Raw genomic sequence first — 57,671 nt, forward strand, 5'->3', positions numbered from 1 at the left:
GCGATACCTGCAACACAGCGTTCCGTTTCTTGGATACGTCCCAAGATCGAATCAAGCCGATCCTTCACTTTTTCAGTTATAGAGACACCTAACTGCGAATTTTGGATCGCCTTGGATATCTTTCCTTCAGACTCATTCGCAGCCCGAGACACCTTGGCAGCCAAGGTACGTACTTCATCCGCCACTACCGCAAACCCCGCTCCGGCCTGCCCCGCCCGAGCCGATTCCACAGCCGCATTGAGAGCAAGAATGTTTGTCTGGAACGCTATATCCTCAATCGTCTTGATGATTTGGGCTATTTCTTTGCTACCTTCCATGATCGCCGTCATGGCGCTTTCCATCTCTCGCATTTCCAAGACACCGCCTTCCGCCATCTCTCTCGATTTGACGGCGATATCGGTGGCGACTTCGACACTCTTTTCATTTTGAGAAGACCTGCTTGCCACCTCCTGCAATCCGGAATTGGTCTCTTCTATCGAGGCCGCCTGCTCGGAAGCCCCTTCCGCCAAACTAGAACTGGTAGAACGCACCGTAGCGGTTGATCCTGTCAGCTCGGTAGCCGCGGCCCTTATCCTTCCACCCATTTTCAAAAGCCCTTTCGCGACAGCAGCCGGCATTGTCCATGCAAGCACCAAGGAGATCCCCATGGCGATGATACAAGCCGTCAACAATCCTCGCCGAGCGATACTCGCTTCAGCAATCGCCTCTTCAGAAGTGATCTCAAAGTGCGAGACCATACTCTGTGACCGAGCTCGAGCCGCTTGCTGCACTTGGTCCAACTTTTCGTAAATAAGCTGCTTCGCCGCATCCACAGAGTTGGACTTGATAACCAACTGTTCCAATTGTTGCGAAAGCCCTCCGTCATCAACGATCTGCATAAAGACGCCCACGATGATTGTTTCGAGTTCTTCGTAGCGGGACTCGTCAAAACCTAGCTTGGACATCGACTCACTCAACTGTGTCAGGCTTGGGTAAAGCGAGTTCGTGGATTCGGTCAACGCGGCTTCAAATTCGCTAAACTTGTCATCTTGATCGATGAACGCCATCGCTCCGTAAGCTTTGCTTAAAACACTGGATAACAATGATGGCACTCGGGCCAGAGAACCTTCCATGCGAGCTCGGTGTAGGTCGAGCTCCGAGCTACTGTCAGCCTTGGTGTCTTCGAGCATTGTTTCACCCTTCCGCTCAAAATTCGCTAAATTCTGGCTCATGTCCTCCAGCAAGGCTGGAGTTCGTTCACGCAATTCCAGGTAGTTCTTTCGAGCCACCAGAAACTGGGAAAGCTTCACCTCGATCTGCTCTTTTTCGCCGGGATCTTCTATCACGCTGGCCTCTCTTGCGATAGCTTCTTCAAACCCCGCCGCCACCAGCTTTGCATGCGTTCTGGGGACTTCAATCGCTCTCGTCAGCTCAGCTATAGACGAGGACAACTCTATGAGTTTCGCGTCTTCCAAAAATGTAGTGGAAACTTCCTCACAGCCTGTCTCGATGTGGCCGACAAGTCGCTGCAAGGTAATCACCCCAACAACTCCAATCGCTCCCGCGAGCAAAACGCCAACAAAGAAACCGCCGAATATCTTAGACTTTAGTCCGATCTGAATTTGCATAGACATGTGGATTTGCAGAGGTATCGGTAGCAATTGCCGAACTTTAGTCCGGAGCCTAATTCGTAACAATTAAGCAACTACACGAAGATCGTTTTCAGTAATCCAATGCAATTTGCATGTCCGAACGTAAAACTTTGACCAGTACGTAGGGGCTCGGAACTGCCTAAAACAGCACGCCCGCAGCATATCTTCGTGCAAGTTCCACAACCCGGAGAGCCAGGAAAAATCCCTAACATAAAATAGAACCACCCCAGCAAACGTATTGATGGAATACTGACAAATAGCGGGAGCCACTTAAGAGTGATGGACGCCAGAGAGGCTCCCATCGGTCCTACATATCTGGCAAATCGTCTATGGAATAAACCTAAAACGCCTTAGCGAGCATCCAGATGGACATGGCGATCATCATCAAATTTTCGCTTAAAGATACGAACCCAAGGGGCACCTTGCTACCGCCTCCGACACATGCACAGTTCAAATCTCGCTTCTTGATGTAGACCGCATTTATTATCGAAATCGCTCCAATGCCGCTGGCCAGCAGGACTACTGGGGCGACGATGACAGTACCTACCGAAGCGACCATGAGAACTCCTGCCGCCGCTTCGATTAAAGCGTAAAGGTAGGCGTAAGGGACATAGTTTCGGGCAATGAGGTCATACTGAACAAATCCTGTGGCATAGCTGTTGAGATCCTGCAGCTTCAGCACGCCGAGAATACACATGGTAAAGGCGACAAATAACTCCGCTACCCGTACGACAGCAAGCTGCCCTAAACTCATGTAGGTAACGGCGAACGCCATCGCCAAGGCCATTGCAAACACCACCAACACCGGCTGGTACGTTTTGCCTTCTTTGGGGTCTGGCTTCTTGCCCAGCTTCTCCCTCAAATCGTCGTAGGTCCCGAGTCGCTCGCCATCTACGAATATCTGCGGTGTTTCGTCGTAGCCATTTTCTTTCTTGTAGGCATCGTTCGCCTCCATCGTTTCGAGGTGTCGATCGTCCACCCGATATCCGCTCCGCTTAAGAAGATCCTTGGCCTTAATGCCCCAAGGACAAAGATGTTCCGGAGTCACCATTCGATAAATCGTCGCTTGCTTCTTCATAACTTCAAAGGAGGCAGTCGCCTCGCGATTGGAGTCGCATTAACAATGCCAGTCCCCTTTTCCGCACTTCCCAGCAACGGGTGCCTGCAATGCGCAAAGGCCGTGCCTTTCTCATCCCACAATTTGCAAGATGTTGCCCAAATCCCGATTCTATCCCGTCTCGTTTGAAAGAATGCCAGCGAAGCATACCCTGATAGAACGTAATTGCTAAGATCCTTGATTTATCATTAAATCTCCATCTTAACCATAAGCCAAGATATGTATAAAAACCTCCCCCTTTCCATCCGTGCGGCGGCTTTGGCAGCCACGACTCTCGCCTCTGCCAGTCCGCTTCTCGCCACTGAACCAGCCGGCCCCGGCATCCGTCTCAACACCGTAGGTTATCTGCCGGAAGTAGCAAAAACCGCAACGGTCGTAGGAGCGGACAAAGCTGATCGCTTCGCGGTGATCGACTCCGCTACCGGCAAGATCGTCCTCAAAGGCAAACTCGGCGAATCCTTCGACAGCCCGCAAACAGGAGAGACAGCGCGCTTGCTCGACTTTGGTAAGCTGAACAAAGAAGGCTCATACATTCTACAAGTTCCCGGGCTTCCAGACTCGGCCCCCTTCTCCATTTCGGACGAAGCCCTAAACCACTCGCTGGAGAACATCATGGTGGGATTCTACGGGCAACGCTGCGGCGAGGCAGTCGAATTCGAGTGGGATGGTGATACCTTCGCCTACGATGCCTGCCACTTGGATGATGCCTGGCTGGACTATCTCGAACCCGAAAAAGCTGGAGAGAAGAAGGTGTCCACGGGTGGCTGGCACGATGCAGGCGATTACGGGAAATACACCGTCAACGCATCCTTTGCGTCGGCCATGATGCTACAAGCATGGGAACGCCGCTCCGAGGCCCTCGAATCACTGGAGCTCCCCTTTATCCCCGAGCACGGCGGAGAGTTGCCCGACTTTTTGGACGAGATTAAGTTCAATCTGGATTGGCTAATCACCATGCAGACCGAGAACGGCGAAGTAGCCCATAAGCTAACGACCCTTTACTTCGGAGGCATGGTTTTGCCAGCGGAGATCGACGCCAAACGCTATTTCACACCTACCAGCAAACTCGCCACCCTAGACTTCGCAGCCGTTGGCTGTATCGCTGCCCGAGTCTTTCGTCCTTTCGATGCCGAATACGCCGACACTTGGCTGGCTGCCGCCAAAAAGGCATGGGACGCCGCTAAAGAAATGTCCGAAACTCCGGAGGACACATCCATGTTTCACACCGGAGGCTATATGACCTCCACCGACAGCGACTATCGCTGGGCGTTGATCGAGATCCGACTAGCTTTCGGAGCCGAAGCCCTAAGCGAGATGGAGGGCTACATTTTCAAAGATGCGGTCGACAACGACAACCGGATGGTCGACGTAGCTTGGGATTGGGGCCGCGGCTATAACCTCGGGCTCTACTCATGGCTCTTCAGCGAGGAAGCCAAGAAAGATCCCGCCGCTCTGGAACGGCTCGAACTCGATCTCCTCTCCGCAGCAGATGTCATTGTCCGAAACTCAGCGGAACACGCCTACGGCCGCGGAATTCGAGCTTACCAATGGGGCAGCAGCGGGGTCTTGGCCAGAAGCGTAATGACTCTCCACGCAGCCCACGAGCTTACCGGCGAACAAAAGTATCTCGACTCCGCCTACGATCAAATTTCCTACCTTTACGGGCGTAATCCATTCGGACGCTCTTTCGTGACCGGCGACGGCTTCCAACCTCCCCAATTCCCACACCACCGCCCCAGCGAGGGCGACCAAGTGGAAAAGCCTTGGCCGGGACACGTTATCGGAGGAGCAAACCCCGGAGAACTCGACTGGTTCGACGAAACTGGGAGCTATCGAACCAACGAGACAGCCATCAATTGGGACGCCGCCCTCAGCTACGCGCTAGCAGTCTTCTACCAGCCCTAAAAAGCGGAAAAAGAGAAAATTTTGAAAGCAGGCGATTCGCTTATCCGGATCGCCTTTTTCGTGCCCAAATTCCGTTGCCTCAACAAGCTGCCGCAACCCCTTGGAACGCCCTAGGCATAACTTGTACACTGCTACTGGGTAGATTTTAAATTAGTGCCCCAAATAGTGCGGTTACTCTCGCGAAAGATGTCCAAAAAGCGTTGCCTCATTAGTATTTATTCTTAGGGAATGCGTCCTTCCTTATACTTATAACCTGAGTCTATCGCCCTATGCCTGAGTCTGAAGATCCCTCAACCCCTCCGAGTCCAAGCGAACCCAGCCCCGCCTCGCCCGACTCGTTTGACGCAAACGTCGCCCTGAAGTCATTCATTTCCTATCTGACTGATCCCAAATCGTTTCTGGGAGTCATGTCCGAAACGGCAAAGGATTCGAAGTCCTTCTTCGCCGAGAAGAAAGATGGCACCGTCAATCAAGCCCTTGGCTTCTTCCTTTGCACGGTTACCTACAGCGTAGCATTTGCCTGCCTCGGTCAGCTACTACAGCTCCAATTCCTCGGTTTCATCGTGGCATTCCCACTGGCCATTTTCGGAGCAGCGATAGGACTCGCGATCGGCACAGCGCTGATCTGGGCGATCGCAAAATTTCTCGGCAAGGGAGAAGGCAGTTTCGCGGATGCAGCCATGCTCGTGATGACGCTTTGGTGGACTGGACTCATCGCAAACATTCCGATTTTCGTTTTCCTGCCCGCGTTCTTGCAGGCCCTTTTCTCAATCGCAGCGATCGTTCTGTTCGCCTACCTGATCATTCCGGCGATCTCCGAGCGCTTTAAAACTCAAGCGACCACCCATGGACCAGCGATTTGGGGACTCTGCGCCCTCGCCTGCATTCTGTCCATAACCGGAGCCATGGTCGGCGGCGCAGCCGACAAAACGGCAACCAGTGTGGAAGGAGCGCTCGCGGAGGCTGAAACCGCCTACGAAGAGGCAATGCGCAATGCATCGGAAATGGAGCAGCAGATGCTCCAACAAATCCAGCAAGAGCAGGAACAAGAGCGTCTCGCACTTGCTGCCGCCGAGAAAGCTGAAAACGAGCGGCTGGCAGCAGCACAAGCCGCCGCAACCGTGTCTCCCGAGAAACAGGTTAAAACTGTGATTGCGGAGCTCAAATCCTTGGGCGACGCCGAAGTCCCACGCGAGCTGAAGCAAGCTTTCCGCAAACTGGACGGACACCTAGCAGGAGCCGACTTTTCAGATATGAAGGTGAAGGGGCTCGACCTGCGCATGCTCGACCTGACCGGAGCGAATTTCGAAGGGGCCGTGTTGGATGGCTGGACCTTCCACGGTATCGGCAACACCCCTTCCTCCAAGCTCGATGGGGCGAACTTCAAAGGCGCCACTTTCAAAAACGTAAACATGGCCGGCGTTTCGGCCAACGGAGCGGATTTCTCCGATGCCAAGCTAGTCGGACTCGAGCGCTTCAAGACCGTGGTAAACCTGCAAGACGCCCAATTGCAAGGAGCTGACTTTTCCGACATCTCCTACAGCGGAGACCCAGGAGCCAAGTCATTCAATTTCGGAAACGCTCACCTCGAAGGAGCCGAATTCGAAGATGCCGTTATCCCGAACTCCGCCTTCAACAAAGCTCGCCTCAAAGGTGCGAGTTTTAAGGGAGCCGACCTTCGCGGCATCGTGCTTCGCGGAGCAGACATACGAGACGCCAACTTCAGCAAGGCGGACCTGACCGATATGCAAATCGGGGAGCAATGGAAATTGGGCGGACAATACACACCTTTCCGCCAAGATATGTCTCAGACAGAAGGAGCCAACTTCTCCGGAGCGAAGCTCAACGGAGTTAACTTCAAAGCCCGCAACTTCCGTTTCTGCGACTTCACCGGAGCCAGCCTGGTCAATGCCGACTTGGAAGCCGGAAATTTCGTAGGAAGCGACTTCTCCAAGGCAGATCTCACCAACGCTATTCTCAAGCGGGCCAATTTCGCCGCGGTTGACTTCAGCGGCGCGAAATTCCGCAACAACGACTGGGAGCACGCCCATATCGCGGGAGCGACAGTAGAAGACTTGGAAGACTACAACCCTACCAACCTTCCCCAATTACCCGAGGGCTCCAAACTGCCACGTCTAGGCTCCGGCAAAAAGAGCGAGCTCACCGACTCTATGGTCGACGGATCTAAGACCAACTGGGTGGGAGCCGACCTAGGAGGAATCTCCTTCGAGCGCCTTCGTATCGACAAAATGGATTTCACCGGAGCAAATCTAGAGGGAGCTAACTTCAACTACGCGGAGTTAGGACGCTGCAACTTCTCCATGGCCAAGCTCAACGGGGCCACCTTCGCCTTCGCTCGCATTTTCCAATGCAACTTCAATGAAGCTGAAATGCTTGAGGCCAATTTCTACGGAGCCGCATTCGCGGACAACACCTTCGTAAAAGCAAAGCTCGACGAAGCCGACTTCAGCTACACAGGCCGCGCCGAGTACTCCACCAGCAATGTGATGAATTTCACTGGAGCCAGCCTCGTCAAAGCGAGCTTCGAAAACGCCCAATTGAGCTACGTCGCGCCCGAAACGATCAAAAGAGCCAGCACCTCGGACTCTATGATGAATATCAAAAAGATCGGCTACGGAGCGAGTTCGGGATACGTGAAATTCGACGATGCAAATCTGACCGGTGCCAATCTCCGAGGTGCCCAACTGGACGAGGTCGGGCTAGCCCGTGCAAACCTCACCGACGTAGACGGACGAGGCAGCAACATTGGCAGCTTCTACGCGACTTGGGATACCACTTGGAAAGGGGCCGACTTCTCCAACAGCAATCTTGCCTGGGGCCAAATTTGGCACCAGGGAGCGAAGCGTGAAGACGGACGATCTGACTTCGCAGAAGCAAAGGTCACCGGTTCGAACCTATTCCGTTTCGCGGCCACTCCTGGCACCTATCTCGGTCCCGTCGATTTCTCGGATTGCAACCTCGCAACCAACCCATGGGGCACCCTGGAAGAAGATATCGATCGCTACGGGGGCACTGCCCTCAATCTGCTCAACCTCGAAGGGGCTAAATTCGAAAACGCAGATCTGAGGAACTGTAGCTTTTCGAACTCATACCTAGTCGGCGCGAGCTTCGAGGACGCCGACATGCGGTACGCGGACTTCAGCGTTGGAAACAGCGTGCAAGCCTCCTCTGGACTCGAAAATAACCTCAAAGATTGGTCAGAGCGCTACAAGAACATCAACTTCAGTGGAGCAAATCTAGCCGGGGCGGAGCTCAGCACGGGCGACTTCTCGGGGAGCAACTTCAGTGGAGTCGACGCCACGGGAGCAAACATTCGCCATGCTGCAGGGGGAGACTACCAGCCTATGAACTACGTTTACGGCGTACCTAAGTCTCTCTAGCCCGAAGCCCGACACAGGCACTCCTCTCGAAAACGGCTCCGTCTAGGAGCCGTTTTTTCATGCCCGAACATAAGGCAAAACCTTCAGAGTTTTCGCTAAAGTTTAGAGGATCTAATCAAAAGGTCGTACTGTCATGTAAAATTCCAACGGTCGTAGGAACCATAAGGCTCTACTTTAAGATCCTAACTAGAATAGGAGAGCCCTACAGAGTATGGCTACCTTCAGCCCTCCCCTTACTGTTCAGTAGCCTACCGGTCGTACCGAATCCCGCGCAACCCGCGTTCTCCCCAGATGAAAACCATAAAAGTTGATTGTTCTCCACTCGTTGCCGAGTGGCTCGCGGAGCTCCGCCCAGAGCTGGATGCTGATGCCGTGGACGCAACGCTTCCGATCAGCGGCTTCGTCGAAAAGATAGATCTGGTCATCGTTGGAAACGAGTGTGGGGAACCGATTAACTTGGCCCGGACTATTTCCGAGTGGAACAGCGCCCCGATCAGCATCTTTCTGATCGAAAGTTTGGAGTACGAAACGCTCGACCATCAGTTGCAATACGCTCCTGGAGTCGGCAAGAACATCCTGAGTTGCCGATTGGATAAAGACTCCTTCGCGCAAGCCCTCTCCACCGCGCTTCACGCGATCAAGCAACGATCCCAAATCAGCTTGGACCTTTCCCGCAATAACGTCCTCTTCAATCAAAACCTTTCTTCGCGTTGGCTGCTAAACAGGCTGCTGCGAGAGCTCCCCGAATATATCTACTTCAAGGATACCAAGTGCCGTTTTTTAGCCGTAAGCGACTACTTGGCCAAGAGCACTGGGCTTGGCTCCGGTTCGGAAGCGATTGGCAAAACCGATTATGCCATCTTTGACAACGATCACGCTCTGGACGCCGAGAAGGACGAGCAAAATCTAATCGAAGGGAAAGTACCTTTCATCGACAAAGAGGAATACGTCACCTGGGAGGGAAACCAAATGTGGGTCCAATCCTACAAGCTCCCGCTCATGTCGCCATCCGGCTATCCGCTGGGCACCTTCGGAATCTCTAGAGATATCACCCAGAAGAAGATAATGCAGGACGAGCTCGTTGCTCGCCACAAACAGCTCAACGAGGAGATGGACCTGGCTCGTTTGCTTCAAAAAAGCCTGCTTAACAAGGACCTGCCACGCTTCGCGAACTCAGCCGGAGATCCCACCATGGAGTTCGCCGTCAAGCACGTGCCCTCTACTAAACTAAGCGGTGACTTCTACAACATTCGCCGGACTCCGCAAGGGCACCCAGCCATCTTCCTCGCAGATGTGATGGGTCACGGAGCCAGCGCCGCCATGATCACAGCTATGCTTTACGCCACGCTCAACGAGATCTCCTACCTCGCCGACGAGCCCGATCGCTACATGCTGGAAATCAACAACCGTTTGCATTCCTGGCTAAAGGACACTGGTCAATTCATTTTCGCCAGCGGGGTGTACTGCGTTTTGGATACAGAATCGAAGAAAGCCCACCTGTGCCAGAATGGCGGAGCCCATGTCATGATGGCGAAACAAGATTCCACAGTGTATCTCAACTCGCAAAATAGCCCCATCAATTCTGCCCTTGGCATCACACCCCAAGATTCTTTCACGTCACACAGCTTGGATTACCAAACCCAAGATGAGTTTTTACTCTTTACGGACGGCATCATCGAAGCCATGAACCCCAAGGGCGAAGCGTACACGACAGAAAACCTAGATGCGAGCATGGCAAAGGCTGCCGGATCAGATCCAAACCAAAAGTTGGATACGCTCTATCGCGATCTCCAAAACTTTACCGACAGGGAACATCAAGAGGACGACATCTGCATGGTTTTGGCTAAAGCCTTTTGAGAAAAAACGAAAAAGCCCTCGACGAATCGAGGGCCGCAATCAGATGGAAACTATTTGGCGGAGCTTAAGGCCTCGGGAATAAGAGCGGAAACCTGAATCGCCGCCAATCCCCATTGGGAGGTCCCGTTTGTCGTCACCCAGCGGGCCTCGTCGATCGGATTTAGAACATCCGGACCTTCATAGCGTTCCGTACTCAAAACCGGCATGCGATTCTTCCACTGCACATCGACAAAGGTTTGAGCCGCAGTAGCCGCCAGCTCTTCGTCATCCGTCTGGGCCGCCGCATAGGCTACAATACGGCAGTGAGCATCTGGAAAAGGTGGTCGTTTAAAGTTCGGGCCCAATTCCTTTTCCAAAACTTCTTCGGAAGCGCCGATCAGCTGGCAGTACCGCAGCCAAGCAGCTTCGAACTCTGGCACATCGAAATTTTGGATCATCTCCGAACAGATCGTAGGCAGACCAAACATAACGCTCAGGTGAGACGCTCGCGGCTCTACCCCTTCCGCCGGGGTTAGCTTCTTGGTCTCTGGATCGTATTTGAATGTAAGGTTGAAGAAGCCAAGTTCTGACCCGCCAATATCACGCATCGAACCTTCCAGCCATTCGCGGTACTTCGGATCTCCCGTCCTTTCCCAAGCGGTGAACCAGTTGGAGGCGATAGCTCCGTAGTCCGTACCCACTGACATGATACATTCTCCTTTAATAGGCTCGCCGGGAAGTTTGCGCAATGGATTCAGTGCATCGAGCATGCGATCCGCCTCAGTTACCTCTTTCAATACATCTCCAGTACGTTCATCCGTGGTCAAGAAGTAGTGGAAACGGCGATTCATACAGGTACTGATTCGCAGTTGTTTCGCGCTGCAGCCCCAATGCATCACGTTGTGACGAGAGCCAAACCCTGCAAATCGGCCTAGGTGGTAGATGTCCACATCTCGATTGTGTCGGTTCATCGCTTCCGCCATACGAAACGCCGTCGGGTCTCCACTTCTCAAGAACATGAACCATAGCCACATGTCGGAAGAGAGCTCGGAATTATCCCACGCAAAGCCACCTACGTCGTAGCGCCAAACATGGCGAAACTCATCGTATGTATGCATTATGTCGCCGTAGTCCCAGAAACCATACCAATGACGTTGCTCGACCTGGTCCGCGTAGTAGTTGAGACTCCAGTCCAAACGCTTCTCTACCATTTTCAGATTTACCGAGGTAGGATTCGGCAGACCCCACATGGTGCCAAATACCCGAGCCTTGTATATTTCTTCCGGATACGGAACAAGCTGAGGTGGAGTGAAACTCTCTTGCGCCCAGGCAGCGCAATCCTTGCGCTCGGGTACCGCTGAAGTGATCTTGAGTTGAAAATCGCTCGAGCGGGCTACTCCATGAGGAGTTCCAAAGCCAGGCTCGTAGTCTTCATAGGTGATATTCACTCCGTCGAGCTGTTTGGCGTACGCAGTCTCCGGCATACTTGGCTCGACTCCTTCGAACCCAACCCCAGGCACAACGCCTTCCATCTCCATGCCCAAGCCGTCGTGATAAAACCTTAGATCCATTGGACCTGCCTGAGGGGAATAGATCCACAGAGTCACCTCCGACATATCGGTGTTAGCATTCCGTACGTCGAGCTGGGTAGGATGCAGCTTCCAAAAATCCCTCATCCCGAAAGCGACTCCCCCAGAGACTCCACCTACGTATCCAAATCCTTGGGAACGCTTGCCTTGATCAGCATTTATCCAGGCATGTCCGGCCTTGGTCCTTTTACGGAGCGAGAACCCATTTGAGTTCGGCTGAAACAGGGAAAAATCACCCCAAGTCGGCACCCAATGTAGTCGAGAACTCACGATCTCTGGCCAAGTCCGAATGTCAGGCAATGGCTTCCCATCGATCTGGGCGTTCATGATCTCGTCGGGTGCCTGCCTACGCAGACCGGTGATCCCAAGCACTGCTTCCGACCAGAGCCCTTCCCCATCGCCCGAGAATCGTACGTGACGATCGTAGAGCTGATCAGTCATCGGCACCGAAAAGCGCAATCCGAGCCCACTCAAAAAATCTTCATTCTCGTCGCCATCAAATACGAAGGTATGGGAAACCTTTATCTCATCGCTACCGGAGAAGAAATAGAGCCTCAGCGTAAAGGGCAGCCACTCCCGTCCACTCTCCTCGCGGTGCATGCCTTCCAGTTTTAGCACGCAACGAATAGGCCCTTCCTGCTCGATCTCCACCGACTTGAGCTCGCTATTGAACGATTCAACGCCAGCCCCCGGCTCCGGGCTTTCCGAACGAGAGCCAACCAAACATCCATCTACCAAGCTAAGTCTCCCGTTTCTCCACACCTTGGAGACCAAGTTGCTTCCTTCGCTTGGGATCTCGGCCTTGATGAGTCCCGTATCCACCAGGATGGCTGAACCGCTCCGGCTCACTACAATCGGGCTGTCGACCTTGGCGGACTTACCAGAAACGACTTCATAAAATTTGGACTTCGGCAAGCCCGCCGGCAAAGCATGCCCGGTCCACTTCAGACTGCCGTCATCCCACATGGCTGTGCTCCATGTCTGTAAAGGAAACACACGCCCCTCCGCCGTTCTCAGCGAAAATTCGCTTTCGTGTTGCACCTGCCCACGCGGCCAAGGAACTCCGAAAGCAGTTCCGAAATGATTGCCCACACGCTCTTTTTCCAACCATGAAATTCGAACGACCCCCGGGGAGAGCTTGTACTCCTCCTTGGCCAACAGCCTGTCCACCACGCCTTTGGCGTTTCCAAGCGCAGGCATGGCTGCGGCAGACAAGCCTGCTAATTTAACGAAATTCCTACGAGTAACCGATTTTTTCATGGGTATAAATTCAAACGCCCTACGGGGCTTAATCAGGGAGACGTGAAGCCTATCCTTTGGACAGCGCACTACTCAAAACTTTAGTAGGGTGACCGTCAATTTGCGAGCTGGCTCCCTAAGAAAGCAAAGACAGACCTGTTTCCCCATGCGCAAGCGAAGCTGACTCAGGCCCGTTGATTGGGGTTACGAAGATCGGCGAATCATCCCGGCGGTCAAACGCAAGTATCTTAAAGTTCAATACAAGAAAGCCCGACCATGAGCTCTACGCCCGCTTTATTCACTCCCTTCTCCTTAAAGGACCTTACGCTCCGCAATCGTATCGCCGTCCCTCCCATGTGCCAATACACAGCCCGGGAGGGATTCATCAACGACTGGCACGACGCCCACTATACGAGTCTTGCGCGAGGCGGTGCGGGCCTAGTCATAGTCGAAGCGACCGGCGTGGCACCGGAAGGTCGGATCACACCGGGATGCCTTGGCCTCTGGTCCGACGACCATATCGCGGGACACGAGAACATCGCTCGCTCCATAAAAGCCGCCGGAGCGGTTCCCGGCATCCAGATCGGACACGCGGGCAGAAAAGCGAGCGCAAATCTACCTTGGGAGGGCGACGACCATATCCCAGATAGCGACCCGAGATCATGGCAAACTATCGCCCCCTCCGCAATTCCCTTTGGAGCCGGGCTTCCCAAAGTGCCTAAGGAAATGAGCCTGCAGGATATCGAGCGGGTCAAGTTGGACTTCGTCTCGGCGGCGGAGAGAGCCTTAAAGGCAGGTTACGAATGGCTGGAGCTCCACTTCGCACACGGCTATCTTGAGCAAAGCTTCTTCTCCGTTCATTCCAACCTACGTACCGACCAATACGGCGGAGACTTAGCGGGCCGCAGCAGATTTCTCCTGGAGACTCTGGAAGCAGTGAGAAAAGTCTGGCCTGAGAGACTTCCCCTCACCGCTCGCTTCGGTGTTATCGAATTCGACGGGCGGGACGAGGAAACCTTGGCCGAATCGATCGAGCTCGCCAAGAACTTCAAGGCCGGCGGTTTGGATATGCTTAGCGTGAGCGTCGGCTTTTCGACGCCCACCGCAAAAATCCCATGGGGCCCAGCTTTCCTCGCGCCCATCGCTCAAAAGGTGCGTCAAGAGAGTGGCCTACCAGTAGCTTCCGCTTGGGGCATCGACAATCCCCAGGTCGCTAACCAAACCATAGAAGACAGCCAACTTGATTTGGTGATGATCGGGAAGGCCCATTTGGCCAACCCGCATTATCCATACGAATTGGCGAAATCTCTTAGCCTGGAAAAACCAGACTGGATCCTTCCTCAGTCTTACGCTCACTGGCTAGCGAGCTACCGGACCTCGTAGTCCGTTTTAAAGAAAAGCTAGTCTTCCACCTCGAGCAACCGAGAGGAGAGCGAGACATCGATGACGTTCTCATTCATGGCCTTTTCCTTGCGGAAGTTTTCTACCTCGATATTAGCCATACGAACCTTTTTGACAGGAAGCTCGGCCTGTCCTTGAATCTTCACTACATATTCAACGGAACCGGCACGGACGTTTTCGAGGTATACCTCGCTAATCGGCGTGAGACGACGTTCGTAGGTCGGCACCAGATCCCTCCACTGATAAAGCACATCGGTCTCGATCCCGAGAACCCCATACCTGAGGTCACCCGATTCGATGTTGCGTAAATGGATATTCTTCACCCAACCACCTCGGCGCTCATTGGTCTTGATGAAAAGCAGATGCCCTACTCCGGCAATAGAACGGTCCAAAGAGCAATTTTCGATCAACACGTTCTCCACTCCGCCTGAAAGCTCGCTGCCTATCGCCAAGAGTTGGTGCCCGTTTTTCACGAAGCAGTTTCTGACGACGACGTTACGCGTGGGCGTATCCAATCTCCAAGCATCCTGGTTACGGCCGGATTTAACTGCGATCGCGTCATCGCCTTGGTCGAAGGTACAATCTTCGATTAGAATGTTCTGACTCATTTCCGGGTCGACACCATCGTTGTTGTGACCATGGGCCCGCACTTTCACCCCTCGAATAACCACATTCTTCGAGAGAAACGGGTGGATGACCCAAAACGGACTATCCTCAATTGAAACGCCCTCCAGCAAAACGTTTTCGCATCGGTTGAACTGGATAAACTGAGGACGCATGTTGGCGTCATCTTTGGTCATAACGCGATCCTCTACCGGCACGTCGGTGGAAGCCATTTCATAGAGGAGCTTGAGAGCCTCCATGTGAGCTGGTGGCCGCTTGTACCATTCCCGCCAAACATCGAGCTTCGCCTGCAGCTTTCCACCTCCCGTAATCGCGATATTCTCGCACTCGTAGGCGTAGACCAGAGGTGAGTAGTTATAGCACTCCATCCCTTCCCATGTCGTTTTAACCGCAGGAAGATAGTCTTCTGGGTTTTCGGAAAACAGCAGGATCGCCCCTTCCTCCAAATGGAGATTCACATTGCTTTTGAAGTGAACGGGGCCGGTCAACCACTCCCCCGCTGGCACTACCACAACGCCTCCTCCGGCAGAAGATGCCTTGTCTATCGCCGTAGCAATCGCGTTCACCGTAGCGTTCTTATCCCCCTGAATTGCCCCGTATTCCGTAATAGGATACCGCTCGCACTCCGAGAAGTCCGGCACCGTAATCACAGGCATCTCAAACGGTGCTTCCACTTCGATCTCCTCAAAACGGAGCCCGGATGCCGCATGGCCATCTGAGCAGGACTGCAGAGCCAAAGCGAACAAGGCCACGACCAACGTGGAAATCAGGAGATTGAAAAACTTACCACATCTAGAGGCACGGAAATATCTTGGAGCAATCATAGCGAAATGGGATCGGGCAAACCTAGGCCAATGCCTCCACACCTTGTACCGTCTAGTAGGTGTACAGTCAGCAAAAACGAAAAAGCAAGGCCGCCTCGCCGATCCGCGGCCGGGACCCCCCCCCGGAAACGCAAAAGTCCGGCCGCTGACTCAACCACGACCGGACTTACATACCCACGCGCTTTCCACTTCGCCACACCCATAGGCTCGGGAAAACGCGATATTTTGCTTTTTACTACTCAAAAGATGAATCCTTCATTCCTGATCAAGCCGCAAGAAACACTACCTATTGCCTCAAGTCAGCTTATCCTAATCAGGTCTTTGAGATTCGTCACTAATAAAACTGTAACTGTTACAGTTTTAAAGTCATTTATTTATTTCCGAACGATTTTTCGAAATTCGGCTTACCCAGTGTATGCTGGTCACAGATATTGCTTCGTTGATCCCTCCGAAGACTATTATTCGAACACCCCAGATTCCTTTAAACCCTAGAAAGGTAGGGATCTCATAGCTTCCTCCACACTACTTTGACCTTATTGCCGGGGAACCCCGCAGTCTATTTGCGCCTAGGCTTCGGTGGCAAAGTTCAACAGCTAGATGACATACAGTAAAGAAAGTCAGAACAACAATCTTACTGTCCACTTTGACTATATTTGCTGTAACTGTTACAAGCATCAGTAGTGATCTTTACCAAACCAAAAGTTTTCGCCCCAAGCACCCCCCTGCGAGAGGCAACCTCCAACTGATAATTACCCAGGGCCACTGCCCGTACCCCCCCCCATTACTCTATCCCGAGACCGGAAAGCTGCACTTCTCCATGCGGTGTCCGCTTCACCCCTCTCTGTAACAAAATACCTAATACAGTTAACCCAAACTACAGCGTGTTATGAAACATACCAAACAGGTACCCAAAAAAACGTCGCACTGGCTTCTGGCCTTAGCGATCACCTGCCCTTTCGCCCTCAGTGGCGTCTATGGGCAAGACGAGGACCTCGAAGAGGAAGAAGTCTTCGAGCTTTCTCCTTTCGAAGTAACCTCTTCCGAAGACGATATCGGCTACCGTCAGCAAAATACGCTGGCCGGATCGCGCATGAATACAAACATCGGGGACATCGCCGCCTCCATATCGGTAATCACTAAGGAGCAAATGGAGGACACCGCGTCCACCGACCTCAACGATATCTTCCGTTACGAGGCGAGTACCGAAGGCTCATCCACCTATACTCCAGGCGTATCATCCATGCGCGGCGACGGTGTAGCCGACGTCAACGCTGGTTACGCGAGCGGGGCTAACGGTGTCGCTCAAACCAACGCTACCGCCAACACGGTACGTGGACTGGGTTCTCCCAGTGCCGCGATCAACTTCTACCGTGCGATTAACCAAATCCCACTGGATTCATACAACGTCCAATCCGTCGAAATCAGCCGTGGTCCAAACTCCATGCTATTCGGCACGGGCAGCCCTGCTGGCGTGGTCAACCAATCACGCTCCAGCGCGGTATTGAACGAGACAGGCTACTCCGTTAAGCTAAGGTTCGACGACCGAGGATCCAAGCGGGCCAGCTTGACCTTCAACGCGCCCCTCATCGAGGACAAGCTCGCCTTTTTCGGAGCGTACCTTACAGACGACAAGGAATTCACTCGCAAGCCTTCCTACGACGACACGGAACGCTTCTACGGCGCCATAACCTACACGCCATTCGAGAAGACCAAGCTTACTTTCAATTTCGAAAACTACGAAAACGAAAATAGCCGGCCCAATACACTGACTCCCGTCGACTACGTCTCCACTTGGATGGAGTCCGGCATGCCGATGTACGATTCGGTCAACCACACCGTCACCTACGCCGCCACCGGAGAAACTGCCGGTATCTACATTCGCAATACAGCGAGTCCATTGATCGACGACGTGCGCAGCTATATCAGCTCGCTCGACGGATACGACGCATCGCTCTGGAACGAAGCGCAGACCACCTACAACGGTGTTAGCATCGTGGGTTCTTCCGCCATGACAAACCCAGATTCCGTTCTCTACGTGTCCGGCATGGGATACGCCGCGAGCCGCCCAACGATGCAGGTTGCGGACGGATCTATCGCCAATTGGGTAGAAGGCTTAACAGGAAGGTACTACCAACAATACGGTTCAGAGACCGATCCCTCCTCCTACCCAGCCATCTATCCCACTACCACCGAGATCTACGCCAATACGGCCAATGCCAATGCCTATGAGCAATTCTGGACTACGTCGTACGACAACTCCGCGGCAAATGGGAACATAGCCAACTGGAAATACGCAGGCGTCACGGACCAGTCCATCTACGATTGGGAAAACATAAACATCCTCTCCATGAATTTTGGAGAAGAGGAAGCCCAAACTTACAATCTGGAATTCGAGCAACAGCTAAGCGACGACCTCTACTTCTCCGCCGGCTGGTTCCGTCAGGAATTCGAGTCCTACTCCAGCTACACGGTTTCGCAGCTTAACGCGACCGCTCTTTACGTAGACACCAACCTCTACCTGCCAGACGGATCAGAAAATCCGTATGCAGGGTCCGTCTACGTCCAAGATATGGATCCGGATCGCTTCCGCACTCAGATCACCAACGATCAGCTCCGTGCCATCCTGGCCTTCACGCCAGACTTCACGACCAACGACAACTGGACCCGCTGGTTGGGCAAGCACCAATTCCTCGCTTTCGCCTCCGAAGAAGAAGAGCTACGCGACTACTGGCGCATGCGCCTATCTTGGACTGCTTCCGACGAAGAAGATGCCGGCATGATCCGCTACCTCTCCAACTACTATGACGATGCGGATGGAAACGCGACTGGTTTCAGCTACGTCAATAGAGGGCGCACCACTCGACGCGCCTACTACTTGACCGATAGCGGCCTGACCGTCGACGAATACGGATTGGCCACTACAGCCAGCGGCGGACTTAGCGCTGACTCCTACACAGACACCATGATGGTATACAACTACGATACCGAGTCATGGGAAGAAGTCTCCTACACCGCTTCTTATGAAGCCTTTGCCGCTACCACTGGCAGCTCCAAGACCAAAATTTCCTCTTGGAACATCGGAGGTACCAGCCACTTCTGGGAAGACCGCATCGTAGCCACCTACGGGATACGCAACGACAAGGTGTCCAACACCAGTACCACGACTGGAGCCATCTATGACGACGACGGAAACCTCGTCGAAGCAGCCCTCGAGTCGACCGATATCTATGTCGACGGATACCTCAACGAAGACTTGGTCATGAACCGCTACCGCGGCTGGACCACAGTTGAAGAAAAGACCAGCACCTTCGGCGTAGTATTCCGTCCATTCAAAGGATGGGAGAACGTCGAATCATCCGCCAAGAAAGGAAATCTCTTCGCAGAGTTCGTAAATACGCTGGGCTTCACCTACAACAACTCCGAGACCTTCAATCCTCCCACCTCCGACTACGTCGATCTCTTCGGAAACGAACTGCCAAAGCCAAGCGGCAAGGGAGAGGACTGGGGTGTACAATTCTCGCTCTTCAATAACAAGCTCTTCGCTCGCATCAGCCAGTACGAGTCTAGCAACGAGAATCAAACCATTAGCGGAGGCACAGCCTACAGCCGCTTTACCAGCAATCTGGATACAAGCACCTTCCGCAACTGGGCCCGCACAATCGCCCTCATCAACTGGGGTCAGGACCCGACCGACAGCGAAACCTTCGGCCAAAACCTAACCACTGCGCAGCAAGATCAGCTTGAGGCCGACATCGAGGCGATCTGGGGCCTCCCTTACGACTACTACTCCGACCTCGGATCAACCGGAGCCACTCGCTCCGTCTACGCCGAGGGTACCGAGTTGGAAATCAGCTACAACCCGAAGCCAAATTGGACTATCAAGCTCACTGGCTCCAAACAGGAAACCGTCTACGACAATGTCCTCAAGGAGTACACCGAATGGTTCAACTACCGCTTCCCGGATTGGGAAAATGCCCAGGCCGCCGACTACCTGCTTGCTGACTACGCAAACTTCATCACCTACACAACCGATACAGGCAGAGAAGTCGACTTGACCAACTTCATGTCAAGCTATGGATACGTATCTCAAGTCACTCTGGACAATGTGTACGGTAATACCAGCGTAGAGGCTTACTACAACAACATCCTCGTTCCGCAAGTTCGCTTGCAGCAGGACCTAGAAGGCCAAGTCATCACCAACCAGAGCAAATACCAAGCGTCCTTACTCACCAACTACAAGTTCACCGGTGACCGCCTGAAAGGCGTTTCAGTCGGCGGCAGCCTGCGTTGGCTAGATAAGAAGTCCATCGGCTACTACGGCATGGCAAGCGGCAACGGCGGCGACGACTACCTCGATCTATCGGACGTAACTCGCCCCATCTACACGCCTGCCCAAACCTACTACGACTTCTGGGCAGCATACCGTACCACGATCATGAACGAATCCGTAGACATGAAGATCCAGCTCAACGTGGTCAACGCATTCGAGAGCGGCGGTCTGCAGGTCGTCGGGGTCAACCTAGACGGAACGCCTTACGCATACCGTATCATCGATCCTCGCACCTTCCAGCTCTCCTTGTCCTTCGACATGTAGAGCGAAGCATTCCCCGCGAAATGCCAGAGGCGTCCCATCGGACGCCTCTTTTTTTGTATCCAATCCCTGAACGATCCGGAGCGGATAAAACTAAGTTCCGCTAACGGAATTCCGCTCAATCAGGGATATCGGTAGGGTCCGTACTTTCTCTTCAACTACAGATCCGGCAATGAGTTTATCCATCATTTCGACCGCTCCCTCCGCCATTTCCTGCAGAGGCTCTTCAATCGTAGTCAAGGGAGGAGAAGAGATCGCGGAGATGCCCTCATTCTCTCCTCCCACGATCGAAATGTCCTCTGGCACCTTCAGGCCCATGACATAGGTCAAGATGTGCAAGGCCTCCAAAGCCTGATAACTAGAGCCGGGTATGAAGATGGAATCCGCTCCGGACTTGGCTATCCGAGTAATGGCCGCCAAGCGAGCTGACGTATCATCGAGAACCATACTAAACGGATCTACCGTTAGACCGGCGGATTCGATGCCATCTCGGAATCCTCGCAGTCTCTCTTCGTGCGGCAGAGTCTTTTGGGCAAAGAAAGCCAGCTTCTTTTTGCCACGAGCGATCAGATAATCTGCCGCTTTTCGCCCCGCGTCGTAGTGATCGGACCTAACGCTGTACTGATGGCCGGATACATCGAACTTATCCATATAGACAACCGGCAACCTCGTTTCCATTTCAGCCAGGAAACGTCCAAAATTCGAAACGCAATTGATGGCAATGATACCATCCAAAAACATTTTCGGCAGGTCCTCCATCGGATTAGCCGGAAAGGAGACCGCGATATCCCGGTGCGATAGAGCAAACGCGAGGTGAGAAGTCAGGTTTGCCGTATAGCCTTCAAGTCTATCTGAACTAAAAGGATCTGTGAGGATAGCCACCTGCCGCATTCTCGCAGAAAGCTGCGGTCGAATGTTCAGCTCCTTCGCAGCCTTGAGAATTCGATCCCTCGTCTTTTGCGCTACATTCGCGCGGTTGTTTAGGACCCGACTAACCGTTCCTGACGAGTAGCCAGAAATCCGAGCCAGATCATAGATCGTCGCCTTCCTGTCATCGCCTGAACCTTCATTCGATTCGACCTTTTTGGGCATTTACCTTCGCATGTTGCGGAAGGACCCAAACAGCGGGCGCCGAGAAATGGGGTGTTCGGCAGAAATGGCCCTTCCATGAAAACTAGGCAAGAAACCTGTATCTCTAACACTCAGGATGCAAGAAAAGATCGTCACCTTCGGCAAGATGCTGATCTAAATAACTTGTTGCTCAGCGAGGGACGCAGAGCACACGTCGCGTCGGCAAAACCCAAAAACGCTCAAATCAGGCGTTCGCCCTGATGCCTTTGATGGCAGAGTGCGTCAATTTTTCATGGGAAGCCGTACTCCATGCGAACAAGTCGGGCCGATCGCTTTGGTCACTGGAGTTTCGGGAAACAACTCTGTATCGCTCCGAAAACTGAGGCATGCCCACGGTTGAGTGGCCTCTCATTTCAGCATCCAGGCGAGCCGCTGCTTCATAACCTAAAGTCTCAAGCGCGCAATCGATACTGCTTAGCGTGATCTCCGAAAACTCGCAAAGAGCTTCGTTATTGCCCACCCCCAGCACTGAAATTTCGCTCGGGACATCGTAGCCAAGACCCACTGCTGTCGAGATGACAGTTAAAGCGTTCAAATCACTTCCCGCCATCACCCCTAAAGGCTTACGAAACTCGTCCAGAGATGCTTTGAGATCATCGAACGCCACGACAGAAACAAATGCCCCGCAATTGTCCGCAGCATCCAGAAAGCCTTCCATTCGTTCCTTCTCTCCTGCAATACTGTGATCAGCCACGTAAAGCAAATGGCTAAACCCTTGGTCCCTAAGATGTTCCGCCCCGATTGCCCCTACCCTAAAATGATCAATACCTACGGGCGATTCGCATCGGAAAGAGTCGAATGAATCCAAAACCACCGATGAAAGGTCCCCTCGCCCGAGCAATGCGTCCAGATTTTCCGAGCTTTGACCAGGGCGGAAATTCGCTATGATGCCGTCCCCCTTCCAGTGAGACAGATTTGGCAGGTGGCGAGAGTACCTCATACGGGTATCCAGATCCCAACCATGCTCGCCAGCGAACCGAGCCACCCCTTTGAAAAGCCGTTCATCCCAATCCTGAATGCCAACCATAACCCGGCGTCTCTTCTTAGAAAAACTATCTGCTTTCATCTTGTCTCGATTCATCTGCTCTCGGACCAAATCCACAACTCGAGTGCCGTTTTCCGATCCCTACTTAAGAAATTGTTCAGAGCCGAAACTCGATGGGTTCCCGTTCATGAGTCACCGAGAATCGCTCTGAAATTTTCGAATGCAGCATACTCTCACGCAAATGAACGGAGCATGAAGAGCGGGTCGATCCACCCCCTAAGGAGTCGAAAACGGCGAATCTTTGCGCCTCTACGAAGGGACCCGAAACAAGGAAAACACCCTAACTATTAAGCTGCAATTTCGCGCTACATTTACGCATAAACCGGGAATTCTCCCCCGAAAAACCAAGTCTCAAGCGAGGACCGATTTCTCCCTGAATTAGGGCAAAACGCCAAGGCCTCTGCTGAAATCCTACAGAAAGTCGCATAATGGGGGAAGAAAGAGGGGCCAGCTCCTCAATTAGAGGAAAATATCGCCGATCCACACCGTGTCATTACTTAGTTTCGAATCACTTTCAAAAACGACGAAGAAAAACAACGACTAGCCCAATCAATCCGGATGGCAATGGACGCTTCCCGCGTCTCTCGCCTAGCGGCCGCTGTGCCTATTCAAAACTCCATTTGAATCTAACAAACCCATGAACCGACCCGATCCATCGAGCAGCTAGCGAGCTCTCTCTGATTATTCGCCAGATGCCCCCAAAAGACGAAATCTCTTTTGACATGCCAGATGTAAGTTCGAAGGACAGCATTCCCGCTTTCCGCTACTCGAGCTCGGGCGCTGTGCACGAGGATCAAGAGCTTCAAAACGCCGTCCAGCATAAGCTGGACGAGATAAAGCGAATCACCGAGGAGCGGAAAAAGGAACGCGAGTTCCAAGCCCGCAAAGGGGAAATCTACCTGACGACTCGCTCGGTCTTCGCCCGCGCCCTTTGCGCCGTGGTCGCGAGCTACCTCTACTTCCTGCCGGATGGCTTTGGCATGAAGCTTTTCGGCATCCTCCTCTTTTTCGGAATTCTCGAAGGAGTTCGGAAAATATCACCCAACATCAAACCTCCTACCGAAATGCGAGAGACGATCGAGAACTATGTCGCGATCTTCTTTTCGTTGGCCATTCCCTACACGTTTCTGGGAAGCGAGGATCAGGAGAGGATCGGAATCGCCTTCCTCGTTAGGCAGCTGGAGCTCCTTTGGGAGTACCTGCTGGGATAAGAAGTCATGAGCGTCCACCTCTTCCTCAGGCTTATCGCCCTCTACTTCGTCGCTTGGATCGTGGGGCCCTACTACCTTTTCACGGTTCCAGAAGGCAGGCAGCTGAAGGACAGGACCATGTCCACCATCATCGATGCTTCCGCCTACACGGACTTAGCCAAATACAACAAAAGCCCCTTCTTGGCATCCGATATTGATCATTCCGTCAAAATGATGCCATCGGATCATCTTCACGCACTCCGCCTGCGCGCGACTTACATGCCTCGTTACGCCATGATACCTCTTTTTAGAAAAACGGGGGAGATAGCGGGACCGGTGCTAGGAATGCGGCCTGAAAACCGAGCTCAAAGCTATGAGCTCGGCTTGCTACTGATGGCCTTTCTCTCCGGAGCAGCGGCTATTTTTCTCCTGTTGATAACTAAGAAACACCCGAAATCAGCCTATATGGCAGTTATCGTAGCATGCTTTTTCGTGGGCGAATCCGTCCGCGAGTACCATTTGACTACTCTGTTCGAACTGGCCTCCATATTCTGTATCGGGGCCACGATGCTCTCGGCCAACGCCATACTTAAACGGATCGGCTACAAGTAGAGACCTGACAGAACCAAACGAGGTCCGCGTCTATTCCCCGCTGGAGATCCTGAAGAGACCGGCTCCATGAAAAGGAATGACTGGCGAGAAAATGCCATCAACTTCCCCCAGATCCTCCCGCTTCCAAAGGTCGCGAATCGTCACCGTTCCCTCAAAATCAAGCAGCGATAGATCCACAGGGACCGCAATTCCGGGCTCGACACTCTCGTTGCCATCTCGAGCCACGCTCACAAGGAATCGAGCTTCGCCCAGCTCCGATGATCCCCAGCTCTCGACAATGCCTTTGGCAGTAAATCGCTCCACCCCATCTGGGAGATCGTAGAAAATTCGAGCCGGGGCCTGGGCTTGAATCCCCAAAGCCGTTCCCGATTTGTCCACCCGGACTTTCGCGCTATCCCAGAGGGAATCTGCGAGGCTCCACTCCAAATCAGTCAATGGCTTGGTAGTCCCATCTTCGAAATGCAAAGTCGGCTCACTCCAAAAACCGTGATCGAACTGAGCCCCTTCCAGAATGCCGTCAAAGGTGAGGAAGAGCTTCGTGCCGCGACTAATACCGACCGCGATATCAGCCTCAGAATCACCACCGCGTTCCAAGGTTTCACTCACGTAATCAGCGTGTTCAGCCCCCAAGCGGACGCGATCTCGGGCATTGAAAACCGCCAAATACTTATCGCCGGAGCCAGCCACATCTGCAACCCACGCGATGAGGTCATCATTCTCGAAAAGCGGCTTGTTGTTCTCGCTGTCCTGATTGACCGCGAGCACCTCGTCATTAGTCAGCAGGTCCAAGGTAAAGTCATCCAGCTTTGCCAAGTCGCCTCCCATCATCAAAGGCGAGCGAGCGATACTCCATAGAGTCATGACCGTGTACTGCTCGTCCTCGGTGAATCGGGTGCTGCGTTTTCCCAATTCCAAAACTCCAAACGGCAACATATCCGCATCTGGCCAAGAACCAGGGATCCGGTACTCATTCCAATTCGCGAGTTTGGTGAATTGCTCCCGCACCGGCAGCCAACGGTCCCAGAAATCGTCGCTGATACGCCATAGGTTAGCATGCTTCTGGGCGTGCTCTGCCGCAGATAGCGCCGTCGCCCCAGGAGATAAACTAAGCACCATGGGCCGACCTGTTTTATCTATCGCCTCCCGGATAGCTTCGATCTCAGCCTCATGATCGTGGTAAGGACGCGAGATATCGTCGACCTTGACATAGTCTACCCCCCATTCTGCAAACAAACTGAAGACTGAGTCGTAGTATTCTTGAGATCCCGGTTTCGACATATCCACCCCATACATATCCGGATTCCAAGGACAGAAACTGTCCGTGTTGGCGATATCTTTAGCGTGTAGGTCTGTGCCAAATACAGGCAAATTCTTTTCAACCGCCTGACGGGGAATTCCTCTCATCAAGTGCACTCCAAACTTCAGACCCTTTCCATGAACATAAGCCGCCAGGTCCTTGAACCCCTTACCGTTCTCCGACGATGGGAAACGGTTGACCGCAGGCTGAAGCCTTCCGTATTCATCCATCACGAGTACCGCATCCGAGCGATAGGCATGGCTCTCAGCTCCCGGTTCGTACCACTGGATATCGACTACGACATACTCCCAGCCATGAGCCTTGAGCTTGCTCTCCATCACGTCAGCCTGCTGCTTAGTTTGAGCTTCCGTAACAGTGGTCGCGAAGTTATCCCAACTATTCCATCCCATCGGAGGCGTAGTTGCCCAGTCATGGAAATCTTTTGAGGAGACTGAAGTTAAAGGGCTGGATACAACGGCAAGAGCCATTGCTCCATAAAGAAGCAGGTCGGAGTTCATACGCGGATACTCAAATGGGTGGGGTTAAATCTATAATCCCGGAATACTCCCACTTGGAGCACCCTGAGATCGATGAACTCTATCTCCCAGAGAAGTTCTCCGGTCAACCGAGAAGCTACCCGATTCGCCTATTCCACCGCACAATGTGGACGCCCTCGCGCGTCGAAACGCACCCGAAGCAACAGATCTTTTCTCTGGAAAAAGCCGCCCTCTGCCCCGGGTTTAAAACGTGAGTTTTTGATGAGCCTAAGCGCTACCCTCGCTACGATCGGACTGGTTTCCGAAAGTACAGTATGGTCGACACTATAGCCTTTGTCATTCACCCCGATAGCGATGAGAGCTTCCTCACCCGTAACCGCGCTGGCCAAAGATTGCGGGACCTCTAGCGAAGCGACTCTTTCGATCTCCGGCTCTCGACTCTGGATTTCCCTCACCGGGATCAATCGTCCATTTCGCTTACCAAGCTTCTTCTCGGTGGGAGCGAAGTATATCTCCTCTCCCCCTGAAAAGAAGTGATAGTGATAAACACCACGATTCAGGTCATCGAAAGCCAACTCCGGCGAAATACGAATGGAAGCCGCCTTCTCTGCTTCCAAATCAGGGATCTCAAAGGGCAACAAAAACTCCCGTCCATCCATCGCGTACAGACGTAGCACCACGTAACAGTCCGTGAAGTCCCTACTGGGTTTTGCCTTCACAGTGAAATCGAAACGGGTCGTCCGTCCCTCCTGCAAGATGTGCCCTATCGGTCGGTTGATTTCCAGGAAGCCATCCGCATAGCTACTCGCCTCATCAAAGAAATAAGATCCCGCGACCACGCTCTCAATAGAGAAGCCGAGGTCGACCACGCAGTGCGAGTTATTGAGCGCCAATACTTCCAGCCGTTCCTCAACATCAAAAGGGCTGGGAATCATAAGCCGATGCTGGGCTCTTGTACTGAAACAAAAAGCCGTCCCTAGCAACAGGGAGACGACGAAACGCAGGACCTGCCGAAGTGGCAGTCCACAGGGGCATGTAGACATAGATTTCTCTCCTCGGGTTGGGGTTTCGGAGAATTAGGGGTGGATCTATGAAGCTACAAATTTCCCAGTAAATCGCAAGACACTTGCTCCAATCGGTAAATTTTACCTTCTAAAAACAAAAAAGGCGAAGAAGCAGTACTGCCTCTTCGCCTCTATTAGGAGGGCGGAAAAATTGTTAGCTGAAACAGACTACTTCTTGGCCATCAGACCGCCAAGGATGGAAAGAAATTCGTCCATCTGAGGTTCAGTCCCGATACTGACACGAGCCCACTCCGCATACTTCGCTTCCGGAGCGCCTGAAACGCGGGAACCGCTGATCAGGATTCCGTTTTCGGACATAGTGTCGCGAAGAAGCTGTTGGTCGATTCCGGAGTGGAAGTAAACAAAAGCGCCGTCTGGCTGGGCATATTCGATACCCATCTCGTCGAAGGCATCGGTAACATGCTTACGCACGTCCTTGTACTTCTGAACGTTGGCAGCCAAATGTTCGGTATCCTTGAGAGCCTCGCACGCAGCAATCGCGGAGATGTAGCTCGGAGCGCCCATGTAGAATGGCTTGATTGTGTCGAGCACCTCAGGATTAGCTATTCCATAACCGATGCGGAAGCCCGCTAGTCCGTAGCCCTTTGAGAAGGTACGAGTCACCATCATGTTCTTGCGAAGCTTGGTGAGCGGAGCGCAAGTCGCCATAGCGAAACTCGAATTCGTAAGCTCAAGGTAAGCCTCGTCTACGAAAACCAGGATGTCTTGAGGCACCGACATGACAAACTTCTTGAGCTCAACCGAATCCGCCAAAACGCCGGTTGGGTTGTTTGGGTTACAGATATAGACGATTTTAGTATTTTCGTCGATAGCATCACCCAAGGCCTTGAAATCATACCCCATGTCCTCGCTCAAAGGAGCGAACTTCACATCACCACCACGCTCCTCAAACTTACGGATAAGCTGAGTGTAACCCATCTCAGTGGTAACGACGTTCACGCCTGGCTCCGCGTAAGCAAGAGCAGTCATCATGAGTAGAGGGCCAGAACCCGCAGTTGTCAGGATGTAGCTTTCAGGTACTCCTTCCTTCTTCGCGCAAAGCTCTACCAACTCCCCAACGTTGTTACGGTTGTAGTAGCTACCACCATCAAGAGCCTTGATCATCTCGGCCTTGGCTTTCGGAGTGTATCCAAAAGCGTTCTCATTACTGCTCAGCCTGATAGGACTGTCTTCCAGAGTGGGAGCTGGCTCTCCAATAAGCGAGCTAGTCAAAAGCGCGCTGGCTACTGCCATTGGAGCGAGCCAACGACACTTCCGCAAAACTGCGGGATTAGACATCTTTTTCATGGATTAAATGCGGGACCGAAATTCTGTCAGGAAATTTCTAATACAAACGATCCGAGGCAACTACATGCGCAAAGCCGCTTGTTCGATACGGAGCAAGTAATCTGCTACGTAATCCTTCGGATCGATCTGTTGAGCTTCGCGCAAGTACTTGGCCGCAGCAGCGTAGTCGCGTTTACCCACGTTCAATTGAGCGAGAGCGAGGAAGGCCTGATGGGCGTAGTCATCAATCTTGGAAGCGTTTTCGGCGTAGTATTCAGCCTTGGCCATATCGCCGCGCTTTTTCTCGAGCTCGCTAAGCGAGAGTAATGCCCCTCCATTGAGTGGGTCTTTCTCAACCAGGGTCGCGAGGAAACCGGCCGCGCCATCGATATCGTCTTCACTCATCGCGATACGAGCCTTCACGTTCAAAAGACTAGATTCCTGAGCAGAAGTCAGCTTGTCTCCTAGAGTAGACTCTAGCTTTGAAAGTAATGTCTCCGCACTGGAAATCTTGTCCATGAAGATCAAAGAATTCGCGATCTCGATAATGCGCCCGGCGCGTGCCCCACCCTTGTCCATCGCGGCGATGTAGCTTTCGACCGCGGGCTCAACAAGACCTTGGTTAACGAGTAAGTCACCTAGAAGTCCGAGAGTAGAACCATCTGCCTTCCCCATGTCCTTGACTACCGTCAAGTTGGCGGCGGCCTTAGCAGTTTCGTCAGTGAGGAGGAACTGGTTGGACTGCAGCTTCCACCAATCGGCATTGGTCGGTTCTGCCTTGATGAATTCATAGAGGAGACCGATGGCTTCCTGAGGACGCTCCAGAGCAATAAGACACTGCAGTTGGCCCAATTTCCAGTCTCGGCTGTCAGGATCGAGCATGATCGCTACGCGGTAAGCATCCAAGGCAGTCGCGGGACGATCCATATTCAGATAGCAGTATCCAATCAATCCATACATCGATCCGTCGGCAGCCTTGATTTCAAGCGACTTTTGCAGGCCCTTCAAAGCGTTCGCAAAATCATTGTTCGCAACATAGGCACGGCCGAGGTTGTAGTAGGCCTGCGCATAGTTGGGAAATTTCTTAACCGCAGTCGCGTAAGACTCGATCGCGCTATCTACGTCTCCTTCTTGATAGTAAAGATTTCCAAGGATGAAATCAAAAGCCGCACTGCTTTCCGCATTGATCGATTGAGAGATCTTTACGATCGCTGCGGCTGGGTCAGTGCCGATCAGAGGAACCACCTCGTCAAACAAGCCCTTTTCAGTGGCGGTGATGTTGGGATTCGTAGAGGACTCCGCTACATAGCTTTCCGCGAAGCGAGCACGGAACTCAGGATTATCGAAAGACTGCTCGGTAAGCTCATAGACTTGAGCGAAGCTACAGTGAGCGACGATAGTCGCAGCAGCGATGGCTAGTTTCTTATTAAGGTTCTTCATGTTTAATTCTCCCATTTGACTGGGACTTGGAAATAGACTCGTGCAGATACTGGCTTACCTGCCACTGTTGGTTTTGTGTAAACGATGGACTCGAAATAATCTCGGAAGAAACGTTCGTATTCATCGTCGATCACTTGGTTCACCTTGCTGATGGTAACGGAGCCATCAGGGTTGATAGTACCCACCATATCGATCATGCCGGATTTCTTCTCACGTTTCATGCGCGGAGAGAAGTTGATCATAGGCGTACGAGTTTTGCGGGGAGCTTCGTCCAAATCGCTGATCTCGAACAAGCTAATCTGCTCCATGGTCTCAGAAGCGCTTACTCCTACCTCACCCAGAGAGAAACCTCCTGCGAGGGCATCCCCAACACCTGGGTTTAAGGCCATGTTAAGCTGCGAGAGCGACAACTGTGGTGGAGGTGGTTGCATCTCCGGTGGAGGATCGCTCTCCGGCGGTGGCTCCGGAGGAGGAGGCTCCGGCGGAGTAAATGCTGGCGGTGGTACAGTCACATCGAACTCGCGCACTTGGAGATCCGCCTTCTTCAACCCAGCAAGAAACTGAGTGAAGGGCAACATAGCAAACATAGCGAAAACCGCTAGGGCTGCCAAACCGCCGGACCCCAAGGGCAACTTCTTGAGAACTGGCCCCTCGTATATTTTGTATTTAGCTGCCATAGGACTTACCTAGTTAACCTACACTCAGCCTTCGGTAGCCAAATTAATGGTATCCGCACCAGCCAGCTTACACTCGTCGTGGACTCGAGTGTACAGGTCGATCGAAGCGGATTTATCCGCTTGGATGATTACTGGCATTTGGTCTTTGGATACAAGCTGGCGCACGATGGATCGCACTCCAGACAGGCCCACTTCCTTGCCACCATAAACGATCTTACCGTTATCAGTGATAGCGATCAGGATGCTATTCTTTTCGAGATCCGATGCGGATGCAGCTTGCGGCTTGTTAACTTCAACCCCTGTTTCTTCTACGAACACCGTTGTTACGATGAAGAAGATCAGTAGGATAAATACCATGTCGATCAGCGGGGAGATGTTGATCTCATCGCTTTCAGCTTCGCCTTCTAGAAGGGAACGTCTTGATTTCATAAAGCTTTAACTTGCTAAATTTTGTTTCTCTAACTTGAGGATCGTTAGGATCTCCATCCGAGTGAAAAACGAGTCGAGCTCGCCGATCTGTTTCTTAACCACTGTCATCATCACGTAGGCTGGAATAGCTAGAACCAAACCGGTTTGAGTCGTGATCAATGCCTCGGAAATACCCCCAGCAACCAGGTCGATCGTATTACCGCCAGTGCTGACCGAAAGGCCGAAGAAGGTACCCAGCATTCCGATAACTGTTCCTAGAAGGCCTGTCAGCGGAGCAGCTCCCACAAGGATATTGCAAAAATACAAACGCCGTTGCAGCAGCGGCAGATGGGCAACCCGCAGCTCCTCGAAACGTGCCCGAGCACTGTCTAGATCGTTTTTTCCACCTTGGGTGAACTCGATCATCTCCCCAACTTCGCCCTCCGCGTCACTTGGCACATCGATCCAGTGACCAAGCTCGTTGGAATCCATCTGATAGAAGGAATTCTTCTTCATATGAAGATAGAGCTCAAAAATGGCGAAGTATATCACCGCTCCCAGCATGGCGAGCGGGATCATAAGCCACCCACCCGCAGCCCAGAGCGTTAACGTTTCATGGATGATACCTTCGTCCATGTTAGGAAATGGTCTTGATGCCGTTAATGAAGCTGATCGACATCTTTTCCATACGAGCGATGTACCCCTTCGCCTTGCGAGAAAGGATTGCGTAGAGCAACAACGCCGGGATGGCCACGATCAAACCAAATTCAGTTGTAATCAAAGCTTCGGAGATACCACCAGAGAGGGATTTTGCATCACCTGTACCAAAAATCTTAATACGATTGAAGGTGTTGATCATACCAGTTACCGTACCGAGAAGCCCGAGAAGCGGAGCGACCGCAGCAGTTACAGATATAAATGGCAACAAACGCATAACCTTAGGCTGCGTATCAACCATCGATTCGTAGAGAATTTCCTCGACCAGTTCTGGATCGTGATCCGCGTACTTTACGCCCTGCTGGATCATCTTGCCCATCGGGCCTGAAGCGTTGTTGGCAGCGTGTGCAGCACCTTCTTTATCCTTGGAAGCAAGTTTCGAGAGCACTTCCGACAAGAAGCCCTCCTTGGGCTTTGGCAAAGTAGCGAGCTCAAAGGCCTTGAAGGCAGCAACCGCAAGAGAAAGGAATGCGAAACCGAGAATTGGATACACCCAGATACCACCCTTGCTGATATGGTCCAGGACACTCTCCTTCGTCGCTTCGATAGCCATAGCATTGTCAAGCGTTGCATCGATCGGGAGCGAACCTTCCTGGCCTGATGCGATGGCAGCAATACCTGGATTGAAAGAACCATCCATGATCGGCATAACCAAAGGTTCCGTGGAGTTACCTTGCTCGACCAAGCCAGCCGTTTCACCGCTAGCAAAGTAAGTAATAGGCCCGAAGCGAACGAACGTACCATCTTTGAGAATACCATCCGTTGTGATAGCCTGCCCTTCGTATGTAGCGCCTCCTGCGAGTGCTTCCATGCGTTCGAGAGCAGCCTCGATGATCTCCTTTTGGGCTCCAAGCTTTTCCAACGCAGTGGTGTTTGGATCCTCGTTAGTCATTTCCGAGGCGGTTATCTTATCCCCGTAAAATTCATACTCAGAAGGATCCAACTGCGAGCCGAACGTGCGTCCGAACTCAGAGCTCAAATTGATCAAATAATCCACCATCTCCTCCTGCGAATTGAGGGAGGCTTCATAGGTTGAAAGGTCGGAGCTTTGGTTGTCGCTAATACGTTGCGCCCTATCGGCCTCGCGACGAAGATCGCGCAACTTGGAGAAAAGCGTGTCGCGCTCCTTGGTCAATGGAATCTTCTCGGACCCGATTTCCTCTCTTAGGTCCGCCAACTTCTCAAGTGAAGCGTCCAGTTTTTTCTGAGCATTCTCTGCGGCAGCCTCTAGGGAACTTTGGCCCCACATAGGGATTGCGGATACGAGAAGCGTAGCTGCGATAATTGAAAGTTTCTTCATGGATAGCGTTTCCTTAAAATCGTTATTATGGAGTGACGATCTTAGCTGGGAGGCCGATGAATTTGGCATCCGTAGCCCGATCGTAGATGGCAACTAGCAGGCCGATGTCTTCCGCGAGCGAGGCGTCAGAAACCCATTCCCATCCTTCGCTTACAGATGGGTATCCATAACCTGCATACTCGCCTGTTCCATCAATAAAATACGCGTACGCGAACCCGAAGTACAGAGTAGTCACCTCGCGAGTCTCGCCGTCGACATCCTGTATACCGGTGTCTTTCGTTACTACACTTTGAAATTTGTCGTACTGAGTCATGATCGCTACGATGTTTTGCAAGCGAACCGTGACTGCAGTGGTCTCCTTATCCTCTTCGCTCGGCATGCGCTTGAGGAAGGTACTTATCATGTCTTTGAAAGCTTCCGGCCAAGTGGCGGACAGCTCCTTAATTTTAGCTTCATAGCTGTCCACTGCGGCGGTGATGTCGTCAGTCGACTCGTCTAGGACAGCCTTTTTATCGTCGAGCTCAGCTCGCTTCTTTTCACCCGCTGAGGCAGTTTCTTCAGCGGTTTTGATTATTTCCTCAAGGCTTGCGATTTCGGTCTCCATAAACTCGATGGAGTTCTCCAACACTTCCTTCTGCTCGATCCACTCGGACTTTTCCTCGGAGATCTGCTTCTCAAGCGAGATCCACTCGCTAAGAACGTGCTGCGTGTCTTTAACCACGTCAGCGGAAAGTGAATACAGACCCGCGAATGAGAACGTCGCAACGGCGGTCAGTTGTTTCAGTGGAAATTTATATAAACCTTGCATTGTAAAAATTCTACCCCTCTACGGGGAGCATGTAGCGTTTGTTAAAAAGGCCGTGGCGGAACTACCCACTCCGCCACGGCGTGTTTCATCAAGTCAGATCGGCGAACAAACGGGTGCCGAGAACTAGAAGGTGGTCTCCATCTTCAGGGTGTACTGGCGACCGCGATCGGCACGTACTGTACCGTCTTCGTCGGTGTAGCCTGCAGCGTACACGAAGTAAGAGTCGAAGAGATTGTAAACGTTGAGTGATACCTTCCAACCTTCGAGAGCCGTGTCAGCCTTGCCGGTGTAAGCGATGCTTGCGTCGAAAAGGGTGTAGGAGTCGATTGGCTGAGTATTCAAGGTGTTCACGTATACATCGTCGTAGTACTTACCACCGAAGGTGTAGCGCATCTGCCCCTTCTTGTAGATCGCGTCGAAGTTAGCAGTAAGGAATGGAGTGTTACCGAGGTCGTTACCGCCGATATCGAGGTACTCGAGGTATGCGTCGGATTCGCCCGTAGCTTCTGGGTTAACTTCGTAGCGGTAACCTGCAACCGCGTCGTTGGAAGCGGAGAAACCATTGAAAAGGTCTTCCTGGAAGGTTGTTTCCTGGATGGCGATAGAACCGCTAAGGGTCAAACCGTCGATGCCAGTTTGGAAGTCACCGGAAGCTTCAACACCCCAAGAGTCAACACCACCGACGTTCTGGTAAACGCTGTTACCCGCAGCACCTGCATTCGCAGAGTCGATAGGTACCGCGGAGGCCAAGATACGGTCTGTGTAGCTGATCGAGTAAGCCTGCAAGGTATAGCTACCGAATGGAAGAGAACCACGAATACCGATATCGAAGTTGTCAGAGTATTCTGGCTTCAAGATATCTGGGTTGAAGGTGTCACCCGCAGTAGTGATCGTACCGGAAGTTGGCGTAGCCATGTTTTCCGAGTAGTTGAAGAAGAGCTCGGTGCTGTCGTTCAGAGAGTAGAGCAATCCGAACTGTGGCAGGAAGAAGTCTTCGTACGTAGTGGAACGGAAAGTCTCTTCGTTGGCGAGCCACTCTGAGATACTGAGGAAACCGTGAGCATCACGATCAAGCTGCAGAGCCTTGATACCGAAAGTGATATCGAGGTCACCATCCATAGTGGTGTAGGTGTCCTGTACCCAAAACTGCATTACATCTTGATCGATGTAACGAGTGTAGTTGGTGAAGTTGAACTGGTCGTAGCGATAGGCACCCATGACCGATCCACCATCGAGGTTGTAGTTAGGACGTTCCGTGCCGTGGTGGTCGAATTCGTACCAACCACCAACGATCAGCTTGTTGTTTTCAGTTTCCCATGTGTAGGAAGCAGTCACACCGTAGCGGTGGCCACCGAAGTTTTCGTCACGAGCAGTACGACCAGGGACACCAGCGACATACTCTACACCGTCGGCGTAAGCAGCGGTGCCAGGAGCAACGATCGCGTGGTCTGCGCTATACTCTTCGACGATTTCACCGGTTGAGCTGACTGGGTTCCCAGCGGCGTCGTACCACATCTGACCCCAGATGTCCGTACGAGTAGGATCGTTAGCGTAAGCGGCGCGAATCTGTGTTTCGGCGTAGTCCGTGCCACGTCCCCAGAGACCGTAGTTGTTCTTGTCCTGGTAGTAGACGTTGACGTCCATAGTCTTGCCGTCTTCGAAATCAAAGTCGAAGTTGAAACGCTGGAGAGTATCCATACGTCCATTACGCCACTTATCGTAGTAAACGGCGTTGGTACCTTCACCTGGTCCAACAGTGTAGTCAAGGTAAGCGAGAGGGCCGAGGTTACGACCACCATCGGAGTAGTCACCATAGTTCCAAGTACCAAGGTCTGGGTAATCCCATGGAGTGTACTCCTTGTAGCCTTCACCGGTACCGAGGTAATCGCCTGCTTCCAACTGCGTGTAGTCGGAGTAGCTCATGGTCATGGTGTCGTAGTCGTCACGGTCGTTGTACGTCATTGCGTACGTGATGTCTACCTTATCGAAGCCTTCATACTTGAACTTCGCTTCAGCGCGGCGACCAACGTTCTTGGCGAGACCGTCGAGGCCCTTAGGAGTGAATTCGAAGTGAGACGCGCTTACGTAACCAGTGAAACCTGGTACGATTTCGCCCATCTCGTACTTGGCGAACATGCTCAAGTGGTCGAAGCTACCGTAAGAAGCCGAGACGTAAGCGCCCGCTTCCTTGGATGGGTCCTTAGTGAAATACTGCATAGAACCACCGAGAGCCTGGTAGGCTGGAGTGGTAACGTCACCTGCACCCTGAGAGATCTTGATGGTAGTCAAGTTGGCAGAGTCAACCATACGGCCGATTGGAGTACCGTAACGTGGGTTACTGTTACCTACTGGTACGCCGTCTAGAGTAACACCGAGGTTGTCGATGCTGAAGGCGCGAACACGAACGTCATTGGCGAATTCGTAGAAACCGAAAGGGTCACTTGTCGCAACGTTAACCCCAGGGATCTTGTCCACCATTTTTTCCGGCATAGCTCCCGGCATGGCGATTTCCAAAGCTTCGAGGTCCAAAGAATTGTTAGCGCGGCTTTCACCTTGACCAACAGCTGTGAACGTTTCGAAGACTTCCATTCCAGAGCTGGAATCATCTTGTGCGACGGTGGCTTGTGTAGCCAAGCCCGCGAGCAAAATCGCGAGTGCTGCTTTTGCGAGTGGGGTCTTGGAGGACGACCTCTCGCCTTCATTCGAACGTGAGCATGCAGCTACGCCGTCCGGACTTAACGGTGTTGATTTAGACATCTTTTTGTTAGGTTTGAGTTTTTCTTAAAACCAAGTCGCCGAAAGCATCATCAATGCCAAAGCCACCTCTCGAAACGGAGTAAATTAATTAATTCCCCTAAAGCAGTGTTTTTTCCCAAGCAACTTGCAGATACTGCGTAAAATGCGAGGCATCACAGCGAGCGTATCGCGATTCCAAATACCGCAAGGCACCCCGAACTCCCAAACGCCCAGAACGAAAGCGCTGCAGCACTAGAATGAACATAGGATTAAAAACCCTAGCATATATTATAGTTGCAAGCTCCGCTCATGCACGAAGCCCAACCGGAGAGATCAATTTCGAGCAGGCTGGAGCTAGTATAGATTGTACAATTGTTAACAGCCGAAAAATAGCTACCCCGAAGCATGCAAATGGCATAAGCCCTGCTCGCGGGCCCTTCCGGCTTGCTGAAGAGCCTACACAAAAAGATGTCTAAATGAACTCCGTGTACCGTAACATTATGGCGGCGGCTGGAACCTTGTCCTGCATACTCCTGACAAGCACCGTTTCAAATGCCGCTGAAGAAACAACTAACGCCAAAGCTCCCGCCACGCAATCCGCTGCGAAAGACGAGACCAACTCCAGCCCACGCGAACGCGGTAGGATTCTGGTCAAGCGAAACCCAATCGCATCAGAGTATCAAATTTTTGGCGACAGCGGCACAGCCGCGGGAGCAGATGCAGACGGTGAAGGAGTAGACTTCAGAGCCTTCTTTCCGCAAAGCAATCCAGCAGACGACCCAAGCGAACTTCTCAAAATCGGCTACACGCTAAACTACAACGACCAATCCGGAATCGGAAAAAGCGGATATAACATATCATGGAAGCACGCTCTCGATTCGAAACAGAAAATAGTGATGGCCGCTCAACTCAGGCACTCGGCCTCGGATCGCTTGATTGAGCACTACGAGTCTGTATGGTCCGAGAGAAGCGAAGACGGGAACTACTACCTGGATCGCCCAAGGTTTTCCTACGATGAGATCCTTACCGAAAACACGGTAGCCTCCGCTCAAATAGGATACAAGGCGAACGACCGGAACTCCTTCTACTTCAAAACCTATCGGCAAGACTACAAGGACCACGCATACCGCAACCGACTCGAACTCCAGTTTGCCGGGGCAGACCTCATAGAGGACAGCCAATCAATAACCGAAGACGGAAGCGCCTCCGAGGCTATTTTCAACAACGCCAGCAGCCGACGCTACTTCGGCGACACCACCAACACACGAACTCGTGTTCACAATAGCATCGGAGGTACCTACACAGGCGAGGAGTGGACCGTAGACTACGTCGTATACATGCAAAAGTGGAATCTGGATACGGAATGGTTCAACTGGAACTTCACGGAATCCGGCCTAGATGTCGGATACGAAATCGACAATCCTTACAAACCAACCTTTACCACCTACAACGACACCAACTTGCAGAACCAGAGCAATGCAACGCTCTCCAGCCTAAGAATACACGACACCCACACTCGAGATCGCGATCTGGCTGCGAGAATCGACGCGGACCGAAACATCAGCCTGGGCAGTCGAGACCTGTGGATACAAACGGGAGGCTTGCACCGCGAGAAAGAGCGCGAGGTCTGGCAGACTATTCAAGTCTACTTCCCCTCTAGCGACAACCTCCTCTATCTGACCGATGTCGCAAACGACGAAGAATTTGGATCTATCCTAGAGGGCTACTTCGAAATGCCGACCGGACTTGATCCCGCAAAAGGCCGAGACGCTTTTTACAACAACCCAGAGTACTTTGCAGCGAACGATTACCGCCAAGCAATAGAATCCGCGCCCCAGTCCTACACCGCCAAAGAATCAGTGACCTCCGCCTATCTCCTTGGCACCCAAAAAACAGGAGACTGGACCTTCGAAATCGGTGGGCGCCTCGAACATACTGAAACGGAAACACGAGGCACGGTCGTGATCCCAGAATCGGTCAACGACGCCGACGAGGGCGCATATCTAGAAACTGTCGTAAACCCGTCCAACGGAGAGGCCCAAATCATCAAGGACTTGTATTCGGAAAACAGCTACGACAATTTCATCCCAAGCGCGGAAGCCACCTACCAATTAAGCGATTCGGACAGGATCAAGGCAGCCTGGTTTCAACTCCTCATGCGACCCCAATACTACAATATTGTGGACTATCGCAGAATCAGCGTCCCAACGCGCAGCATCTCCGAAGGCAACCCAGAGCTCAGCCCAACATCAATCGACAAAGCTCGACTATCCTGGATAAGGGACAACGAGACGCTCGGCAGCTTGGCTTTCGAGCTCTACTACATTCAAATAGAGAACTTTTTCTACGGCTCCGTAACCGACGAAGTGATACTTGAGGACGGAGTTCCTCAAACCTACAGGGTAAGCCGAGTCGAGAACGGTGAGAAGGCAAACATCAAAGGCTTCGAAATACAGTGGAACAAGACGATAAACGACTTCGCTATTTTTGACACGTCTACCGCCACCTTAGCTTATACCTACTCAGACTCCGAAGCGACCGTGCAATCCCGCCCAGAGGATATCCTAACCACCCCCGAGCGATCTAAGCACCTGCTAAAACTGAACCTATCCGGACGCATCGGCAACTACAGGACAGAACTTGAATACGCTTACCAGAGCAAAGCCTTGGATGATCTCGGCAACTCCGTCGAGCAGGACGTCTACCGGGAGCCCGTAGTCAGCCTTAGCTGGCTGAACCGCTATAGTCTGGATAAAACAACAAGCCTAAACTTGAACTTCGCCAATATTACCGACCACGCTGAGCGTTCATACGAGGGTTCGCCCATCCGGGTAACAGGAAACCAATACAGCTCCTGGTTCGGGACGTTCAACCTGACGAAGACCTTCTAATGAGCGGCCCCGCATGGAGCTAGAGGAGCGAAGGTCCGAATCAAAGACGTGGAAGGCCCTATTCTGCGTAAACCTGATCAACTCCACCCAAGCCGCCCTTGGGGTGGTTGGGATCCCTTCCCTTTCCGACAGCGCCCAATTCACCAGCCACCAGCTGACCATCCTGCTCGCGGTTTTCCCAATCGCGGCAGGGCTCTCAGCGCTGATTACCGGCCCCATCTCCGACCTCATAGGGAGGAAAAACACCCTCGTCGCAGGACTCTCCCTTCTCGGACTCTCCCTCGCCCTTCACGGGATCGCCAACCAAGCGGAAACGCTGATAGCTCTCCGCTTTTTCGCAGGTATCGCCACCGGATCGATCACCGGCCTGCCGGCATCATTGCTTAGCGACAATTTTCGGAAAGAGCGGCACCAATCGCTCAACGCAAAAATGCTTTGCGGTTACGCTATAGGCCAAACGATAGGCATCCCAGGTGGAATCGCCCTCCTCGAGTGGACGAGCTTCAATCACATATGTAGCGGGCTCGGATTCATCGCCCTCGCCTTAATCCCGATCGCCCGCCATTTCCTTCCCGGAAGAAACCCCAGCCGCTACGTAACCAAAAACTGGATAAAAGAGTACGCCAGGACCGCAACCTCAACGGTCAGAAACGCCTTCTTCGCCCGCATCGCCACGAGCTCCTTCCTGAGCTTCACCGCCCTATCCACCTTCTACGTTACGTTCGCCCTCTGGCTTTTCCAATCGGCAGGTCTTCGTCCGACAGAGATAGCGCCGATGTACCTTTGTGGAGGCCTACTTCAAGTAGGCGTCTTCGTTTTCCTTATACCAAGACTCAAGGCATGGCCAACGATGAAAGTCATAGCTGCCTCGCTTGCCGCAAATGCCGCCCTATTTATCCTAGCCTACCCCTTTTTCCAAAATGTCATCCCAGCGGCGGCCCTGTTCTCCCTGACCCTTGGTATCGTATCACTACGCGTGCCTGGATTCCAATTCCTGGTCAACTACTCAGGGCCCGACTACCAAAAAGGACTCCGAACCACTATCGTACAATCTTTCAACCAAAGCGGCAAAGCCGCGGGAGCGGCGCTTGGAGGAACCCTCTTCCAGCATATCAAAATGCATCATATTGCGCTGATATGCGCGATACTGATCATCTTCAGTTGCCTCTTTCTACTACTGGAGGGACGAAAGGGTAGGAATCTGGGGCAAAGCAAAGAAAGGTTAATGTAGAATCCAATATGAAATTGGGATGAAACTAGATTTGGGGTAAAAAGTAACGGCTTTGGCGCAGCCAGTGCTAACTGAAGATGTCTAGTAAACAGGTGCGGGGTCTACACCAAAGCCTGACCCAAAAGAGATAGGATCGATCCATCGGAGATCAATTCCAATCTCCGAATTTACCTACAGTTATTCAGCGACACCCTACAGAATATAGGAATCGAGGGAACTACTAGGGCGAAATCCCTATCTAAAGAGTTAGCCAAAGACCGCCTCCATCGCCTTGGCATAGGCCTCCATTTCATTGACCTTGCCAATACTGATACGACACCAGTCCTCGTAAGGAGGGAAAGGTCGCCCTACGAGAAAGCCATGCTCCTCCTTCATTATCCTTTGAAATTCGCGAATCTCGATTCCCGTGTGATGGAATACGAAGTTCCCAACCGAAGGAGTGTACTCCAAACCGTAGGAATCCAAAAGTGAACAAAAACGCTCCCGGCCTTCCGCGATCAAACGCTTTGACTGACGGTGAAAAGCCACGTCGCCTAGACTAGCGATAGCTGCGATCACTCCCAAATAGCTGGGGCTCGACATCTTAAGCTTACCCATCCGATCTACGATTTCCTTGCTGGCAATCGCATAGCCGATCCGGTGGCCCGCAAGCCCATGCATCTTCGAGAAAGACCGCCCAATGATCACCGGGTAACCATCCCTCACTAGCTGCACCTGCGTTTGCTCCTCGTAGTCCTCCAACAATTCGAGGTAAACCTCATCGAGGAACACCGAGCTGCTCTCCGCAGCTTTTACGCAATAGTCTCGTATCTTCTCTGGAGGCAGGATCGTTCCCGAAGGAGTATCCGGATTACAAACATAACTAAGGACGGCCTTCTTTTCATGCACCTTCGCTAACATGCCCTCCAAGTCATGATGCATGCTTTCAGTGTGGTCTACCCATTCTACGTGGGCTCCTCGTTTCTCAGCATACTCAGCCAATTGCAAATAGGTTGGCCGTGTAGCCACGACCGTCTCCCCCGGAGCGCCATAAGCCGCTCCCGCAAGCGATAGGATTTCGTCGCAACCATTTCCAAGAAGCACATTTTCAACTCCCACACCTTCGTGCTCAGCGATTCTCTCCTTCAAAATCTCCTCTTCGCGAAACGGATAACGGCAACTGTTACTCACCTCCCTCACAATGGCGATGCTAACCTTTTGTGAGGGTCCGAACGGGTTTTCGTTTCCTGCAAGGTTGATGTATTTTAGTTCCGGATACCGCTCGACTCGACTGCGGGCATCCGGAGAAGCCTGCCCCACAAGCCGCCCGCCGATGGCTAATCCCAACGCGGACACACCAGCACTCTTCAACCAAGCCCTGCGGCTCACATTACCACCCATCCCCTCAATTCCTTTTTCCCTCATCGCCTAAAATCAAACTCATCAATAAAAAGACCGGCCCTCACCACCCGCAGCTACCCAAGGGATGCTACAGAGTAAAGTGGTCAAGGCCGGCCTCCAAACCGCGATTAAGCGGCTAACTACCTAATAGAACAAAGAACAATAAAAACCAAACAAGGACTAGAGCTTACCTTGCCCCTTCATCACTTCCTCGAAAACGCTCAAGAAAGTAGTCATCTCCTCTTCGGTACCGATGCTGACGCGGCACCAGTCAAACATCGGAGGGAAAGGACGTCCTACCAAAACGTTCTCAGCCTCCATAAGAGCTTGGAATTCCTTGATGGGAACTCCGGTTTTCATGAATACAAAGCTGCCATGCGGCGTGGCATACTCGATGCCGAGTTCGTCAAGGCGATCAGTAACCATCTTACGAACGCTCTTGTAGCTGGAAACACTCATTTCGAAGAATGCAGGATCCTGCAACGAAGCAGTGGCAGCAACGCAACCAAGCTTGTTAGGCCCACCCATGTGGAAATCCGACAACTTCTTCTTGAACTCTGGCTTCATAACGCCGTAACCCACGCGGAGACCAGCCATGCCATAAACCTTCGAGAAAGTACGAGCAAGAATCACGTCCTCACCTTCGCGAACGAGGGAGATCATGCTGTTCGCCTCGAGGCCGCCCTCGGAGAGCTCAAGGTAAGCCTCGTCAACAAACGCAACTACGCCATCGGGAAGATCGCGGATGAAAGCCTTCAACTCGTCAGGGTCGACGATCGTGCCGGTCGGGTTATTTGGATTACAGAGGTACACCATTACGGTGTTCTCGTCGATAGCCGCCTTGACCGCCTCGAGATCGTACTCAAGCTCGTCGTTGAGCGCTACAAGCTTAGTTTCGCCACCGAACTTCTCAAAGGTGCGAATGAGCTGAGTGTATCCAGGCTCTACAGACACGACATTCTTGCCAGGCGCCGCATAAGCCATCGCAGCCATTACCAATACGGGTCCTGATCCCGCTGTAGGCATAATGTAGTCGCCAGGAACCATCTCACGCATGGCGATCGCATCGATCAACTCCATGGTTTCTTCGAACGCGTAGCGATTGATATCAGGCAACTCCTGCATGATAGCCATCATGGCCATCTGAGAGTAGCCGAAGGCATTCTCGTTTCCGTTAATCTTGACCGGACCTTGGCTGCCCTCATCTGTATCAACCTCATGCTGGCTGAACGCCACTTGTGGCGCGAGAGAGAGAGCCGCGGCTGCGAACAGGGAAGCGACGAGTCGGGAGGAGCGTTGCTCCATACCGCTGAGTAGTGGTTTAATAGACATCTTTTTGTGTTTTCGGTTAGATCAAATTGAAATTTGCCTGAGCAGGCCCTGTGCCCAACCGGCCTATGTTTCAAAATTAAACCCAATTTCCTGCATCGGTAACGGGCCCCAATACAATAATGGCCCAGCTAACTAGCCTATGTTAGCGCAAGCGCCTATGAAATAGCATGTATCTAAGATTTAGCGACGAGTAGGCACGACCTTTGCTAGTGGCCCACAAAGCACGCGAAGAGCGTTATTTTATACAAAAAGATGTCTACAAAAGCGAAACTCACTCGCCGGAACTTCATTCGGCAAGTCGGGGCGTACGGTGGTTGTGCACTTACTACAATGACCGCGCTCGGACTCATGACTCAAGCAACAGGCCACGGGGCAGAGCTCGCTGGCCTGCCTCCCGTCGACGGCAAGTCGAATAAGCGGGTCCTCATTTTAGGGGCAGGCATAGCCGGGCTGACCGCGGCCTACGAGCTGGGCAAACTCGGCTTCGATTGCGTCGTGCTTGAACCTCGCGACATCCCAGGCGGCCGCAGCATGACCATCCGCAAGGGCGACAAGATCACCGAAACGACAGGCCACTCGCAAACCTGCAAATTCGACGAAGGGCAATACTACAATCCAGGTCCCTCACGCTTCCCACAGTGGCACGTCACCATGGACTATTGCCGCGAACTGGGCGTAGAGATCCAACCATTTGTAAATCTAAACGAAAACGCCTTCTATTACGGAGAGGGCGATATCGGCCCGATGGCTGGCAAACGTCACCGTATTCGCGAAGTGAAGACAGACCTTCGCGGCTACACAGCCGAACTCCTTGCCAAGGTCGCCGACGACGAGCTTCTCGACACCGAGTTGAGCGAGAGCGACAAGGAAGCCCTAATCGACTTCCTCCATTACGAAGGCGGCCTGAGCGGATCGGCCAACGAATATAAGGGACATAACAGACGCGGATACAAGGTCTGGCCAGGTGGCGGCCTGCAAGAAGGCGAGCTCGATGATCCTTACCAATTCTCGGAACTTCTGCAGTCTGGATTCGGCAACCTCTTCCACAGAGCAAACGAGTACCAGTACCAGTCACAGATGTTCACTCCAAAGGGCGGCATGGACAAAATCCCCATGGCCCTAGCCGAAAAGGTCAAAGACAAGATCGTATACGGAGCCCAGGTGAAAGAAATCCGCCGCACCAATCCGGGTGCCCGCGTGGTCTACACAGTCGACGGAGCTGACCAAGAGATCACTGGAGATTACTGCATCTGCACTATTCCACCGACGATTCTCCGTCGCCTGCAAACAGACTTTTCTCCGATGCTCAAAAATACACTGAACATCGTGCCCTTCCAAAACTCGGGTAAGATCGGCATGCAGTTCAAGCGTCGTTTCTGGGAAGAGGACGACCGCATATTCGGCGGACTATCCTGGACAAATCTTCCGATCGGAGAGGTGTGGTATCCATCTTCTGGATTCTTGGATAAAAAGGGCGTCATGGGCGGTTACTACGTTTTCGGCCCCATGTCAGACCAGCTCGGCCGTATGTCCCCAGAGGAGCGCACCGAATTCGCCCTCAGCAACGGAGAGAAAATCCATCCTCAGTATCGCGATGAGTTCGAAAACGCATTTTCGGTAAACTGGGCCACAATCCCGCACATTGAAGGCTGCCTCGCCCACTTCCCACAGGCGATGCTCAAAACCTTCTATCCTCTGCTAATCAAGCCTGAGGGTGAATTGTATCTGGCCGCGAGTTGGGCAAGCCACCTCGGTGGATGGCAAGCCGGAGCATTCGAAGCAGCTCGAATCGCCGTCAAAAACATCCACGAGCGCACCATGGCATCATGAGGACAAACCTCAACACCGCAGCCACCAAGTTCGGATTTAGCGTAGCAGGATTCGGGCTCTGCTGCATTGCTGCCTACGTCGCGGGCAATTCGGGAAAGGCTCCGGAGCAAAGTACATTCGTTTCCTCCAATTCGAGTATCGCCGCTCCTACTGAACCAGACTCGACCTCGCCTTCTATAGAGGAGCCAGCCGCCCCCGAGGAACTACCCGCAGAGATCGTGCCCGCTTTGGATCCGGCATCCGTCGCCAAGGGCAAGGCGAACTACGATATGTTCTGCTTGGGCTGCCACGGTCCGGAGGGGAATCAGATAGATTCCCCCAGCAACCTGTTTGACTCCAAATGGTATAGCGGCGACGGCCGCGAAGGCGTAGGGAAATCGATCCGCGTAGGCATCATGGATAAAGGGATGCCCGGCTGGGAAGCAATGATTCCAGAAGAAGATATCACTGCACTGCTAGATTATTTATTCAGTTTCCAAAATCCAGAGACACAAACCGATGCATAGCGTATTCAACCTTTCTCGACTCACTAAAATTCTCCTTCTGCTTTTCGCTGTTGGATTCGCTCTCTCGCAAGGCGGCGAACTTTTCGCTCAACATCGCGTAACCGAGGGCACCTACGACGAATACATAGACACGATCACCGCAGAGGAATCGTTCTTCACCATAAGCAACGTCTGGCTTATCGTATGCGCCGCCATGGTTTTCATGATGCACCTCGGCTTCGCCACCTTGGAGTCCGGCCTCACTCGAGCCAAGAACACGATCAACATCATATTCAAGAACTTGTTCGTTATCAGTTCGGGTTTGCTTCTGTATGCTCTAGTCGGCTTTCGCACCATGTATCCAGGTACTGAATTCAATGGCATCATGTCTTTCGGCTTCTGGATAGACGTAAACCCAGCGGACTACTTAGACATCATGAGCGCCAAGTACGCGAACTATACTTGGTGGACTGACTTTATCTTCCAAGCGATGTTCGCGGCTACCGCCGCCACGATCGTATCGGGCGCTGTGGCAGAGCGCGTAAAACTGAGCAGTTTCATGGTATTCACCATTGTGATCGTAGGTTTCGCTTATCCTGTGGCAGGCTCTTGGGAGTGGGGTTCTGGCTGGCTAGACCGCAACGGTTTTCACGACTTCGCTGGCTCTTCGATCGTCCACGCCTTCGGAGGCTACGCCGCTCTCGCTTGTATCCTTATTTTGGGGCCAAGAAGAGGCAAGTATGGCACGCCTGGCCCCAGTAAACCCATCGTGGGACACAGCATGCCCTTGGCTGCGGTTGGTGTTTTCCTCCTTTGGTTCGGTTGGTTTGGCTTCAATGGCGGCTCCGTTCTTAGCGCCCACCCCGAGCAAATCGGTCTTGTTGTTACCAACACAGCGCTCGCAGGCGCAGCTGGCTGCCTCGCTTGTATGGTCGCCACTCAAATCATCCTGAAAAAGCCAGATGTCTCTATGGCTCTTAATGGGGTACTAGCGGGGCTGGTAGGCATTACTGCCGGGGCCGACTCCATGATGCCAGCTTCTGCAATCGTAGTGGGAGCTATCTCAGGTGTGCTGGTTGTGTTCGCGATCCTCTTTTTCGAAAAGATCAAAATCGACGACCCTGTCGGGGCCACTTCAGTACACGGAGTTTGCGGAACGTGGGGAACCTTGGCGGTTGGCTTCTTTGGTGAAGCTCCCGTCCTCTGGCAGCTAATCGGTTGCCTCTCCTATGCCTTATTCGCGTTCGTATTCTCTTTTGTCGTCTTCTACCTAATCAAATTAGTCATGGGAGTTAGAGTAAGCGCCGAAGAAGAAGATGTCGGATTGGACATCTCGGAGCACGGACAAGAAGCCTACTCAATCGACTAGTTGATTTTTCGATTCTCAATAAGTATTCACAATGGGACTACTTCCACAACACAGACTGGGCTACGTAGCGGGCATTTTCGCTCTCGCTGCCACAGCCTACGTCGGTCTTCGCTACATCGGAGCGCATTCCAATAACCGCATCACGGTGCACGAACAGCCTGAGCTACCATACGCTGATGCGGTGGAAGTCCAGCCTGGCTCGGAGTACTTCTACACTTGGGGTGTCACTGCCAGCCCTCGTATGAAGGAAATCGCCCGTAATAGCGTGGAGAATCGTTATGGTGATACTTATGAGCAGACATTCAGCGTTTTGACCCAACTTACTGCCGATCTGGCAGAAGTGGGTCTCACGCTTAGAGACGTGGTCAACGTGCGAGCTTACATCGTGGCGGATCCCGAGCCCGACTTCGACGGCTGGAACCGAGCGTTCGAGCAGTTTTTCGGAACAGTGACGAATCCACACAAGCCCGCGCGTACCACCGTCGGCATCTCAAGACTCTTTCATTCTGACTATCGAGTGGAGGTAGAGTTCATCGCGGTTTTCCCTGACGGGAGAGGTCCCCACGTGGTGGGGTCTCGCCAACATGAACGCTACACCCGCCTGAGCAGGACCGAGACAAGCGACCGTTGGAAATCCTACGGTCGCCCTGTCTGGCCCATGAGTACCGGCAAGGCAACCATGGCCAATACCGGAACCTTCTTCTCCTCTTCCGTCCGGCCAGAATCCATGATTCCAAATCCTCCTCCTGGGTTCTTCATGTACGGGACAATAGCCCAACAATCGGCTTCCCTCTTCAAACAGATGGGGCAGCAACTGAAAGCGGCTGGCTTGAGCTACTCGGACGTTTTCTTTATCCGCGCCTGCGTTTACCCAGGCAAAGATTCTATTTCCAAGAGCTTCGCCACGTTCAACAAAGAGTACAACAAGTACTTCAACAACGCGAGAAACCCAAACCGTCCGACTCGTACAGTGATGTCGACACCTGGGTTCAACTACCGCAAGCAAAGCATTTCAATCGAGTACTACGCTGCGTATCCATCGGATAGCGACAAGGAATTCCCAACCGCTAAAGTATCAAGTGGAACGACCAGCAAAGTAGTGGATTCGAAACCTATCGGCGCAGCAGGAGTGTCCGTAGCTCCAGACGCGAAAATGGTTTTCTTAGCCGGCAGCATTTCTTCGGTAGAGGGAGACATTAAGACCCAGGCTGCATCTGCCCTTGAGGCACTCAAGGCGAGAGTCGAATCAGCCGGAGGGAGCTTCGCTGACCTGGTCCATGTGCGTGCCTACATCGCTGAAGGAGATCAAAAAACTCTCGACCAGCGTATAGCAGCTTGGGAAGCGCTGTTTGCCGAAACCTTTGGCACGGAAAATCCTCCGGCCCTCACGACTTTACCAGTCGTGTCGATTGTGGGAGGGGGTCCGATCGAGATCGAAGCCGCGGCCGCAATCAGAATTCAGGAATAAATACCGGGTTAGGATCATGCCTCCTCCGAGTAGGATCAAACTATAGACGAATGCGAAAGTCGCTCCTCAGCATGGCCATGATAGGTGGTCGTCCTTGTATCGGAGACGAGCGATTCGACGTTATCGATCCCTCTTCTGGAAGCGCTTTCGCTTCAGCTCCCCTCTGTGGTGCGGATCACTTGGAATCTGCAGTCCTAGCTGCCGAGAAGGCTCAGCCGGCGTGGGCTAAAGCAGAGAGAGCCCGTCGAACGGCCTTGCTCACTTGTGCCAATACGATCCTGCGAAACCGGGCGGAACTAGCCCGGCTGATCACCAAGGAGCAAGGCAAGCCGCTACCTGAGGCTAAAAACGAAGTCGCTTACGCAGCGGATGTATTCAAAACCTACGCCGAGATGGAGATTCCCAGCAAGGATCTCTCAGAGGGCAACGCGCCTCGCACCCTGCTTCTCAATAGGCCTTACGGCATCGTGGGTCTGATAACACCTTGGAACTTCCCCATCGCGACCATCGCAGTCAAACTCGCCCCTGCCTTGCTGGCGGGAAATGCGGTGATTCTTAAGCCCTCACCCCTTGCTCCCTTATCGCCTCTTCATCTCGGGAAGATCCTTAATCGCGATCTACCTTCCGGCATCTTCAACTGCCTCTCAGGTTTTAAGGACCTTGGAGAATGGATCGCGAGACATCCTAAGATCAGAAAACTTTCAGTGACAGCCTCGATCCCGACTGGGAGAGCAGTACTCTCTGAAGCAGCTTCGGAGATTAAGTCAGTCACCTTAGAGCTTGGTGGGAACGATCCAGCTATCGTTCTGCCGGATTCCCAGCCTCATAACATTGCAAGTGAGATCCTAGAATCTGCCTGGAGAAATGCCGGCCAAGTCTGCAGCGCGATTAAAAGGATCTACGTTCACGAATCGCGCTACGAGGAACTGACCGAAGTGTTGTCAGCCGAGATGGCAAACTACGTTGTCGGAAACGGTTTCGTCGAAGGCGTTCGTATCGGCCCTTTAACGACAAAACAATCCGTCGAGCGAGTCGAGGAAATGATCTCCAGTGCCTACAAGTCTGGGGCAGCCATTCTAAGTTATCCACGGACCAACGAGGACTCCGGATTCTTTACCACCCCTGCGATCGTAAAAGATATCGATTCCTCTCATCCTCTCGTCTCTGACGAGCAATTCGCTCCCATCCTCCCCATCGTTCCCTACAAGACGATAGAGCAAGCGATCGCTTGGGCCAACGATTCAAATTACGGCTTATCGGCCTCGGTTTGGACAACGAATCCAAGAATGGGCTACGATGTGGCGTCACAACTCGAGTGCGGGCGCGTAGGAGTAAATGGCCACAAAAGAGCAACCACTCATGCCCCTTTCGGAGGTTTCAAACACTCCGGTATCGGGCGGGAGTTGGGAACTTGGGGCTTAGCTGAGATGCTCGAACACCAAGTGGTCAATATCTTCGACTAGCCTGCTCAAGCCGAATTCCCAAAATCGAAAACCTAAACCAAGCTCAAAAAGATGTCTAAGTCTACACTCGCCTTCGCGTTGGGGGCTCTCGCAATGACGGCCAGCCTCTATGCCGCTCCAGAACCTCCCATCTACAATAGCCAGTCGACAAGCCATCCTGAGTCAGGCTTGCATGGCATGGTATCCAGTCGTGAAAAACTGGCTACAGAAGCGGCTCTGGGCGTCTTAAAAGATGGAGGAAACGCTATCGATGCAGCCGTGACCCTAGGCTTCGCTATGGCTGTCACCACTCCACAGGCCGGAAACCTTGGAGGAGGAGGCTTCATGCTTATCCGATCTGCGGATACAGATACAACGATTGCTATCGACTATCGGGAAAAAGCGCCGCTCGCGGCCCATAAGGACATGTTCCTGAATGAGAATGGGGATGTCGACAAAGAGCTATCTCGCTACAGCCACCTCGCGGCCGGAGTTCCTGGCACAGTCGCAGGCTTCGCCTTGGCCTTGGAAAAATACGGAACGATTACCCTAGCCGAAGCCTTGGCTCCCGCAATCGATCTCGCAACAAATGGCTTCCCGATAAACGAAGATTTGTACGAATCGTTGAAAACGGGGAAACCACGTCTGGAGAGTCATGCCCCGCAAACCATCGACATTTACTACGATGAAGAAGGGAAACCGTATCCACCTGGCCATATCATCAAGTTGCCGAATCTGGGTAAGTCACTGCAACTGATAGCCGAACAAGGCCCGTCTGCGTTCTACGAGGGCCCGATTGCTGACCTAATCGTAAAGGACATGGAAGCCCACGGCGGTATGATCACCAAAGCGGATCTAGCCAACTACCAAGCCGTCGAACGCGAACCCGTTCGCGGCAACTACAAGGGATACGAGATCGTTTCCATGCCGCCGCCCAGCTCCGGAGGCGTGCATATCATACAGATGCTAAACATTCTCGAACCTCTCGATCTAAAGCAGTACGGGCACAATAGCGCCCAGTCCATCCACCTCATGGCGGAGACGATGAAGTACGCCTACGCAGACCGCTCTAAGCATCTCGGCGATAGCGATTTCAATCCCGTACCCGTGGAATGGCTCACTTCCAAAGACTACGCCGACGAGATCCGTTCCAAGCTCAGTATGGGAAAAGCGACTCCGAGCACCGAGATCCTACCGGGCGAGCCCATTCACGAAGGCTTGGATACCACCAACTACACCGTGATCGACAACAAGGGGAACGCCGTAGCCAACACGTATACAGTCAACTTTTCCTTCGGATCCAAGATTATGCCCCCGGGCACCGGCTTTTTCCTCAACAACGAAATGGACGACTTCTCGTCCAAGCCAGGGGTTCCGAACGCATACGGACTCATTGGCGGAGAATACAATTCCATCGAATCGGAGAAACGGATGCTTAGCTCGATGTCTCCGACCTTGGTACTGAAAGACGGCGAGCCGTTCCTGCTCACCGGTAGCCGAGGTGGCAGTCAAATCATCACAGTGGTGCTGCAAGTGCTTCTCAACGTGATGGAGCACGAAATGAACCTTTCCGAAGCCGTAGCCGCGTCCCGGATACACCACCAATGGCTGCCAGACAAACTCTTCGTCGAACGCGGGCTTAGCCAAGATACAAAAGCGATTTTGACTGAGAAAGGCTACGAAGTCGTAGAGGGCCGGGCTATGGGCACCGCCAATTCAGTCTCCAAGGAAGATGGAGTCTACTACGGGGCGGGTGATCCACGCCGTCCGGATACTTTCGCGGAAGGATTCTAGAAAACTCAAAACCGAACTAAGATTATGACTCGACTACGCGCACTGACCGGCTGCCTCGCCGCGGCTTCGCTCCTAGTAAGTGGATACGCTGAAGACGCTCCAAAACGTATCCCACGCACCGATATGAGCGACACGGAGCTGGAGGTAATGGCTCGCGAGATCCACGCCGCGCACCTGACGATCGACACTCATATGGACGTGCCGATGGTCCTGAAACGACCAGGATTTGACATCTCCAAAGAGTATAGCTGGTACGAAAACGCTAGCCAGGTGGACTTCCCCCGTATGAAAAAGGGCGGGATCGATGGGGGCTTTTTCGTGGTTTACGTCGGCCAAGGTCCCCTCACCCACGAAGGTCGTGCACAAGCCATAGACGCTGGGTTCGAGATTGCTGACCTGATACGCAAAACAGTGGAAGAGCACAGCGACATTGCGGCAATTGCCACGTCTTCCGACGAAGCTTACGCCATCCGGGAAACCGGGAAACGTGTCGTGTTTCTTGGAATCGAAAACGGTTACACGATCGGCCGAAATCTCGACCTGCTCAAAGACTACTACGAAAAGGGCGTACGCTATTTTGGCGTGACTCATAGCAAAAACAACGACCTCGGAGACTCTTCCACAGACCCGAAGGGCAATATGCATATGGGCCTCTCAGACTTGGGTCTCGCTGCGATCGAGGAATGCAACCGACTCGGTATCATGGTGGATATCTCGCACTCCTCGGACAAGACGGCATGGGATATCCTCGAGGCCTCCGCAACCCCAGTCATTGCCTCGCATAGCGGCAGCTACGCCAATTACCCGCATCCAAGAAATCTGAACGATGCCCTCTTGAAGGAAATTGCGGCCCGCGATGGCGTAGTGCAAATGAACATGTTTAGCGCTTACATGATGGAAGTTCAGCCCAATGAGGAGCGTTCCTCTGCGATGAGCCTGTGGTTCAAGAATTACCGAGGAGGCAAGGAGCTTAGCGAGGCGGAAAGCCTGAAATCAGTCGATGAATACGTAGCGATTCAGCAGAAGTATCCAAAGCCCCTATCAACCGTATCCGCTGTAGTTGACCACATCGACCACATGGTCGAAATCATGGGAGTGGACCATATCGGAATTAGCGGTGACTTCGACGGAGGAGGCGGTGTAGACGGCTCCATGGATATCGGACAAATGATGCCAATCACCATCGAGATGTTGAGACGCGGCTACACCGAGGAGGACTTGAAAAAGTTCTGGGGGGCAAACGTCATGCGTGTTTTGGACGCCTGCCAAAGCTACGCCGAAAGCCTCGTTCCAGAAGAGGAAGATTAATCGAAAAACGGAAACGAAGCGCCTGCGCTGCGGGTAGTTTCGTTTCCTGATCGTTACAACTTTCCGGTTTCCTTCGCCTAGGGAGTTGTCTAGCTCAGTCGGACATATCACAAACCTGAGTCAGACCCTACTGTGAAACTAGCCCTAGTAACCGAAACCTATCCGCCCGAGATCAATGGGGTCGCGATGACCCTAAGCCAATTGGTCGCAGGGCTGCGCGAAAAAGGCCACCAGGTTCAAGTCGTACGCCCCCTCCAAACCAGCGAGACGTGCGAACCCACTTCCAAACCGGATAGCATAACGGTATCCGGTCTTCCCATACCGAGATACCCCGACTTGCGATTCGGTCTGCCTTCCCGGAACCGCCTGATCCACTCCTGGCAAAAAAGCAGGCCCGACATCGTCCATGTCGCCACAGAGGGACCTTTAGGGCTGTCGGCCATTAGAGCTGCCAAACGGATGGGCATTCCCAGCACCTCTACCTTTCATACCAACTTCCATAGTTACAGCGAGCACTACAACGCTAAGTTCGCTACGCGCCTAGTGCTCGCCTTCTTGCGTTGGATACATAACCAGACCGAGAGCACCATGGCTCCCACCCAGGAGCTGGCAGATCAACTGGCAGCCGAGGGCTTCCGAAACACCGCCGTTTTCGGCAGAGGCGTAAACCTGAAAGTGTTCAACCCTCAAGCTAGGGACCAAGGTCTCCGCCGTAGTTGGGGAGCGGATCCGGAGACTCCAGTCATTATCCATGTTAGTCGTCTGGCCGCGGAGAAAAACTACAGCTTACTCCTCAAATCCTACAAAGCCATCTTACATGCCTGCCCCAACGCGAAGTTCGTGATTGTTGGAGGCGGCCCGATGGAAAGCGCTTTGAAACGAGATTTCCCTTTCGCCATCTTTCCGGGAGCAATCCCGCTGGAAAACCGCCCCGCTCTTGCACGCCTCTACGCGTCGAGCGACATTTTTCTATATCCCAGCAAAACCGAAACTTATGGGAACGTTGCGACCGAAGCGATGGCTTGCGGAAACGCTTTGGTAGGCTTCGATTACGCTGCGCCCGGGCAGCACATCAAACAGGGAATCACTGGCTTCAAGGCGGATTTGGACGACGATGAATCCTTCGTGGAGCACGGCCTAAAACTCGCTACAAACACACAACTCCGCAGGGAAATCGGGCTAGCTGCTTCGGGCTACTCGGAGGCTTTCGATTGGCAGCCGATAGTCGATCGCTTCGAATCGATACTCTTTCAGGTCAAAGCTGAAAATGAGATGGCTCTCCTCCCCTAGTCGACAAGTTCGTCTGCCCGCTCCTGGTACAGGCGGTCGTAAGTGGAGCTGAGCGTTTCCTTCAAATCCGCTGCCTTGAAGGGCTTGGTTAGATAACCGTCCATTCCCGCGCCATAGCAATTTTCTCGGTCTTCACGCATGGCGTTCGCCGTGAGAGCTATGATTCTCGGACGGTCGTCACCGTAACGTTGGATGATTTCGCGAGTCGCTTCGAGTCCATCCATCTCCGGCATTTGAATATCCATAAACACGAGATCGTACTTCTCTTCGCCGATCATATTGACCGCTTCCAAACCATTTTGGGCGATGGCAATGCTGTAGCCCATCTTCGTAAACAAACGTTTTGCGACCTTTTGGTTGATGGCATTGTCCTCCGCGAGCAAGACCTTCAGAGGCTTCGACTCACCCAGTTTCGCTCCATCAGACGAGACACGCTTTACCCGCGGAGCGGCTCGCCCACTGGCTTCCAGCATACGGGACTTAACCGTCTCCAACTTGTAAGGCTTAAGCAGAGTCAGCGTGTTCGAGTCCGAGCCACCTCCGATTTGCAAGCCTCCCAAGCGCCCCGTTACCACCACGGTTACAGAGTCATTATTGAGTACGGAATGCACCTTGGACCTGAATTCCTCGATACCGAATCCGACAAGTCCTGAATCTACGAATACAAAGTTAACATCCGTTAAGTCTTTCGCTTTCTCCTCGAATGTCTCGAGCGAATGGCAAAAGGCGGCTTCCACATTGAAAAACTGGAGCTGGTTAACGAGGGCCTCGCAACTGAAGTCGTGTTGGTCGATGACAATAGCTTTCCGCCCGGACAGGGTATCATGAGCGACCATATGCGGCATGTCGAAACTGACAGCAGCCTTGTTGAAAGAGACCGTGAAGTGGAAGGTTGACCCTTCTCCATCGTCGCTTTCCACCCACATGGAACCACCCATCAGCTCCGCCAAGTTCTTACTAATAGCCAAGCCTAAGCCGGTTCCACCGTATTTGCGCGTGGTCGATGCATCGACTTGGCTGAAAGAGCCAAATAGTCGGTCTAGTCGATCGCTTGGAATCCCAATGCCCGTATCAGTCACCTTGAAGTGAAGGATCACATCATCATCCTTGATGTGGAAAGGATCGACTCGAACAACGATGCCGCCCTTGGCAGTGAATTTGACCGCATTGCCCAACAAATTGACTATGATCTGCCGCAATCGAGTTGGGTCGCCCAGAAGTGAACCTGGGATTCCCTCATCGAGGATATAAGAAATGTCCAATCCCTTCTCAGACGCCTGTATGGCTAAGGTATCGATCGCTTCCTCCACACAATCGCGAAGATCGAACATTATATTCTCGATTTCGAGCTTACCCGATTCGATTTTCGAAAAGTCTAGGATATCGTTGATTACAATGAGCAGGGCTTCACTACTGGCGCGAATCGTATCCACATAGTCATGCTGTTCGCTCTCTAGATTCGTCTCCGCGAGTAACCCAGTCATGCCTATGATCCCATTCATCGGAGTACGAATTTCGTGAGACATATTCGCCAAGAAATAGCTCTTGGCACGATTCGCCTCTTCGGCCTCACGCATCGTCGCGCGAAGTCGTTCTTCCGAACGCTTCTGCTCGGTCACCTCATGGAAGAACCAAACTCGCCCATAAGACTCGCCTAGAGGCGAAGAAATTGGAATCGAGGTACGTTCGAATGTTCGACCATCCAACAGCTCCAAGACGTCCTTGTAAGTCTCCGTCTCGTCTTTCGAAATCATCATCGCCCTAGTGTAGTAGGCGTCGGAATCGGCGACTTGTTTGGAAGCTACACTCCAGATCTTTTCCGGACGCCCGACATCCATGAGGTTCGTGGACAAGCCCCAAATCTTACAAAATCGTCTATTAAAATTGGATACAATTCCACGTTCGTTAACAACGAGTATACCGTCTGTAGCCGCTTCACTTTGCGCCTTAAGAACGGAGTTGTACCGCTTCAAGAGGTTCTGCCGCCGCTTATTGTGCGTAACGTCTGTACCAGTCACAACCAAGGCCGTAACTCGACCTTTTTCATCGTTCACCGATACCGATCGGAAATAGATGTCCAGATGTCGGCCCGCATCGGTCATCACTTTCACGTCACCTTGCCAATGACCATACTCGAGAGTCTCTTGGAGTATCTTCTCGTATACGTGGTGATCTCCAAAAAGAGCTTCAACTCCACCCTTTTTGTTGAGAATTTGTATAGATTTGTACCCTACAATATTCGTAAACGAATTATTTTGATAGAGAGCTTGTCCCCCTCTATCGACCATCAAAACGAAGTCACTAGATGCTTCTACCGCTGCAGAGACCATTCTCAGCCGCTCTTCGGATTCTTTGCGGGAATTGATGTCCTCAAAAATCCCATACCAAACTACTCCGACTCCAGCCTTTCTCTCAGGGATAGCTTTGATGGCAATCCATTTGGTGACGCCGCTTGGAGTGTTGATTCTGTATTCCTGATAGAGAGGTGTAAGGTTTTTGCTCGAGACGGCTAGCGACTCATATAGTTTATCCATATCTTCGATACAGACAACGCCTATCGCCCTTGAAGCATCGGCCATTACCTCCGCAGCTGGGACCCCAAATAGAGCCTCCACCTTTTCACTTATGAACGGGAAGCGAGGTTCTCCACCTTCGTCCATGACAAGATGAAAGTACACTCCGGGAACCTGAGCGGAAAGACGATCTAACTCATTGGCACTCTTTTCGAGTTTGTACTGAGCCCGTATCGCCTCCGTCACATCCTTCAAGCATAGCACGTAATCTCCATCGTGCGAGAGATAGATCGATACCGATAGTTCAAGCCGCTTGCCGTCAGCGAGCCGGATGGATTTTTGGGAGGCTAAAAGGCCGCCATTCGAAACGGATTCGAAATGAGACTCCAAATCTAGCTCCTCGAAATAAGTAAACACACTCTGAAGCTCGTTTCCCCGAGCTTCTTGCGTACCGCAGTTCAGATAACTCTCCGCCTGACGATTGGCAAAAGTGACCAAAAATTCTCCCGAGTTGGTAGCTTCGCCTGTACTGCTGACACAAATGACGGCGTCAGAGGTAGCGTTGAGAGCTCTCTCTAAAGAAAGGTTCGAGCAAGACTGTACGATCTGCTCCTTCCAAACAGGTTCGAGATTCCACAATGCCGTAGTGCCGCCAATTGGCGATATGTCTACGTTGCACCCGATCGGTGTGTCCTCTGCCGAAAGCCGTAGCGTCAAGTAAACGGAACCGGCCATGATTTCGGCCCCTTTCATCGAGTTTTCAAAAAACTCATTGAGCAACGACCCATCCAGATCCACAGGTTCGCTCGCCCCTCCAAGCAGACGCCTTGCAGCCATGTTCGCAGACAGCACCTTAACCCCCGAAACCAGCATCTGCGGCTTTGGGGATTTGAAGAAGACGTCTTCAAAAGTGAAAGTGGATTTCATGGAGTGGGATTGGGTAGCATCAATAAAACGGCTAGATCCCTGAC

Annotated in this window: 36 protein-coding genes (1 of these 36 only partly in view); 17 read left to right on the top strand and 19 right to left on the bottom strand. The window is 52.6% G+C overall.

All coding sequences use genetic code 11. The features are described from left to right. Together H5P27_RS10585 and H5P27_RS10590 are read right to left on the bottom strand one after the other, a co-directional pair. Positions 1-1,613, bottom strand: partial view of a methyl-accepting chemotaxis protein gene (locus H5P27_RS10585; RefSeq protein WP_185660357.1) — the 5' portion only. It extends 325 nt beyond the left edge of the window; only the first 1,613 of its 1,938 coding nucleotides appear in the window; its start codon is at positions 1,611-1,613; the stop codon falls past the left edge of the window. A 358-nt stretch (positions 1,614-1,971) separates the two neighbouring features. Then, positions 1,972-2,709: a glutaredoxin family protein gene (locus tag H5P27_RS10590; protein WP_185660358.1), complete on the bottom strand. Its 738-nt coding sequence runs from the start codon at positions 2,707-2,709 to the stop codon at positions 1,972-1,974. A 258-nt stretch (positions 2,710-2,967) separates the two neighbouring features. Between H5P27_RS10590 and H5P27_RS10595 the strand changes: the two genes are divergently transcribed. The 3 genes from H5P27_RS10595 to H5P27_RS10605 all read left to right on the top strand — a co-directional run bounded on the left by H5P27_RS10595 (position 2,968) and on the right by H5P27_RS10605 (position 9,911). Continuing rightward, on the top strand, positions 2,968-4,653 hold the full coding sequence (locus tag H5P27_RS10595) for a glycoside hydrolase family 9 protein (RefSeq protein WP_185660359.1): 1,686 nt from the start codon (positions 2,968-2,970) through the stop codon (positions 4,651-4,653). Between the two features lie 269 nt (positions 4,654-4,922). Then, on the top strand, positions 4,923-8,054 hold the full coding sequence (locus H5P27_RS10600; RefSeq protein WP_185660360.1) for a pentapeptide repeat-containing protein: 3,132 nt from the start codon (positions 4,923-4,925) through the stop codon (positions 8,052-8,054). Between the two features lie 291 nt (positions 8,055-8,345). Further along, positions 8,346-9,911 (top strand): SpoIIE family protein phosphatase, encoded by a 1,566-nt coding sequence (locus H5P27_RS10605; RefSeq protein WP_185660361.1) that lies wholly within the window; start codon positions 8,346-8,348, stop codon positions 9,909-9,911. A gap of 50 nt (positions 9,912-9,961) precedes the next feature. Here H5P27_RS10605 and H5P27_RS10610 read toward each other — a convergent pair whose 3' ends face one another. Then, positions 9,962-12,739: an exo-rhamnogalacturonan lyase family protein gene (locus tag H5P27_RS10610; protein ID WP_185660362.1), complete on the bottom strand. Its 2,778-nt coding sequence runs from the start codon at positions 12,737-12,739 to the stop codon at positions 9,962-9,964. A 255-nt stretch (positions 12,740-12,994) separates the two neighbouring features. On the opposite strand from H5P27_RS10610, the gene H5P27_RS10615 reads away from it, so the two are divergent. Next, positions 12,995-14,101 (top strand): NADH:flavin oxidoreductase/NADH oxidase, encoded by a 1,107-nt coding sequence (locus H5P27_RS10615; RefSeq protein ID WP_185660363.1) that lies wholly within the window; start codon positions 12,995-12,997, stop codon positions 14,099-14,101. Positions 14,102-14,118: 17 nt separating this feature from the next. Here the strand turns inward: H5P27_RS10615 and H5P27_RS10620 are convergent, their stop codons facing one another. Beyond that, positions 14,119-15,567 carry a glycoside hydrolase family 28 protein gene (locus tag H5P27_RS10620; protein WP_185660364.1) on the bottom strand — a complete coding sequence of 483 codons (1,449 nt, stop codon included), beginning with the start codon at positions 15,565-15,567 and terminating at the stop codon, positions 14,119-14,121. An 886-nt stretch (positions 15,568-16,453) separates the two neighbouring features. Here H5P27_RS10620 and H5P27_RS10625 point away from each other — a divergent pair. Then, positions 16,454-20,161: a TonB-dependent receptor plug domain-containing protein gene (locus tag H5P27_RS10625; RefSeq protein ID WP_185660365.1), complete on the top strand. Its 3,708-nt coding sequence runs from the start codon at positions 16,454-16,456 to the stop codon at positions 20,159-20,161. A 90-nt stretch (positions 20,162-20,251) separates the two neighbouring features. On the opposite strand, the gene H5P27_RS10630 is transcribed toward H5P27_RS10625, so the two are convergent. Both H5P27_RS10630 and H5P27_RS10635 read right to left on the bottom strand, forming a co-directional pair. Further along, complete coding sequence (locus H5P27_RS10630) at positions 20,252-21,250, bottom strand: LacI family DNA-binding transcriptional regulator (RefSeq protein ID WP_185660366.1); 999 nt, start codon at positions 21,248-21,250, stop codon at positions 20,252-20,254. Between the two features lie 223 nt (positions 21,251-21,473). Then, on the bottom strand, positions 21,474-22,370 hold the full coding sequence (locus tag H5P27_RS10635; protein ID WP_221774680.1) for a substrate-binding domain-containing protein: 897 nt from the start codon (positions 22,368-22,370) through the stop codon (positions 21,474-21,476). A 656-nt stretch (positions 22,371-23,026) separates the two neighbouring features. On the opposite strand from H5P27_RS10635, the gene H5P27_RS10640 reads away from it, so the two are divergent. Continuing rightward, positions 23,027-23,545, top strand: coding sequence for a hypothetical protein (locus H5P27_RS10640; RefSeq protein ID WP_185660368.1), 519 nt, complete (start codon positions 23,027-23,029; stop codon positions 23,543-23,545). Between the two features lie 6 nt (positions 23,546-23,551). Further along, positions 23,552-24,136 carry a hypothetical protein gene (locus tag H5P27_RS10645; protein ID WP_185660369.1) on the top strand — a complete coding sequence of 195 codons (585 nt, stop codon included), beginning with the start codon at positions 23,552-23,554 and terminating at the stop codon, positions 24,134-24,136. Positions 24,137-24,166: 30 nt separating this feature from the next. On the opposite strand, the gene H5P27_RS10650 is transcribed toward H5P27_RS10645, so the two are convergent. The 10 genes from H5P27_RS10650 to H5P27_RS10695 all read right to left on the bottom strand — a co-directional run bounded on the left by H5P27_RS10650 (position 24,167) and on the right by H5P27_RS10695 (position 36,388). Continuing rightward, positions 24,167-25,951: a Melibiase subfamily gene (locus tag H5P27_RS10650; RefSeq protein WP_185660370.1), complete on the bottom strand. Its 1,785-nt coding sequence runs from the start codon at positions 25,949-25,951 to the stop codon at positions 24,167-24,169. Positions 25,952-26,079: 128 nt separating this feature from the next. Then, positions 26,080-26,865 (bottom strand): hypothetical protein, encoded by a 786-nt coding sequence (locus H5P27_RS10655; protein WP_185660371.1) that lies wholly within the window; start codon positions 26,863-26,865, stop codon positions 26,080-26,082. A gap of 297 nt (positions 26,866-27,162) precedes the next feature. Further along, a complete protein-coding gene (locus H5P27_RS10660; RefSeq protein WP_185660372.1) occupies positions 27,163-28,293 on the bottom strand; it encodes a pyridoxal phosphate-dependent aminotransferase in 1,131 nt (376 codons plus the stop codon). 69 nt (positions 28,294-28,362) lie between these two features. Then, positions 28,363-29,721 (bottom strand): tetratricopeptide repeat protein, encoded by a 1,359-nt coding sequence (locus H5P27_RS10665; protein ID WP_185660373.1) that lies wholly within the window; start codon positions 29,719-29,721, stop codon positions 28,363-28,365. Positions 29,722-29,723: 2 nt separating this feature from the next. Further along, entirely contained in the window at positions 29,724-30,398 is a 675-nt protein-coding gene (locus H5P27_RS10670; protein WP_185660374.1) for a hypothetical protein, read from the bottom strand. Between the two features lie 24 nt (positions 30,399-30,422). After that, positions 30,423-30,827 carry an ExbD/TolR family protein gene (locus H5P27_RS10675; protein ID WP_185660375.1) on the bottom strand — a complete coding sequence of 135 codons (405 nt, stop codon included), beginning with the start codon at positions 30,825-30,827 and terminating at the stop codon, positions 30,423-30,425. 6 nt (positions 30,828-30,833) lie between these two features. Further along, complete coding sequence (locus tag H5P27_RS10680) at positions 30,834-31,442, bottom strand: MotA/TolQ/ExbB proton channel family protein (protein WP_185660376.1); 609 nt, start codon at positions 31,440-31,442, stop codon at positions 30,834-30,836. A 1-nt stretch (position 31,443) separates the two neighbouring features. Beyond that, the gene (locus tag H5P27_RS10685; protein WP_185660377.1) at positions 31,444-32,823 is read right to left on the bottom strand and encodes a MotA/TolQ/ExbB proton channel family protein; all 1,380 of its coding nucleotides are present in this window, start codon (positions 32,821-32,823) and stop codon (positions 31,444-31,446) included. 25 nt (positions 32,824-32,848) lie between these two features. Next, positions 32,849-33,631 carry a DUF3450 family protein gene (locus tag H5P27_RS10690; protein ID WP_185660378.1) on the bottom strand — a complete coding sequence of 261 codons (783 nt, stop codon included), beginning with the start codon at positions 33,629-33,631 and terminating at the stop codon, positions 32,849-32,851. 123 nt (positions 33,632-33,754) lie between these two features. Beyond that, positions 33,755-36,388 (bottom strand): TonB-dependent receptor, encoded by a 2,634-nt coding sequence (locus H5P27_RS10695; protein ID WP_185660379.1) that lies wholly within the window; start codon positions 36,386-36,388, stop codon positions 33,755-33,757. 455 nt (positions 36,389-36,843) lie between these two features. Here H5P27_RS10695 and H5P27_RS10700 point away from each other — a divergent pair, with 455 nt between their 5' ends. Together H5P27_RS10700 and H5P27_RS10705 are read left to right on the top strand one after the other, a co-directional pair. After that, a complete protein-coding gene (locus H5P27_RS10700) occupies positions 36,844-39,258 on the top strand; it encodes a TonB-dependent receptor (protein WP_185660380.1) in 2,415 nt (804 codons plus the stop codon). A gap of 13 nt (positions 39,259-39,271) precedes the next feature. Then, complete coding sequence (locus tag H5P27_RS10705) at positions 39,272-40,489, top strand: MFS transporter (protein WP_185660381.1); 1,218 nt, start codon at positions 39,272-39,274, stop codon at positions 40,487-40,489. 246 nt (positions 40,490-40,735) lie between these two features. Here the strand turns inward: H5P27_RS10705 and H5P27_RS10710 are convergent, their stop codons facing one another. Both H5P27_RS10710 and H5P27_RS10715 read right to left on the bottom strand, forming a co-directional pair. Then, a complete protein-coding gene (locus tag H5P27_RS10710) occupies positions 40,736-41,893 on the bottom strand; it encodes a pyridoxal phosphate-dependent aminotransferase (protein ID WP_185660382.1) in 1,158 nt (385 codons plus the stop codon). A gap of 156 nt (positions 41,894-42,049) precedes the next feature. Then, positions 42,050-43,201 carry a pyridoxal phosphate-dependent aminotransferase gene (locus H5P27_RS10715; protein ID WP_185660383.1) on the bottom strand — a complete coding sequence of 384 codons (1,152 nt, stop codon included), beginning with the start codon at positions 43,199-43,201 and terminating at the stop codon, positions 42,050-42,052. Between the two features lie 252 nt (positions 43,202-43,453). Between H5P27_RS10715 and H5P27_RS10720 the strand changes: the two genes are divergently transcribed. From H5P27_RS10720 to H5P27_RS20080, 8 genes are all read left to right on the top strand, one after another. Continuing rightward, on the top strand, positions 43,454-45,031 hold the full coding sequence (locus H5P27_RS10720; RefSeq protein ID WP_221774681.1) for a flavin monoamine oxidase family protein: 1,578 nt from the start codon (positions 43,454-43,456) through the stop codon (positions 45,029-45,031). Then, positions 45,028-45,537: a c-type cytochrome gene (locus H5P27_RS10725; RefSeq protein WP_185660385.1), complete on the top strand. Its 510-nt coding sequence runs from the start codon at positions 45,028-45,030 to the stop codon at positions 45,535-45,537. Before H5P27_RS10720 ends, H5P27_RS10725 begins: the two co-directional genes overlap by 4 nt. After that, positions 45,530-46,885 (top strand): ammonium transporter, encoded by a 1,356-nt coding sequence (locus H5P27_RS10730; RefSeq protein ID WP_185660386.1) that lies wholly within the window; start codon positions 45,530-45,532, stop codon positions 46,883-46,885. Before H5P27_RS10725 ends, H5P27_RS10730 begins: the two co-directional genes overlap by 8 nt. A 31-nt stretch (positions 46,886-46,916) precedes the next feature. Further along, positions 46,917-48,353: a RidA family protein gene (locus tag H5P27_RS10735; protein WP_185660387.1), complete on the top strand. Its 1,437-nt coding sequence runs from the start codon at positions 46,917-46,919 to the stop codon at positions 48,351-48,353. Positions 48,354-48,403: 50 nt separating this feature from the next. Next, positions 48,404-49,816 (top strand): aldehyde dehydrogenase family protein, encoded by a 1,413-nt coding sequence (locus H5P27_RS10740; RefSeq protein WP_185660388.1) that lies wholly within the window; start codon positions 48,404-48,406, stop codon positions 49,814-49,816. A gap of 51 nt (positions 49,817-49,867) precedes the next feature. Next, a complete protein-coding gene (gene ggt / locus H5P27_RS10745) occupies positions 49,868-51,589 on the top strand; it encodes a gamma-glutamyltransferase (RefSeq protein ID WP_185660389.1) in 1,722 nt (573 codons plus the stop codon). Positions 51,590-51,613: 24 nt separating this feature from the next. Next, complete coding sequence (locus H5P27_RS10750; RefSeq protein ID WP_185660390.1) at positions 51,614-52,897, top strand: dipeptidase; 1,284 nt, start codon at positions 51,614-51,616, stop codon at positions 52,895-52,897. 132 nt (positions 52,898-53,029) lie between these two features. Continuing rightward, positions 53,030-54,187 carry a glycosyltransferase gene (locus H5P27_RS20080; RefSeq protein ID WP_185660391.1) on the top strand — a complete coding sequence of 386 codons (1,158 nt, stop codon included), beginning with the start codon at positions 53,030-53,032 and terminating at the stop codon, positions 54,185-54,187. Here the strand turns inward: H5P27_RS20080 and H5P27_RS10760 are convergent. After that, positions 54,184-57,627 (bottom strand): ATP-binding protein, encoded by a 3,444-nt coding sequence (locus tag H5P27_RS10760; protein ID WP_185660392.1) that lies wholly within the window; start codon positions 57,625-57,627, stop codon positions 54,184-54,186. The two genes, H5P27_RS20080 and H5P27_RS10760, sit on opposite strands and share 4 nt — an antisense overlap. Positions 57,628-57,671: the final 44 nt, after the last annotated feature.

The organism is Pelagicoccus albus (assembly GCF_014230145.1).
GTDB classification, from domain to species: Bacteria; Verrucomicrobiota; Verrucomicrobiia; order Opitutales; family Opitutaceae; genus Pelagicoccus; species Pelagicoccus albus.

Coding starts and splice junctions, on each gene's coding strand:
- H5P27_RS10590 (WP_185660358.1), bottom strand. CDS start 2,709: ATGAAGAAGCAAGCGACGATTTATCGAATGGTGACTCCGGAACATCTT.
- H5P27_RS10595 (WP_185660359.1), top strand. CDS start 2,968: ATGTATAAAAACCTCCCCCTTTCCATCCGTGCGGCGGCTTTGGCAGCC.
- H5P27_RS10600 (WP_185660360.1), top strand. CDS start 4,923: ATGCCTGAGTCTGAAGATCCCTCAACCCCTCCGAGTCCAAGCGAACCC.
- H5P27_RS10605 (WP_185660361.1), top strand. CDS start 8,346: ATGAAAACCATAAAAGTTGATTGTTCTCCACTCGTTGCCGAGTGGCTC.
- H5P27_RS10610 (WP_185660362.1), bottom strand. CDS start 12,739: ATGAAAAAATCGGTTACTCGTAGGAATTTCGTTAAATTAGCAGGCTTG.
- H5P27_RS10615 (WP_185660363.1), top strand. CDS start 12,995: ATGAGCTCTACGCCCGCTTTATTCACTCCCTTCTCCTTAAAGGACCTT.
- H5P27_RS10620 (WP_185660364.1), bottom strand. CDS start 15,567: ATGATTGCTCCAAGATATTTCCGTGCCTCTAGATGTGGTAAGTTTTTC.
- H5P27_RS10625 (WP_185660365.1), top strand. CDS start 16,454: ATGAAACATACCAAACAGGTACCCAAAAAAACGTCGCACTGGCTTCTG.
- H5P27_RS10630 (WP_185660366.1), bottom strand. CDS start 21,250: ATGCCCAAAAAGGTCGAATCGAATGAAGGTTCAGGCGATGACAGGAAG.
- H5P27_RS10635 (WP_221774680.1), bottom strand. CDS start 22,370: ATGAATCGAGACAAGATGAAAGCAGATAGTTTTTCTAAGAAGAGACGC.
- H5P27_RS10640 (WP_185660368.1), top strand. CDS start 23,027: ATGCCCCCAAAAGACGAAATCTCTTTTGACATGCCAGATGTAAGTTCG.
- H5P27_RS10645 (WP_185660369.1), top strand. CDS start 23,552: ATGAGCGTCCACCTCTTCCTCAGGCTTATCGCCCTCTACTTCGTCGCT.
- H5P27_RS10650 (WP_185660370.1), bottom strand. CDS start 25,951: ATGAACTCCGACCTGCTTCTTTATGGAGCAATGGCTCTTGCCGTTGTA.
- H5P27_RS10655 (WP_185660371.1), bottom strand. CDS start 26,865: ATGATTCCCAGCCCTTTTGATGTTGAGGAACGGCTGGAAGTATTGGCG.
- H5P27_RS10660 (WP_185660372.1), bottom strand. CDS start 28,293: ATGTCTAATCCCGCAGTTTTGCGGAAGTGTCGTTGGCTCGCTCCAATG.
- H5P27_RS10665 (WP_185660373.1), bottom strand. CDS start 29,721: ATGAAGAACCTTAATAAGAAACTAGCCATCGCTGCTGCGACTATCGTC.
- H5P27_RS10670 (WP_185660374.1), bottom strand. CDS start 30,398: ATGGCAGCTAAATACAAAATATACGAGGGGCCAGTTCTCAAGAAGTTG.
- H5P27_RS10675 (WP_185660375.1), bottom strand. CDS start 30,827: ATGAAATCAAGACGTTCCCTTCTAGAAGGCGAAGCTGAAAGCGATGAG.
- H5P27_RS10680 (WP_185660376.1), bottom strand. CDS start 31,442: ATGGACGAAGGTATCATCCATGAAACGTTAACGCTCTGGGCTGCGGGT.
- H5P27_RS10685 (WP_185660377.1), bottom strand. CDS start 32,823: ATGAAGAAACTTTCAATTATCGCAGCTACGCTTCTCGTATCCGCAATC.
- H5P27_RS10690 (WP_185660378.1), bottom strand. CDS start 33,631: ATGCAAGGTTTATATAAATTTCCACTGAAACAACTGACCGCCGTTGCG.
- H5P27_RS10695 (WP_185660379.1), bottom strand. CDS start 36,388: ATGTCTAAATCAACACCGTTAAGTCCGGACGGCGTAGCTGCATGCTCA.
- H5P27_RS10700 (WP_185660380.1), top strand. CDS start 36,844: ATGAACTCCGTGTACCGTAACATTATGGCGGCGGCTGGAACCTTGTCC.
- H5P27_RS10705 (WP_185660381.1), top strand. CDS start 39,272: ATGGAGCTAGAGGAGCGAAGGTCCGAATCAAAGACGTGGAAGGCCCTA.
- H5P27_RS10710 (WP_185660382.1), bottom strand. CDS start 41,893: ATGAGGGAAAAAGGAATTGAGGGGATGGGTGGTAATGTGAGCCGCAGG.
- H5P27_RS10715 (WP_185660383.1), bottom strand. CDS start 43,201: ATGTCTATTAAACCACTACTCAGCGGTATGGAGCAACGCTCCTCCCGA.
- H5P27_RS10720 (WP_221774681.1), top strand. CDS start 43,454: ATGTCTACAAAAGCGAAACTCACTCGCCGGAACTTCATTCGGCAAGTC.
- H5P27_RS10725 (WP_185660385.1), top strand. CDS start 45,028: ATGAGGACAAACCTCAACACCGCAGCCACCAAGTTCGGATTTAGCGTA.
- H5P27_RS10730 (WP_185660386.1), top strand. CDS start 45,530: ATGCATAGCGTATTCAACCTTTCTCGACTCACTAAAATTCTCCTTCTG.
- H5P27_RS10735 (WP_185660387.1), top strand. CDS start 46,917: ATGGGACTACTTCCACAACACAGACTGGGCTACGTAGCGGGCATTTTC.
- H5P27_RS10740 (WP_185660388.1), top strand. CDS start 48,404: ATGCGAAAGTCGCTCCTCAGCATGGCCATGATAGGTGGTCGTCCTTGT.
- ggt (WP_185660389.1), top strand. CDS start 49,868: ATGTCTAAGTCTACACTCGCCTTCGCGTTGGGGGCTCTCGCAATGACG.
- H5P27_RS10750 (WP_185660390.1), top strand. CDS start 51,614: ATGACTCGACTACGCGCACTGACCGGCTGCCTCGCCGCGGCTTCGCTC.
- H5P27_RS10760 (WP_185660392.1), bottom strand. CDS start 57,627: ATGAAATCCACTTTCACTTTTGAAGACGTCTTCTTCAAATCCCCAAAG.